Source organism: Paraburkholderia sp. SIMBA_054 (assembly GCF_046534875.1).
GTDB classification, from domain to species: domain Bacteria; phylum Pseudomonadota; class Gammaproteobacteria; order Burkholderiales; family Burkholderiaceae; genus Paraburkholderia; species Paraburkholderia hospita.
This window is the reverse complement of the sequence record NZ_JAWRXV010000065.1, coordinates 1-56,871: the sequence shown is the minus strand read 5'-3', so window position 1 is coordinate 56,871 and position 56,871 is coordinate 1. Positions and strand designations below refer to the sequence as shown.

43 protein-coding genes and 1 pseudogene are annotated in these 56,871 nt (G+C 62.4%); 27 read left to right on the top strand and 17 right to left on the bottom strand.

The features are described from left to right. Positions 1-169: 169 nt before the first annotated feature. Positions 170-559 (bottom strand): DUF2917 domain-containing protein, encoded by a 390-nt coding sequence (locus SB822_RS45160; RefSeq protein ID WP_236674157.1) that lies wholly within the window; start codon positions 557-559, stop codon positions 170-172. Positions 560-850: 291 nt separating this feature from the next. Continuing rightward, positions 851-1,207 (bottom strand): putative quinol monooxygenase, encoded by a 357-nt coding sequence (locus SB822_RS45155; protein ID WP_410857712.1) that lies wholly within the window; start codon positions 1,205-1,207, stop codon positions 851-853. Between the two features lie 91 nt (positions 1,208-1,298). Here SB822_RS45155 and SB822_RS45150 point away from each other — a divergent pair, with 91 nt between their 5' ends. Continuing rightward, positions 1,299-2,270, top strand: coding sequence for a helix-turn-helix transcriptional regulator (locus tag SB822_RS45150; protein ID WP_410857711.1), 972 nt, complete (start codon positions 1,299-1,301; stop codon positions 2,268-2,270). A 19-nt stretch (positions 2,271-2,289) separates the two neighbouring features. Here the strand turns inward: SB822_RS45150 and SB822_RS45145 are convergent, their stop codons facing one another. Next, positions 2,290-4,239, bottom strand: coding sequence for a sigma-54-dependent Fis family transcriptional regulator (locus tag SB822_RS45145; protein ID WP_007746964.1), 1,950 nt, complete (start codon positions 4,237-4,239; stop codon positions 2,290-2,292). 452 nt (positions 4,240-4,691) lie between these two features. Here SB822_RS45145 and SB822_RS45140 point away from each other — a divergent pair, with 452 nt between their 5' ends. The 5 genes from SB822_RS45140 to lipA all read left to right on the top strand — a co-directional run bounded on the left by SB822_RS45140 (position 4,692) and on the right by lipA (position 10,012). Next, on the top strand, positions 4,692-5,810 hold the full coding sequence (locus SB822_RS45140; RefSeq protein ID WP_410857713.1) for an ATP-NAD kinase family protein: 1,119 nt from the start codon (positions 4,692-4,694) through the stop codon (positions 5,808-5,810). A 75-nt stretch (positions 5,811-5,885) separates the two neighbouring features. Beyond that, positions 5,886-6,863, top strand: a complete 978-nt coding sequence (locus tag SB822_RS45135) for a thiamine pyrophosphate-dependent dehydrogenase E1 component subunit alpha (protein WP_007587868.1) — start codon at positions 5,886-5,888, stop codon at positions 6,861-6,863. 39 nt (positions 6,864-6,902) lie between these two features. After that, positions 6,903-7,907 carry an alpha-ketoacid dehydrogenase subunit beta gene (locus tag SB822_RS45130; protein ID WP_410857710.1) on the top strand — a complete coding sequence of 335 codons (1,005 nt, stop codon included), beginning with the start codon at positions 6,903-6,905 and terminating at the stop codon, positions 7,905-7,907. Positions 7,908-7,922: 15 nt separating this feature from the next. Next, positions 7,923-9,035, top strand: a complete 1,113-nt coding sequence (locus SB822_RS45125) for an acetoin dehydrogenase dihydrolipoyllysine-residue acetyltransferase subunit (RefSeq protein WP_410857709.1) — start codon at positions 7,923-7,925, stop codon at positions 9,033-9,035. 2 nt (positions 9,036-9,037) lie between these two features. After that, entirely contained in the window at positions 9,038-10,012 is a 975-nt protein-coding gene (gene lipA / locus SB822_RS45120; RefSeq protein ID WP_410857708.1) for a lipoyl synthase, read from the top strand. A 712-nt stretch (positions 10,013-10,724) separates the two neighbouring features. On the opposite strand, the gene SB822_RS45115 is transcribed toward lipA, so the two are convergent. Together SB822_RS45115 and SB822_RS45110 are read right to left on the bottom strand one after the other, a co-directional pair. Then, positions 10,725-12,191 carry an NAD-dependent succinate-semialdehyde dehydrogenase gene (locus SB822_RS45115; RefSeq protein WP_007744824.1) on the bottom strand — a complete coding sequence of 489 codons (1,467 nt, stop codon included), beginning with the start codon at positions 12,189-12,191 and terminating at the stop codon, positions 10,725-10,727. 803 nt (positions 12,192-12,994) lie between these two features. Continuing rightward, complete coding sequence (locus SB822_RS45110) at positions 12,995-14,278, bottom strand: 4-aminobutyrate--2-oxoglutarate transaminase (protein WP_079501852.1); 1,284 nt, start codon at positions 14,276-14,278, stop codon at positions 12,995-12,997. A 120-nt stretch (positions 14,279-14,398) separates the two neighbouring features. On the opposite strand from SB822_RS45110, the gene SB822_RS45105 reads away from it, so the two are divergent. After that, positions 14,399-15,955, top strand: a complete 1,557-nt coding sequence (locus SB822_RS45105) for a PLP-dependent aminotransferase family protein (protein WP_007746028.1) — start codon at positions 14,399-14,401, stop codon at positions 15,953-15,955. A 16-nt stretch (positions 15,956-15,971) separates the two neighbouring features. On the opposite strand, the gene SB822_RS45100 is transcribed toward SB822_RS45105, so the two are convergent. From SB822_RS45100 to phnC, 4 genes are all read right to left on the bottom strand, one after another. Beyond that, complete coding sequence (locus SB822_RS45100; RefSeq protein ID WP_024163085.1) at positions 15,972-16,808, bottom strand: DMT family transporter; 837 nt, start codon at positions 16,806-16,808, stop codon at positions 15,972-15,974. Positions 16,809-17,855: 1,047 nt separating this feature from the next. Beyond that, positions 17,856-18,689 (bottom strand): phosphonate ABC transporter, permease protein PhnE, encoded by an 834-nt coding sequence (gene phnE / locus SB822_RS45095; protein WP_007746000.1) that lies wholly within the window; start codon positions 18,687-18,689, stop codon positions 17,856-17,858. Then, a complete protein-coding gene (phnD, locus tag SB822_RS45090; protein ID WP_410857707.1) occupies positions 18,686-19,654 on the bottom strand; it encodes a phosphonate ABC transporter substrate-binding protein in 969 nt (322 codons plus the stop codon). Before phnD ends, phnE begins: the two co-directional genes overlap by 4 nt. A 54-nt stretch (positions 19,655-19,708) precedes the next feature. Further along, the gene (phnC, locus tag SB822_RS45085) at positions 19,709-20,569 is read right to left on the bottom strand and encodes a phosphonate ABC transporter ATP-binding protein (RefSeq protein ID WP_079500237.1); all 861 of its coding nucleotides are present in this window, start codon (positions 20,567-20,569) and stop codon (positions 19,709-19,711) included. Positions 20,570-20,855: 286 nt separating this feature from the next. Between phnC and SB822_RS45080 the strand changes: the two genes are divergently transcribed. The 7 genes from SB822_RS45080 (at position 20,856) to SB822_RS45050 (ending at position 28,837) form a co-directional block, all read left to right on the top strand. Continuing rightward, complete coding sequence (locus SB822_RS45080) at positions 20,856-21,890, top strand: M14 family zinc carboxypeptidase (protein ID WP_410857706.1); 1,035 nt, start codon at positions 20,856-20,858, stop codon at positions 21,888-21,890. After that, the gene (locus SB822_RS45075; protein WP_410857705.1) at positions 21,887-22,723 is read left to right on the top strand and encodes an alpha/beta fold hydrolase; all 837 of its coding nucleotides are present in this window, start codon (positions 21,887-21,889) and stop codon (positions 22,721-22,723) included. Before SB822_RS45080 ends, SB822_RS45075 begins: the two co-directional genes overlap by 4 nt. Before the next feature lie 748 nt (positions 22,724-23,471). After that, positions 23,472-24,701, top strand: coding sequence for a hypothetical protein (locus tag SB822_RS45070; RefSeq protein WP_079500235.1), 1,230 nt, complete (start codon positions 23,472-23,474; stop codon positions 24,699-24,701). Between the two features lie 17 nt (positions 24,702-24,718). Further along, positions 24,719-25,948, top strand: coding sequence for a hypothetical protein (locus SB822_RS45065; protein WP_410857704.1), 1,230 nt, complete (start codon positions 24,719-24,721; stop codon positions 25,946-25,948). Positions 25,949-26,150: 202 nt separating this feature from the next. Next, positions 26,151-26,606 carry a hypothetical protein gene (locus SB822_RS45060; protein WP_410857703.1) on the top strand — a complete coding sequence of 152 codons (456 nt, stop codon included), beginning with the start codon at positions 26,151-26,153 and terminating at the stop codon, positions 26,604-26,606. Between the two features lie 3 nt (positions 26,607-26,609). Further along, positions 26,610-27,323 (top strand): C39 family peptidase, encoded by a 714-nt coding sequence (locus SB822_RS45055; RefSeq protein WP_410857702.1) that lies wholly within the window; start codon positions 26,610-26,612, stop codon positions 27,321-27,323. 8 nt (positions 27,324-27,331) lie between these two features. After that, positions 27,332-28,837 (top strand): hypothetical protein, encoded by a 1,506-nt coding sequence (locus SB822_RS45050; protein WP_410857701.1) that lies wholly within the window; start codon positions 27,332-27,334, stop codon positions 28,835-28,837. Positions 28,838-28,917: 80 nt separating this feature from the next. Here SB822_RS45050 and SB822_RS45045 read toward each other — a convergent pair whose 3' ends face one another. Continuing rightward, positions 28,918-30,360: an acetate kinase gene (locus SB822_RS45045; protein WP_410857700.1), complete on the bottom strand. Its 1,443-nt coding sequence runs from the start codon at positions 30,358-30,360 to the stop codon at positions 28,918-28,920. A gap of 520 nt (positions 30,361-30,880) precedes the next feature. On the opposite strand from SB822_RS45045, the gene SB822_RS45040 reads away from it, so the two are divergent. The 4 genes from SB822_RS45040 to SB822_RS45025 all read left to right on the top strand — a co-directional run bounded on the left by SB822_RS45040 (position 30,881) and on the right by SB822_RS45025 (position 39,205). After that, complete coding sequence (locus tag SB822_RS45040) at positions 30,881-35,722, top strand: NAD-glutamate dehydrogenase (RefSeq protein ID WP_410857699.1); 4,842 nt, start codon at positions 30,881-30,883, stop codon at positions 35,720-35,722. A gap of 137 nt (positions 35,723-35,859) precedes the next feature. Then, positions 35,860-36,921: a selenide, water dikinase SelD gene (gene selD / locus SB822_RS45035; protein ID WP_079487229.1), complete on the top strand. Its 1,062-nt coding sequence runs from the start codon at positions 35,860-35,862 to the stop codon at positions 36,919-36,921. A gap of 42 nt (positions 36,922-36,963) precedes the next feature. Then, the gene (locus SB822_RS45030; RefSeq protein WP_410857698.1) at positions 36,964-37,890 is read left to right on the top strand and encodes a cation diffusion facilitator family transporter; all 927 of its coding nucleotides are present in this window, start codon (positions 36,964-36,966) and stop codon (positions 37,888-37,890) included. A gap of 247 nt (positions 37,891-38,137) precedes the next feature. Continuing rightward, on the top strand, positions 38,138-39,205 hold the full coding sequence (locus SB822_RS45025; RefSeq protein WP_410857697.1) for a purine-nucleoside phosphorylase: 1,068 nt from the start codon (positions 38,138-38,140) through the stop codon (positions 39,203-39,205). A 203-nt stretch (positions 39,206-39,408) separates the two neighbouring features. On the opposite strand, the gene SB822_RS45020 is transcribed toward SB822_RS45025, so the two are convergent. Together SB822_RS45020 and SB822_RS45015 are read right to left on the bottom strand one after the other, a co-directional pair. Continuing rightward, positions 39,409-39,717: a DUF4148 domain-containing protein gene (locus SB822_RS45020; protein ID WP_410857696.1), complete on the bottom strand. Its 309-nt coding sequence runs from the start codon at positions 39,715-39,717 to the stop codon at positions 39,409-39,411. A gap of 173 nt (positions 39,718-39,890) precedes the next feature. After that, complete coding sequence (locus tag SB822_RS45015) at positions 39,891-40,895, bottom strand: LysR family transcriptional regulator (protein WP_007745962.1); 1,005 nt, start codon at positions 40,893-40,895, stop codon at positions 39,891-39,893. Between the two features lie 197 nt (positions 40,896-41,092). On the opposite strand from SB822_RS45015, the gene SB822_RS45010 reads away from it, so the two are divergent. The 5 genes from SB822_RS45010 to SB822_RS44990 all read left to right on the top strand — a co-directional run bounded on the left by SB822_RS45010 (position 41,093) and on the right by SB822_RS44990 (position 50,396). Next, positions 41,093-41,947: an alpha/beta hydrolase gene (locus SB822_RS45010; RefSeq protein ID WP_009770525.1), complete on the top strand. Its 855-nt coding sequence runs from the start codon at positions 41,093-41,095 to the stop codon at positions 41,945-41,947. Positions 41,948-41,985: 38 nt separating this feature from the next. Beyond that, positions 41,986-43,296: an efflux RND transporter periplasmic adaptor subunit gene (locus tag SB822_RS45005; protein ID WP_079487226.1), complete on the top strand. Its 1,311-nt coding sequence runs from the start codon at positions 41,986-41,988 to the stop codon at positions 43,294-43,296. A 74-nt stretch (positions 43,297-43,370) separates the two neighbouring features. Next, positions 43,371-46,556, top strand: a complete 3,186-nt coding sequence (locus tag SB822_RS45000; protein WP_009770526.1) for an efflux RND transporter permease subunit — start codon at positions 43,371-43,373, stop codon at positions 46,554-46,556. 14 nt (positions 46,557-46,570) lie between these two features. Next, entirely contained in the window at positions 46,571-48,127 is a 1,557-nt protein-coding gene (locus SB822_RS44995) for an efflux transporter outer membrane subunit (protein ID WP_410857695.1), read from the top strand. 940 nt (positions 48,128-49,067) lie between these two features. Continuing rightward, entirely contained in the window at positions 49,068-50,396 is a 1,329-nt protein-coding gene (locus SB822_RS44990; RefSeq protein WP_007742768.1) for an Nramp family divalent metal transporter, read from the top strand. Positions 50,397-50,496: 100 nt separating this feature from the next. Here the strand turns inward: SB822_RS44990 and flhC are convergent, their stop codons facing one another. From flhC to SB822_RS44965, 5 genes and pseudogenes are all read right to left on the bottom strand, one after another. Further along, the gene (gene flhC / locus SB822_RS44985; RefSeq protein ID WP_007585799.1) at positions 50,497-51,123 is read right to left on the bottom strand and encodes a flagellar transcriptional regulator FlhC; all 627 of its coding nucleotides are present in this window, start codon (positions 51,121-51,123) and stop codon (positions 50,497-50,499) included. Positions 51,124-51,140: 17 nt separating this feature from the next. Then, the gene (gene flhD, locus SB822_RS44980; protein WP_007585797.1) at positions 51,141-51,461 is read right to left on the bottom strand and encodes a flagellar transcriptional regulator FlhD; all 321 of its coding nucleotides are present in this window, start codon (positions 51,459-51,461) and stop codon (positions 51,141-51,143) included. Positions 51,462-52,007: 546 nt separating this feature from the next. Next, on the bottom strand, positions 52,008-53,222 hold the full coding sequence (locus SB822_RS44975; RefSeq protein ID WP_410857694.1) for a YeeE/YedE family protein: 1,215 nt from the start codon (positions 53,220-53,222) through the stop codon (positions 52,008-52,010). Between the two features lie 241 nt (positions 53,223-53,463). Further along, positions 53,464-53,805 (bottom strand): annotated as a pseudogene (locus SB822_RS44970) (2OG-Fe(II) oxygenase); the annotation flags it as partial. 287 nt (positions 53,806-54,092) lie between these two features. After that, positions 54,093-54,470, bottom strand: coding sequence for a helix-turn-helix domain-containing protein (locus tag SB822_RS44965; RefSeq protein ID WP_410857693.1), 378 nt, complete (start codon positions 54,468-54,470; stop codon positions 54,093-54,095). A gap of 265 nt (positions 54,471-54,735) precedes the next feature. On the opposite strand from SB822_RS44965, the gene SB822_RS44960 reads away from it, so the two are divergent. From SB822_RS44960 to SB822_RS44945, 4 genes are all read left to right on the top strand, one after another. Continuing rightward, on the top strand, positions 54,736-55,233 hold the full coding sequence (locus tag SB822_RS44960) for a hypothetical protein (RefSeq protein ID WP_410857692.1): 498 nt from the start codon (positions 54,736-54,738) through the stop codon (positions 55,231-55,233). A 151-nt stretch (positions 55,234-55,384) separates the two neighbouring features. Beyond that, a complete protein-coding gene (locus SB822_RS44955) occupies positions 55,385-55,579 on the top strand; it encodes a hypothetical protein (protein WP_410857691.1) in 195 nt (64 codons plus the stop codon). Next, positions 55,576-55,983 carry a hypothetical protein gene (locus tag SB822_RS44950; RefSeq protein ID WP_410857690.1) on the top strand — a complete coding sequence of 136 codons (408 nt, stop codon included), beginning with the start codon at positions 55,576-55,578 and terminating at the stop codon, positions 55,981-55,983. The genes SB822_RS44955 and SB822_RS44950 overlap by 4 nt, the downstream gene beginning before the upstream one ends. A 126-nt stretch (positions 55,984-56,109) precedes the next feature. After that, on the top strand, positions 56,110-56,619 hold the full coding sequence (locus tag SB822_RS44945; RefSeq protein WP_410857689.1) for a hypothetical protein: 510 nt from the start codon (positions 56,110-56,112) through the stop codon (positions 56,617-56,619). Positions 56,620-56,871 lie beyond the last annotated feature (252 nt).

Sequence of the window (56,871 nt, the reverse complement as noted above, 5' to 3'; positions counted from 1 at the left end):
TGTTAGCCGCTTTCTTTTGCCTACTTTTCTTTGCGGCGGCAAAGAAAAGTAGGTGCCGCCCCGCACAGGGGCGACGCATGAAGCACGCTAACAAAACGCGGATGCCAGCGTAAGAGCAAAAAGCAAAAGCACACCAGCACCGCTTGCGCAGCAAAAAAACCAAACCCATTCACCGCGACCGCGGCGCAAAGATATCCGCGCCCAGCGAAGAACAGCGTTCCAGCAGGCGCGCAAGCCTGCCTCGCAATTCCACCGGATGCGTCGTCAGCGAAAGCCTCGCCGGCACGTTTCCGTCCGCACTAATCCACACGCGCTCACCGCGATGCAACCGGAACGTCTCACCGATCTGCAACCAGTGATCATACGGCGACGCCGCGCGCGTCAACCACACGCGCGTGCCTTGCACGAGAAGCTCCGTGTTCGCGTCGACGCGCCACGACATCGTCGCGCCGGGCTGCACTTCAAAGTGGACGACGACTCTCGGCAAACGCTCTTCGTGTGAGCGCGGAAAGCAGAGCGATTCGTCATCAGTGAACTGCTGGCAAGCCTTGTCCATCATGCACTCCGTCAATTGAGCCGGAGGACGGAAGGCACACAAAACAAAAGGCCCCTTCCGTTTCCGGCGGGGCCTTGGGATCGTTTTGCTGACTGCTGCAGATGCTAACGCACGCACGCTCCCATAGGCCCGCCGCGACGGCGTGCCATACGGTTTTTAATGACGTAGGCGTTGGTGATGAAGGTCAGCATGCATTCGAGTTTGTCTTGACGTCGATGTGTTGTCAACCAGTTTTGTCGCACGCGTTGCATCGTCATGGCATTGCCCTCTCGCGGGAAACGAACGTTCGCGTGCTCATGCGCGCGCCTCGGCCAGTTCTTCGGCATGGCGCGATTCGAGCGGCGCGTCGCGCCGGTCTGCGCGCAACGTGTGCCATTGCGTGACTTCGCGCGGTCGCGCGAGCAGGTCAGCAAGCGCCTCGTGATAGGCGCGACGGTACGGGCGATGAATCTGCTCTGCGCTCGCATCGTCAGGGCTTTCCCACGTCTCATAGAGCATCAGCCGACACGGCGAATCGGGATCGCGATGCAGCACGGCCTCACGAAAATCCGCCTCGCCGCGCATCGCGTCGAGCACATCGTCGAGCAGCGACATGAAGCGTTCGAGCTTGTCGGGCAACACCTGAAAGCGAACTACGTAGGTCACGTGCATTCCGCACACTCCGGATGATCTTGGTCTATAACTACCTTTATACTCGTCAATAACTGACAACCTATGTCATGAATTAAAAGGAGCGCAAAAATTGGCGACGAGCCGACTCGTTTCGATGCTGTTGATGCTCCAGGTGAAAGGCCGCGTGACCGCACAGGCGCTCGCCGACGAATTCGACGTGTCGATCCGCACCGTGTATCGCGATATCGACCAGTTGAGTGCGGCGGGCGTGCCCGTTTATGCGGACCGCGGGCCGGGCGGCGGCTTCGCATTGCTCGACGGATATCGCGCGAAACTGACGGGCATCACGAGGGTCGAAGCGGAAACGCTGTCGATTGCCGGGCTGACGGGCGCGGCGTCCGATCTCGGTCTGTCGGAGCAGCTGCGAGCCGCGCAGCTAAAGCTCGTCACCGCGCTGCCCGATGCCGCGCCCGATACGTCGCGCATCGGCTCGCGGCTGCATATCGATCCTGTCGGCTGGTATCAGCGGCCCTCGCCGACACCGTGGCTGACGATGCTCGCGGGCGCCGTGTGGGAGCAGAAGCGCATATCGATGCAATACCGCACGTGGAACGCCAGCGGCGAAACCGAGGGCGTGCGCGTGCGCGATCCGCTCGGGCTGGTGCTCAAGGGCGGCGAATGGTATCTGGTCACGCGTGTGCGCACGCAGTTGCGCACCTATCGCGTGTCGAGCATCGCGCAGCTCACGGTGCATGACGAAACGTTCGAACGCCCGGAAGATTTCGATCTGCGCGACGAGTGGACAGCGGCCGTTGCTTCATTCGAGACGAGCCTGCTCAAGCACACCGCGCGATTGCGGCTGTCGCCGGAAGGCATGACGCGTCTGCACCGCCTCGGCGCGGCGGCCGTCGAACAGGCGCAGATCGCGCCGCCTTCGGAACAGGACGGCTGGCAGGAAGTGATCTTGCCCGTCGAGCAGCTCGGCTACGCGGCCGAGCAATTGCTCGGCCTGGCCGGTCATGTCGAAGTGCTCGATCCGCCGGAATTGCGCGAGCGCTTGCGCCAGCTCGGCGAGCAGATTGCGACGCTCAACGCGGGTTGACTACTACCGTTCGAACGCATCAACTCCGATGCGGCCCGACGATCCCCAGTTTCGCAATCCGCCGATACAGCGTCGCGCGCGACATGCCGAGCGCTTCGGCCGCGGCGTTCGGTCGCCATTGATGCCGCGTGAGCGCATCGACAATACGCGCCCGCTCGTCGTCGAGGCCGGCGAGCGCAGGGCGCGGCGCGGCTTCATCGGGCGCGAGCAACGCCGCCACATCGGGCGACACGTGCCGCAACTCGACGCGCGTCGCATCGCACACCGCGCACGCATAGCGCAGCACGTTGCGCAGTTGCCGGATATTGCCCGGCCACGAAAAATGCGCAAGCCGCTCGGCGAGACGCGCATCGAGCGTGAGCACATGTCCCGCGCTTTGCGCTTCTTCATCGAACACGGCACGCACGACGTCTAGCACATCGGCGCGCTCGCGCAGCGGCGGCATGTGCAGCGTCGCGCCGCTCAGCCGGTAGAACAGGTCTTCGCGGAACGTGCCTTCGTCGACCATGCGCGCGAGATCGCGGTGCGTTGCGCAGATTACGTCGATATCGACGCGCACAGGCGCATCGCTGCCAAGCGGCAGCACTTCGCCTTCGGCGAGCACACGCAACAGGCGCGTTTGCAGATTGAGCGGCATGTCGCCGATTTCATCGAGGAACAGCGTGCCGCCGTTCGCCTGCGCGATCTTGCCGCGCGCGCCGCGGCTGCGCGCGCCCGTGAACGCGCCCGGCGCATAGCCGAACAACTCGCTTTCGATCAGCGAATCGGGGATCGCGCCGCAGTTCACGGCGACGAACGGCTTGGCGCGTCGCGCGCCCGACGCATGCAGCGCCTGCGCGAACACTTCCTTGCCGACACCTGTTTCGCCGAGAATCAGAATTGGCAGATGCTTGCCCGCGATGCGCAGCGCGACTTCCGCATTGCGCGCGATGCGCGAGTCGCGGCTGTGCAGAAAACGGCTGATCGCATCGAGACTCGTGTCGGCGTGCGCATCGGACGACGCGTTGACGGCGCTCGCCGAAGACACGACGGGCGCGACGCGCGAAGTGCGCTTCAACGGCGCGCGAATCCGCGCGTACAGCACGGCGCCGGTCGCGCGCAGACGCAGCGGCACGATCGTATCGGTGCGTGCTACATCGTGTAGATGGACGGCGGACGTATCGAAGATTTCGTCGACGTGACGCGGCCCGCTCAAGCCTGCGATGCACTCCTGCGCCTTGCGATTCGACGCGGCGATGTTGCCGCATTCGTCGAATGCGATCAGCACTTCCGGTTGCGCCTCGACAAAATTGCGGCTCTGGTGACCGAAGATCACCCAATGCTGCGTGGTCTGATTGAGGAAGTAGCCGTCTTCGATCAGCGCCGCGCTCTGGCGCACCAGTTGAAACACGAGCCGCTGGCTGTCGCGGTTGTCGGGTGATTGCACGGCGGACGCATCGAGCACGCCGATCAGTTCGCCCGTCAGCGAGAAGATCGGCGATGCGCTGCAGGTGAGCGTCGTAAACGCCGCGCGAAAGTGATCGGTCTTGTGCACCGTGATGGGCGCGAGATCCGTCAGAACGTTCGCGACGCCGCACGTGCCTTCCTCGCGTTCCGACCAGCACGAGCCTATGTAAAGACCTGCATGCTTGAAATCGCCGCGCCGGTCCCGGTCGATGCGGTAATCGATCGTGACGCCGTGCGCGTCGGTGAGCATCACGCAGTAGTCGGCCACGCGGATCATGTCGTGCAGACGCGTGAGGCATTGGCCCGACGCGCGCAGAAACGCTTCTTCCTTGCCTTGCACTTCGCGCAGTTCGGACGTGGTCAGCACGCGCGGCCCGATCACCGAGCTGGGATCGAGCTGGTATTGCTCATACGAACGCTGCCACGACGACACGAGACGCGACGAATTGGCGGGCGCGGGCAGGCGTCCTTCGATGGCGCCGCGCACGCGGTCGACGTGCTGCGTTTGAGAGACGTAAGGCATGGTCGGCTCCCGTCTATAACGGACGATACCGGTGGATGAATCGCGCTGGTCCCTGTGGTGATGCCTTCTGCCGGACCTTCTTGTAGCACATCCCGCCCGCGTAATCACACTGCATTGCAACACGCGAGACACCTGAGACGATCGTCTCACCTATGCGTGAGACAGCCGTGAGACGCGCTTCGTTCGATGCCGCAATGCATGCGCGTCGCGTCACCGCGCCGTGAGTGCGGTGAAAGGCGCGATGTGCGCCATGTGCACTGCGTCATGCGACACGAGCCGTGCTTGCGACGGCGCGTTGCCCATGCCGCGCAAAGCTTTCCACACAAGGCTTTCCGCGTTCTTCGCGTGCTCGTCGAGCGATTGGCATGGCTGTTGCAGTAATGCTCGTCACACGAAACGGCTTTGCATGCGACACGCAAACCGCTCTCGACAAACACAACGGAGACAAGCCAGTGGCATCGCCCATCACCGTCGGCGTGATTGCTAACCCCGCGTCGGGTCGCGACATTCGCCGTCTCACGACGCACGCGTCCGTGTTTCCGACAGCCGAAAAGGCCAACATGGTCGTGCGTCTGATCGCGGGACTCGGCGCGCTTGGCGTCGATCGCGTGCTGACGCTGCGCGATCGCACGGGCGTTGCTGCGCTGCTGCTGCGCGCAATCGACATCCACGCGGCGACGGGCACGGCCGAGCGCTGGCCCGAAGTCGAATTTATCGATCTGCCCATCACCGATAGCGTTACCGATACGCACACCGGCACCGCGCATATGGTGCGCGAAGGTGTCGAACTGATTGCCGTGCTCGGCGGCGACGGCACGCATCGCGCGGTGGCTGCGCATTGCGGTGGCGTGCCGCTGCTGACGCTTTCGACGGGCACCAACAACGCATTTCCCGACATGCGCGAGGCGACCGTTGCGGGCATGGCGGGCGCCCTGGTCGCGTCGGGCGTCGTGCCGCCCGATGTCGCATTGACGCGCAACAAACGGCTCGTCGTGCGTTGCGTCGCGGGGCCGAATCGCGGACGCGAAGAGATCGCGCTCGTCGATGTGTGCGTGAGCCGTCAGCGCTTCGTCGGCGCGCGGGCCGTGTCGGAGCCGTCGGATATCGAGTCGCTGTTTCTTACGTTCGCCGCGCCCGATGGCATCGGGCTGTCGTCGATAGGCGGCGCGTGGGCGCCCGTCGAGCGCACGGCGCCGCATGGCTTGCATCTCACGTTTGCGCTGCGCGACGAGCATGGCTTTGCAAATGGCGACGGTGTTCCCGATGGGGTGCCTATCTTCGCGCCCATCGCGCCCGGCCGCATCGATCAGGTGACGATGCGGACCTGCGAGCGCTTCGAACTCGGCGACTGGCTGCCCATCGACGCGCGCCACGGCACGCTCGCATTCGACGGCGAGCGCGAGATCGAAATCGAGCGTGACGACCGCTATGAAATCTCGCTCGACTGGAGTGGCCCGTTGACCGTCGATGTGAGCCGCACGCTGCGTTTCTCGGCGTCGCGTCAGTTGATGCGCGAGATGGCGGGCGCTTCGATGCGAACCCTTATGCACACACAAGCAAACGCGAAATAAAGGGAGTTCATTTAATCACGCGGAGCCCATCCGCACCCGTTGCTGTAACGATCGACATCATCAAGGAGACACACCATGTCAAATCAGTTGAGCAGGGAAAAACTGCTGGAAGCGTACCGGCTGATGCGCACCATTCGCGAGTTCGAAGAGCGCCTGCACGTCGAGTTCGCGACGGGCGAGATTCCCGGCTTCGTGCATCTGTATGCAGGCGAGGAAGCATCGGCCGTCGGCACGATCCTGCATCTGAACGACCGTGATTATGTAGCGACCACGCATCGTGGCCACGGCCATTGCATCGCGAAGGGCGTCGACGTGCACGGGATGATGGCTGAGATTTACGGCCGGCAGACGGGCGTGTGCAAGGGCAAGGGCGGCTCGATGCACATTGCCGATCTGTCGAAGGGCATGCTCGGGGCGAACGGTATCGTCGGCGCGGGCGGTCCGCTCGTGTGCGGCGCGGCGCTCGCGGCGAAGCTGAAGAAAACGGGCGGCGTGGGCGTGTGCTTCTTCGGCGACGGTGCGTCGAACCAGGGGACGATCTTCGAATCGATGAACCTCGCGAGCGTGTGGCGCTTGCCGGCCATCTTCGTCGCGGAGAACAACGGCTATGCGGAAGCGACGTCGTCGACATGGTCCGTCGCCTCCGACAACATCGCGGACCGCGCGAGCGGCTTCGGCATGCCGGGCGTGATCGTCGATGGCTTCGATTTCTTCGCGGTGCACGAAGCGCTGGGCGAAGCGATCGAACGCGCGCGCGGCGGCGGTGGGCCGACGCTCGTCGAAGTGAAGCTGTCGCGTTACTTCGGCCACTTCGAAGGCGATGCGCAGACGTATCGCGCGCCGGGCGAAGTGCAGAAGCTGCGCGACGAGAAGGATTGCCTGAAGCGTTTCGCAGAGCGCGTGGTGCGCGCGGAGATGCTGTCATCCGACGATCTGAGCAAGATCGATGCGGATGTGAAAGTGCTGATCGACGATTCCGTCCAGAAGGCGAAAGCCGCGCCGCTGCCGACGGAAGCCGATCTGCTGACAGACGTGTACGTGTCGTATCCGTAATTCATCGCGATCACCTTTAGGCAAACAAGGAGACAAGACATGGCACGCAAGATCACATACTCTCAGGCAATCAACGAAGCACTGAGTCAGGAAATGGCGCGCGACGAAAGCGTCATCGTAATGGGCGAGGACAACGCGGGCGGCGCTGGCTCGCCGGGTGAACAGGACGCATGGGGCGGCGTGCTCGGCGTCACGAAAGGGCTTTTTCACAAGTACCCGGGCCGCGTGCTCGACACGCCGATTTCGGAAGGCGGCTTCATCGGCGCAGCAGTCGGCGCGGCGGCGGCGGGCATGCGCCCCGTCGCGGAACTGATGTTCATCGACTTCATGGGCGTGTGCTTCGATCAGATCTTCAATCAGGCCGCGAAATTCCGTTACATGTTCGGCGGCAATGCCGTCACGCCCGTCGTGATCCGCACGATGCAGGGCGCCGGGTTGCGCGCTGCCGCGCAGCACTCGCAGATGCTGACGTCGCTATTCACGCATGTGCCCGGTCTCAAGGTGGTGTGCCCATCGACGCCCTATGACGCGAAAGGCCTGATGATCCAGGCGATCCGCGACAACGATCCCGTCATCTTCTGCGAGCACAAGCTGCTGTACACCCGCGAAGGCGACGTGCCCGAAGAGCTGTACGCGATTCCGTTCGGCGAAGCGAACGTGGTGCGCGAAGGCGACGACGTGACCATCGTCACGTATGGCCGCATGGTGCACTACGCGACCGACGCCGCCGACCGGCTCGCGAAAGAAGGCATCAAGGCCGAGGTGATCGATCTGCGCACCACGTCGCCGCTCGACGAAGAGACGATTCTGGAAAGCCTGGGACGCACGGGCCGCCTGGTCGTCGTCGATGAAGCGAATCCGCGCTGTTCGATCGCGACCGATATCGCCGCGCTCGCCGCGCAGAAGGCGTTTCATTCGCTGAAGGCGCCCGTCGGGATCGTCACCGCGCCGCATACGCCCACGCCTTTCTCGGGCGTGCTGGAAGACCTGTATATCCCGTCGGCGGACAAGATTGCCGCAGCCGTCAAAGCAACGCGACACTGAGCGAGGAACTGAGCAATGTCGATTCACATGATCACGATGCCCAAGTGGGGCCTGTCCATGCAGCAGGGGCAGGTCAACGGCTGGTTGAAGTCGATTGGCGACACGGTGGGGAAAGGCGACGAAGTGCTCGACGTCGAAAGCGACAAGATCGCTTCGGGTGTCGAGTGCGCGTTCAACGGCACGCTGCGCCGGCAGGTCGCGCAGGAGGGTGACACGCTGCCCGTCGGCGCGCTGCTCGGCGTGGTCGCCGATGAACAGGAGGCGGATGCGGACATCGATGCAGCCGTCGAAGCGTTCCAGCGCGACTTCGTGCCGCTCGCCGCCGATTCCGCAGATGCAGGACCGCAGCCGGAGAAAGCGCAGATCGGCGGGCGCACCATTCGCTACCTGAAAATCGGCGACGGCGGCACGCCGGCTGTGCTGATCCACGGTTTCGGCGGCGATCTGAACAACTGGCTGTTCAATCACGCTGACCTCGCCGCGCATCGCACGGTGTATGCGCTGGATTTGCCGGGGCATGGCGAATCGACGAAAGCGGTGGAGTCGGGCAGCGCCGATGAACTGGCCGACAGCGTGATCGCGTTTCTCGACGATCGAGGTATCGAACGCGCGCATTTCGTCGGGCATTCGATGGGCAGTCTCGTCGCGATGACAGTTGCAGCGAAAGCGCCGCAGCGTGTGGCGTCGCTTTCGCTGATTGCGGGCGCGGGTCTCGGCGACGAGATCAACCGCGAGTACATCGACGGATTCGTCTCGGGCAACAGCCGCAATACGCTGAAGCCGCATCTGACGAAACTGTTCGCCGACGGTTCGCTCGTCACGCGGCAACTGGTCGAGGATATCGTCAAGTACAAGCGGCTCGAAGGTGTGGGCGAGAGCTTGCAGAAGATCGCGGCGTCGGCGTTCAAGGATGGCGCGCAGCAGCGCAGCTATCGCGATCGCATCGACAAGCTCGCGCCGCGCACGCTGGTGATCTGGGGCGAGCTGGACCAGATCATTCCCGCGAGCCACGCGCAAGGGCTGCCCGGCGATATCCGCGTGCATGTGCTGCCGGGCAAGGGGCATATGGTGCAGATGGAGTCGGCATCGGAGGTGAACCGCCTGCTCAACGACTTCTTCGGAGCCTGACGATGGAAGCCGCGCCGCAGATGTCCACTCACGACAGCGTCACCGCGCTAGGACAGCACGGCTTGAGGAGCCGCGACAAGCTCGCGCGCATTCCCGTGAAGGTCGTGCCGCCCGACCCGGGCGGCGCGCTGCCGAAGCCTTCATGGCTGCGCGCCAGGCCGATGATGAGCGAGACGGTGGCGGGCATGGCGTCGATACTGCGCGAGCATCGTCTGCATTCGGTGTGCGAGGAAGCGATGTGCCCGAATATCGGCGAATGCTTCGCGCAGCGCACGGCGACGTTCATGATCATGGGCGGCATCTGCACGCGGCGTTGCGCGTTCTGCGACGTGGCGCACGGCCGCCCGCTGCCGCTCGACGACGAAGAACCGGCGCGGCTTGCCGATGCCGTTGCTGCGTTGGGGTTGCGGTATGTGGTGATTACGTCGGTGGATCGCGATGATCTGCGCGATGGCGGCGCGGCGCATTTTGCGCGCTGCGTTGCGCTATTGCGTGAGCGCGTGCCGGGAATTCGCGTCGAGGTGTTGACGCCGGATTTTCGCGGGCGTGTCGAGCGGGCGCTCGATGCGTTGTCGGCGGCGTGGCCGGATGTCTTCAATCACAACATCGAAACGGTGCCTTCGTTGTATCGTGCGGCGCGTGCGGGCGCGGATTATCACGGGTCTTTGACGTTGCTTCGGCGGGTGAAGGAGGCGAATGCTTCAGTGGTCACGAAGTCGGGCTTGATGGTCGGGCTTGGCGAAAGTGATGACGAACTTCTGGAGACGATGCGGGATATTCGTGCGCATGATGTGGATGTGCTGACGGTTGGGCAATATCTCGCGCCTTCGAGGTTTCATATGGCGGTTAAGCGCTATGTCGCGCCGGAGACTTTTTCTGTTTATAGAGAGGAGGGGTTGAAGTTGGGGTTTCGCGAGGTCGTAGCGGGGCCGCTGGTGCGGTCTTCTTATCATGCGGGGGATACTGTTCTTACTTGATTTTGTGGCTGGCATCCGCGTTATGTCTTCGTGCTTCACGCGTCGCCCCTGTGCGGGGCGGCACCTACTTTTCTTTGCCGCCGCAAAGAAAAGTAGGCAAAAGAAAGCGGCTAACACCGCTAGCCCGTGTTCTTATCCACGGGCACCCAACGTCCCCACACTTCACACGGCAACACGCTAATCGACGCTCGTTGCCAACGCTTCGAACGGATGCCTCACCCGCTTCAGACACCCGCACACGGGCAGGCGTCAGCGAATGGTTTCTGCCGCCCAGGTGGCAAACTGTGTGTAGGTTGTCGTACCGTACAGGTTAGCGCTCTTACCAGAAACACCGACCTTGCTACCCAGTCCGGAGTGGTGCGTATAAGGCGCGCGAGCCTACACACAGTTTGCCACCTGGGCGGCGGCGGACTATCTGGCGTGGCGTGCCACGACGCGGGCAGATGAAGTGGGTGAGGCGAATAGAGAGAATGTTGGCAACGCACGCGAACAGGCGCGTTGCCGTGTGAAGCGTAAGAACCTTTGGGGGCCCTCAGGCAATAACAAGGATTGGCGGTGTTAGCCGCTTTCTTTCGCCTACTTTTCTTTGCGGCGGCAAAGAAAAGTAGGTGCCGCCCCGCACAGGGGCAACGCATGAAGCACGATAACAAAACGCGGATGCCTGCGACGCCGGCCGAAGACCAAGAACCAAAAAGCGTCGTAGACAAAAAAATCAAACCCCGCCCATGCACATGTACTTGATCACGACATACTCATCGATGCCGTAATGCGAGCCTTCGCGCCCAAGCCCTGACTGCTTGACACCGCCGAACGGCGCAACCTCGTTCGAGATCGCTCCCGTATTGATGCCGACCATGCCGAACTCGAGCGCTTCTGCAACGCGCCAGATACGACCGATATCGCGGCTATAGAAATACGACGCCAGCCCGAATTCCGTGCTGTTCGCCATCTCGACCACTTCCGCATCCGACGAGAAGCGGAACAGCGGCGCGAGCGGTCCGAAGGTTTCATCGCGCGCGACTTTCATGTCCGGCGTGACATCGGCGAGCACGGTCGGTTCGAAAAAGCCGTGACCGAGCGCATGACGCTTGCCGCCCGTGACGACGCGCGCGCCTTTGCCGAGTGCGTCTTCGATATGCGATTCGACCTTGAGCACGGCCGCTTCATTGATGAGTGGGCCTTGCTGCACGCCTTGTTCGGTGCCGAAGCCGACCTTGAGCTTGGTCACGGCTGCGGCGAGTTTTTCGGCGAACGCATCGTAGACGCTGTCGTGCACGTAGAAGCGGTTCGTGCAGACGCAGGTCTGACCGCTGTTGCGGTACTTCGACACGATAGCGCCTTCGACGGCCGCGTCGAGATCGGCGTCGTCGAACACGATGAAGGGCGCGTTGCCGCCCAGTTCCAGCGACACCTTCTTGACGGTCGGCGCGCACTGCGCCATCAGCAGACGTCCCACTGCCGTCGAACCCGTGAACGACAGCTTGCGTACGGTCGCGTTGCTGGTCATTTCGCCGCCGATCGGTTTCGGGTCGCCGGTGACGATGCTGAAGATGCCGGCGGGCACGCCAGCGCGCTCCGCGAGCACAGCGAGCGCGAGCGCGGAGAGCGGCGTCGCTTCAGCGGGCTTGACGACGATCGGGCAGCCTGCGGCGAGAGCGGGTCCGACCTTGCGGGTGATCATCGCGGCGGGGAAATTCCATGGCGTGATGGCGGCGCAGACGCCGACGGGTTCCTTCGTCACGACGATGCGTTTGTCGTTCGCGACGGTGGGGATCGTATCGCCGTAGACGCGTTTGGCTTCTTCGCCGAACCATTCGAGGAAGGAGGCGGCGTAGGAGATTTCGCCTTTTGCCTCGGCGATGGGCTTGCCTTGTTCTGTGGTCAGGATTAATGCCAGGTCGTCGGCGTTGGTCAGCATCAGGTCATTCCACTTGCGCAGGATTTCTGCACGCTGTTTGCCGGTTTTTGCTTTCCATGCTGGCCAGGCTTTGTTTGCCGCTTCGATGGCGCGGCGGGTTTCCTGTGCGCCCATTCGCGGCACCTGCGCGATCAGTTCGCCCGTTGCCGGGTTCAAGACCTCGAACGTTTCCTTGTTGTCGGCGTCTTGCCATTCGCCATTGAGATACGCCTTGCTTTGCAGCAGGGAAGGGTCTTTTAGTTTGCTACGCAAGTCAGTCATTTTGATTCGTCCTTTGGGTTTTGATGTCTGCGACGCTGGTGGTTTGCTTGTTTTTTTTGCTGGCATCCGCGTTTTGTTATCGTGCTTCAGGCGTCGCCCCTGTGCGGGGCGGCACCTACTTTTCTTTGCCGCCGCAAAGAAAAGTAGGCAAAAGAAAGCGGCTCACACCGCCAACATTTCTTCCTGCCTGAGGGCCCCCAACCGGTCCCTCACTTCACACGGCAACCACGTGACCCACGTCTGTTGCCAACGCTTCGAATGAGCGCCTCACCCGCTTCACACCCCCGCGTTACAGCACGCCGTGCCAGATATTCCACGGCCGCCCAGGTGGCAAACTGTGTGTAGGCCGTAGTACCTCACATGCCTCACTTCGGACCGATAACGCACGCGTTCCACCCTGTAAGAGCGCTACCCGGTACGTCGCGACAACCTACACACAGTTTGCCACCTGGGCGGCGGTAACCATTCGCTGCCGCTAGCACTTGTGCGGGCGGTTGAAGCGGGTGAGGCGCTCATTCGAAGCGTTGGCAACGAACGTGAATCGGGGGCGCTGCCGTGTGAAGTGTGGGACCGGTTGGGGGCCCTCAGGCAGGAAGAAGAGTTAGCGGTGTTAGCCGCTTTCTTTTGCCTACTTTTCTTTGCGGCGGCAAAGAAAAGTAGGTGCCGCCCCGCACAGGGGCGACGCGTGAAGCAAGCTAACAAAACGCGGATGCCAGCGAAAACCAAAGCAAACCACTCAGCGTCGCAGACCAACCACAAACAAAAACGGCGACTTCAAAAAAGCCGCCGCAGGCAAAAAAAGATCAGACAGTCACGCCCACAGTTTCCTTGAGCACTTCCTCAAGAATAGAAAGCGCCTCATCAAAAACAGCATCCTGCACAGTCAGCGGGAACAGGAACCGAACAACGTTCGAATAAACCCCACAAACGAGCAGCAACAACCCACGCTCAAGAGCCCGCGTCTGCACCCGCTTGGTAAAGTCAGCATCCGCGTCGGACGTGCCGGGCTTGCAGAACTCAACAGCGACCATTGCGCCCGGCCCCCGCACATCGGCAATCTGCGGCACTTCCGCCTGCAACGCGGTCAACCGCGCCTTCAGCCGATCGCCAAGCAAAACAGCCCGCTCGCAGAGCTTCTCTTCATCGATGATATCGAGCACGGCAAGCGCCGAAGCCACCGCCAACGGATTACCCGCATACGTGCCGCCCAGCCCGCCGGGCGCAGCAGCATCCATCACATCCGCACGTCCGACGACGCCCGACAGCGGCATGCCACCCGCCAGGCTCTTGGCCATCGTCATCAGATCAGGCACGACGTCGTAGTGATGCATCGCAAACAGCTTGCCCGTACGCGCAAACCCCGTTTGCACTTCATCAGCAATCAGCAGAATGCCGTGCTCGTTGCACAGCTTGCGCAGCGCGCGCACGAACTCGGCAGGCGCCGGATAGAATCCGCCTTCGCCTTGCACCGGCTCGAAAATGATCGCGGCGACGCGCTTCGGATCGATGTCGGCCTTGAACAGGAATTCGATCGCCTTCAGCGAATCCGCCGTCGTCACGCCGTGGAGCGGATTCGGGAACGGCGCGTGGAACACGTCGCCCGGGAACGGGCCGAAGTTCAGCTTGTACGGCGCGACCTTGCCCGTCAGCGCCATGCCCATCATCGTGCGGCCATGAAAGCCGCCCGTGAACGCGATCACGCCCGGACGGCCCGTCGCGGCGCGCGCGATCTTGATCGCGTTTTCGACAGCCTCGGCGCCCGTCGTGAAGAACGCCGTCTTCTTCGGATAGTCGCCCGGCGCGCGCTGGTTGATCTTCTCAGCCAGCTCGACATACGACGCGTACGGCACGATCTGGTAAGCCGTGTGCGTGAAGTTGTCCAGTTGCGCGCGCACAGCCTCGACGATCTTCGGATGACGATGCCCCGTGTTGCACACCGCGATGCCCGCCGCGAAATCGATGTAGCGGCGGCCCTCGACGTCCCACAGTTCCGCATTCTCGGCGCGCGCAGCGTAGAAATCGCACATCACGCCCACGCCGCGCGGGGTGGCGGCGTCCTTGCGGCTCTTCAGTTCAGCATTCTTCACGGAGATCTCCTGTTTGGGGTTCGTTCGGGCGCTCGCGTCCATCGCGGCACATGCAGCGACTATAATCAGATTTGGCTCCAAATTTCAGAGCCATTTCGGTAAAAAATCAGGAGCCAATTCATGCGCGCGAGTGTTTTGTCCGACTGGCTGGCCCAGCGTCTGGACCGCGGCAATGGTCTGCCGATCTACCGGCAGCTGCATCGGCTGCTGCAACAGGCCATTCTGACGCGCGAATTGCCCGCTGGCAGCAAGGTGCCGTCGTCGCGGCTGCTGGCCAACGAGCTGGGCATCGCGCGCAATACCGTCACGCAGGTCTACGAGCAGCTGGCGCTGGAGGGCTACGTGACATCTGCGACCGGGCGCGGCACATTCGTCGCCGATACGTCGCCGGATGAAATCGTTGGCTCGCCAGATGGACAGACTGCGCCTGTTTCCGCTCCCGTGCAGCAGTTGCAGCAGGCGTTGTTGCCGCCGCATTCGAAATCGCTTCTGCACGCGCAACAGCCCGCCGCGCGCGCGCTGTCGCAGCGCGGCGCGCGGCTGATCGCGGGCGCGGGCGTGTCGAAGCGGCAGTGGGGCGCGTTCATGCCCGGCGTGCCCGATGTCACGCGCTTTCCGGCGCGCGTCTGGAGCCGGCTGCACAACAAGTACTGGCGGCGTCTGCGCCCCGATCTGCTGACCTACGCGCCCGGCGGCGGCCTGTCACTGCTGCGCCACGCGCTGGCGGACTATCTGCGCACGTCGCGCTCGGTGCGCTGCACGCCCGAGCAGATCATCATCACGACGGGCATCCATCAATCCGTCGATCTCGCCGTGCGTCTGCTATCCGATCCCGGCGACGTCATCTGGACGGAAGACCCGTGCTATTGGGGCGTGCGCAGCGTGATGCACGTATCCGGTCTCAAATCGCGCCCGATTTCCGTCGATGAAGAAGGCATCAACCCGTCGCCCGACGATCTCGCCCATCCGCCGAAGCTGATTCTCGTGACGCCGTCGCATCAATACCCACTCGGCATGGTGATGAGCCTCGCGCGCCGGCGGATGCTGCTCGAATACGCGAGGCAGAACCAGTGCTGGATCATCGAGGACGACTACGACAGCGAGTATCGCTATGGGAGCCGGCCGCTCGCTTCGCTGCAAGGGCTCGATACGGCGGGGCAGGTGATTTATGTCGGCAGCTTCGGCAAGACGCTGTTTCCGGGGCTGCGGATCGGCTATCTCGTGGTGCCAGAGGCACTGGCCGAGAGCTTCGCGACGGCTAGCGCCGAGTTGTATCGGGAAGGACAACTGCTGCAGCAGGCGATGCTCGCGGAGTTCATCGCCGAGGGGCATTTCACGTCGCATATCCGCAAGATGCGCACGCTGTATGGGCAGCGCCGCTCGACCTTGCTCGACGCCGCCGCGCGGCGTTATGGCGATGCGTTGCCGGCTGTCGGCGGCGACGCGGGCCTGCATCTCGTGATGCAACTGCCCGAGGGCACGGACGACCGCGCCGTCGCGGCGGCTGCGCTCGAACGCAATATCGTTGTGCGTCCGTTGTCGGGGTACTACGCGCAACCGTCCAGCTCGCAGTCGGGGCTGTTGATCGGCTATGCGTGCGTGCCCGACGAGGAGATCGCGCCCGCATTCGACACGCTCGCCGATGCGATCGACGCGACGTTGCCGCTTTTCGCGTGAGCGATGCGAGCGGACGTTAGAAGCGAATCAGCACCGCGCCGAGCGTGACCAGTGTGCATGCGAACACGCGGCGCGCCGTCAGCTTTTCGTGCATGAACGAGAAGCCGATCAGCACCGCGAAAATCGAGCTGAGCTCGCGCAGCGCGGACACCATGGCGATGGGCAGATAGCGATACGCCTCGATGATGAGGCAATACGCGACCAACGCGATCACGCCCGACAGCATGCCTTTCATCATCGTCGCGCGCGACGTGAAGAGTCCTTTTGCGCCGCCGCGCCAATGCCACACGAGCAGAAACTGCGGCACGTTCCACAGCAGATAGACCCACATGATGTAGCTGAGTCCATTACCCGCGACGCGCGCGCCGATTCCATCGACGACGGAGTATGCCGAGATGAAAAGACCCGTGAGCAATGCGTAGGGCACGCTTTCACCGGAGAAGCGCATGTTGCGGCGAAACGCGAGCGACACGATGCCGAGCGACACCAGCGCGACGCCTGTTGCGGCGAGCGGTTTCAAGGTTTCGTGCGCGAACACGAGTGCGCCGGCGAACACCAGTAAGGGCGAGAGTCCGCGCGCGATCGGATAGATCTGTCCGAAATCGCCGCTGCGGTAGGCGCGCACGAGCGCGAGGCAATAGCCGAATTCCAGCACCACCGATGCCGCTATGTAGGGCCATGCGGCGGGCGCGGGTAGGGGCAGGATGATCACGCCGATCGCGCTGACGGCGAGGTAGGGGATCGACATCATGCCGAGCAGCCAGATGCGGTCTTCCGCGAGGCGCAGGAATGCGTTCCAGCTCGCGTGGAGCATGGCGGATACAAGGACGAGCAGGACGATGAGGGATTCCATGGGTGTCGGGCTAAAGCCGACATTATTCCGTAGATGTGGTTTTTTGTGTTGATATGGGGGGATTTTTGGTTTTTTGTCTGCGACGCTGGGGTGGTTTGCTTTCGTTTTCGCCGGCGTCCGCGTTATGCCTTCATGCTTCAGGCGTCGCCGTTTGGTGTTTTGGCCTTTTCGCTGGCATCCGCGTTTGCGCGTTCGCGGCGCGGGCGTTTCGAGTTGTTCGCTCTTACGCTGGCATCCGCGTTTTGTTAGCTTGCTTCACGCGTCGCCCCTGTGCGGGGCGGCACCTACTTTTCTTTGCCGCCGCAAAGAAAAGTAGGCAAAAGAAAGCGGCTAACACCGCCAGCCCGTGTTCTTATCCACGGGCCCCCAACGTCCCCACGCTTCACACGGCAACGCAGTCGTTCACGCTCGTTGCCAACGCTTCGAATGAACGCCTCACCCACTTCAAGTACCCGCGCAAGGGCTGGCGGCAGCGAATGGTTTCTGCCGCCCAGGTGGCAAACTGTGTGTAGGTTGTGCCGTCGTACAGGGTAGCGCTCTTGCAGGGTGGAACGTCTGCGCTATCGGTCCGAAGTGAGGCGTGCGGGGCACTACGGCCTACACACAGTTTGCCACCTGGGCGGCCGTGGACTATCTGGCGCGGCATGGTGAAGCGCTGGTGGGTGAAGCGGGTGAGGCGCACCGCAAGAGCGTTGGCAACGAACATGGGTCACGTGATTGCCGCGTGAAGCGTAAGACCCTTCGGGGGCCCTCAGGCAAGAACAAGAATTAGCGGTGTTAGCCGCTTTCTTTTGCCTACTTTTCTTTGCGGCGGCAAAGAAAAGTAGGTGCCGCCCCGCACAGGGGCGACGCGTGAAGTACGAAGGCATAGCGCGGATGCCAGTGAAAAGGCCAAAACATCAAACGGCGACGCTTGAAGCACGAAGACACAACGCGGATGCCAGCGAAAAACCGAACAAATCGAAACGCTTGCGCCGCAAAGGCGCAAACGCGAATGCCAGCGCAAAGGCCAAAAAAACCAAAGCAGAACAAACCGCCAGAGGCAAACTAAATCACCCGCTCCCGCAACCTCGCCGACACCACATCAATAACAGTAACAACAACGATGACCATCAACATAACAGCCGCCGTCTGCGAATAATTAAACGACCGAATCGACTCATAAAGCACAACCCCGATGCCCCCGGCGCCCACCATCCCAACAACCATCGCCGAGCGCACATTCGATTCAAACCGATACAACGCATAAGAAATCCACAACGGCAAAACCTGCGGCAGCACGCCATACACGATCTCATCAAGGCTAGTCGCGCCCGTAGCCCGCACCCCTTCAGCGGGACGCGGATCGATAGCCTCGACGGCTTCGGCGAACAGCTTCGCCAGCACGCCCGTGGTATGCACCCACAAAGCAAGCACGCCAGCAAACGGCCCAAGCCCAACCGCGACAATGAACAGCATCGCGAACACCATCTCGTTAATCGCGCGGCACGCATCCATCAACCGCCGCACCGGCTGCACAACCCACGCAGGCGCCATGTTATGCGCCGACATCAGCCCAAACGGAATCGCGCACACGATCGACAGCGCCGTACCCCACACCGCGACCGCGAGCGTCACGCCCATTTCCTGCAAATAGGTGCGCCATTCCGTGAAGTCGGGCGGAAAGAAGTCCTTCGCGAACTGCCCCATGTTGCCCGAGTCGGTGAGCAGATCGAGCGGCCGCATGTCGGCGGCTTGCCATGACAAGCCAAGCATGCCGATCACAGCGATCCAGCCAAGCAACGAAATCCAGCTCCGCTTGCCCGCCGCCGCAGCCAGCACCTCGCGCGAAGGCGTGGCGGGCGGCGTCGAGCGGTCGGCGCTCAGGTCGGCTGCGCTCATTGTTTTTGCGCGTTCAGCGCGGACAGCTTCGCGTCGATGGCGGCCGTCTGCGTCTTGCGATCCGAATCAGACAGCGACGCGTCCGCTTCGATCTTCTGCTTCTGCTCGAACAGCTTGATCTGGCGAATGGGCTGCAACTGCGCATCCGTCGACGGCGCGAAGCCGCTATAGCCGGAGATGTTCGCCATCACGGCCTTTTCACGCGGGTCGGTCTTCCCGTAGTTGTAGAAGAACTGGCGCAGCTTCTCCTTCGTCGCATCGGGCAGATCCTTGCGCCACACGAGCGGGTCCGACGGAATCAGCGGCGATTGCCACAGCACGCGCACCTGCGCGAAGCGGTCGGGGTGCTGCTTCTTCAGCGTCTCGAGCATCTCGGTGTTGTTCGTCGCGATGTCGATCTTGTTGTTCACGACGGCGAGCAGGTTCGCTTCGTGGCTCGACGGCAGCACCGTCTTGAACGACGTGCGCACGGGCGCATTGTGCTGCGCGAACAGGTAGTAGCCGGGGACCAGCGTGCCCGACGTCGAGTTCGGATCGCCGAAGCCGAGCGTCACGTCCTTCGTGTTCTTGAACACGTCGTCGAGCGTCTTGAAGCGGCTGTTGACGTTCGTGATCAGCACCGAGTAGTAACCGGCGTCGCCATTCGCATAGGTCGTCTTGCCGAATACTTCGCCATTCGAACGATCGACGGCTTCGATCGCCGACGCATTGCCGAGATACGCGACCTGCACCTTGTTGAAGCGCATGCCTTCGATGATGCCCGCGTAGTCGGTTGCGAAGAACGGCTTGATGTTCAGCCCCGTCTGCTTGTTCATGTCATCGATGAGCGGCTGCCAGCGCTGCTTCAGCACCGCCGACGAATCGGTCGAGATGATGCCGAGATTCAAATCTTCGGCATGGGCGGCGAAGCTCGCGAATGCCGACACGGCGGCGACGCCGGCGAGCAGTGAGCGCAGAAATTTCATGAGTTCTGTTCCAGGTGAGTGAGTCGGGTACAGCGTTTCTTTGCGGAAAGGGGATCAGGCCGAGCGCGCCGCCTTGAGCGGCAGCACGCGCGCGCGAGGCGCGGCGCTCCCGGCACTATCAGCGCTATCGGGCTGCTGACTGTCGTCGAGCAGCTCGCGCGCATCGTCGCCATAGAGTTTCTGCAACAGCGCGGGCGTGAGCGCCGCAGACGGTCCGTCGTACACGACCTTGCCGCGCCGCATCGCGATCGTGCGCTGGCAGTACTGCATCGCGATGTCGACCTGATGCAGCGAGACCAGCACCGTCAATCCATGCTCGATGTTCAGCGTGCTCAGCATCTCCATCACGCGGCGCGACGATTCCGGGTCGAGCGACGCAATCGGCTCGTCGGCGAGGATGATGCGCGCCTGCTGCACGAGTGCGCGCGCCAGCGCGGCGCGCTGCTGCTGACCGCCCGACAGGGTCGAGGCGCGCTCGCGCGCATGCTCGCCGATGCCGACTTCGTTCAATGCCGACATCGACAGCGCGCGCTCGCTGCGCGGAAAGCAGCCCGTGAGACGGCGCCACAGCGGCAGGCGCGCGAGCGCGCCGATCAGCACGTTCGCTTCGACCGTCAGCCGGTTCACGAGATTGAACTGCTGGAAAACAAAGCCGATGTCGCGGCGAATGCTGCGCACTTCGCGCACGATGCGGCCGTTCTGCTGGATCGGACGCCCAAGTATCGCAATCTGCGAAGGCTGCGCATCCGACACCGTGAAGCCCGCGATATGCCGCAGCAGCGTCGACTTGCCCGAGCCCGACGCGCCGATCAGCGCGACCATTTCGCCCTGCTCGACGCGCAGGTCGATTTCGTCGAGCGCCTTGCGGCCGTTGCCGAATGTCTTGCTCAGGCGTTCGATGCGGATTGCTTCCATGTGTGTCCTGTCGATGACTCCGGTGCAAGCCGGAAGTTGTGGGACATTCTAGAAAGCGTCTGTGACGGTTGAGTGAAGGCGTCGCAACATCTAGACGACTACATCTTTCGCCGATTCGCACGGCAGCGTGCGGCGCGCCGCAGTGCCGGATCGCGCAGTGTGTCATCGATATGACAAACGCAACGGCGCGGACCACTGTCATCCATTGGCAAGCACGAAACGCTATAGTTGGAAACGTCACGCGTGAGCCGTCTCCAATAACCTCACACCACAACCGGCGCAGCCCATGCAGGCTCTGAGCTTTTTGCCCGATACGTTTACGGAGTACGAAGAACTGCAGGCGATTCTCGAGGTCGGCAGCGGCAGCTTCGAGATTCATTCCGTGTGCGAAACGCAGGTGCGCGGCAGGACGTTTGCCGTGCAGACGGCGAGCATCGGCTCGCGGGATCCGCGGGCGCCCGCGATCGGTTTCTTCGGCGGCATACACGGGCTCGAGCGGATCGGCACGCAGCTCGTGCTCGACTACATGCGCGCGCTGCTCGGGCGGCTCGAATGGGACGAACTGCTGGTGCGCCAGCTTCAGTCGATCCGGCTGATTTTCGTCCCTATCGTCAATCCAGGCGGAATGTGGTCCGCGACGCGCGCCAATCCGAACGGCGTCGATCTGATGCGTAACGCGCCGCAGGACGCCGAAGAGCGCGTGCCTTTGCTCGCGGGTGGACAGCGCGTCGGTTCGTGGCTGCCGTGGTATCGCGGGCGGCGCGGCGCGCCGATGGAAGCGGAGGCGGAGGCGCTGTTACGCGTCGTCGCGAATGAGCTGGCGGCGCGGCCGCTGTCGTTCGCGCTCGATTGCCATTCGGGCTACGGCTGGAGCGACAGCATCTGGTTCCCGTACGCGAAGACACGTCGCCCGATGCCGCATCTGCCGGAAATGTACGCGCTGAAGACGATGTTCGAGCGCGCGCATCCGCACCACGGCTACATGTTCGAGCCGCAGAGCCATCAGTATCTGCTGCACGGCGACCTGTGGGACTGCGCGTACGACCGCGCGCCGCCGCCCAACATTTTTCTGCCGATGACGCTCGAACTGGGCTCATGGCTATGGATCAAGAAAAACCCCCGGCAGATCTTTTCACGCCAGGGCATGTTCAACCCGCTGAAAGCGCACCGCACCGCGCGCGTATTGCGGCGCCACGCGAACCTGCTCGATTTCCTGACGCGCGCGGCCTACGCGTCGCAGCGCTGGCTGCCGCAAGGCAGCCGCCGCGAGGAGTTGCTCGAAAGCGCGACGGAACTCTGGTACGAGCCAGGCAAAAAATGAGTACGTGGATCCTGTTGCGCGGTCTGACGCGCGAGGCACGGCACTGGGGCGCATTGCCCGACATGTTGCGCGCGGCGCTGGACGGCACGCCGCAAAGCGCATCAGTCACGCACGCCGCGCCCACTCGCGTGCTGACCATCGACCTGCCCGGCAACGGCGAATATGCGAACCTGCGCGCGCCGCTGGATGTCGCCGGGATGGTCGACTTCGTGCGCGCGGCGGCGCGCGCCAGCGGCGCGGCGGGACCGTATTGCGTGCTGGCGATGTCGCTGGGCGGCATGGTCGCGACCTGCTGGGCGCAGCGTCATCCCGCCGAGATCGCGCGGCTCGTGCTGATCAACACCAGCATGCGGCCGTTCAGCCGCTTCGACGAACGGCTGCGCCCGCAGGCATGGCCGGGGCTGGCGCACATTGCTTCACATTGGCGCGACGCGCGTGCCGCGGAAGAGGCGATTCATCGCCTGACCTGCAATCACCGCGACACGGTCGACGCCGACCTGAAGGACTGGATTGCGATCCGCGAGAGCGCGCCCGTCAGCCGGGCGAACGCGCTGCGTCAGTTGATCGCGGCCGCGCGCTTCAGCGCCGGGCGGCAGCGGCCGGCGTGCGCGACGCTGGTGTTGTCGTCGCGGGAAGACGGGCTGGTCGATCCCGCGTGCTCAGCGGCGCTGGCCGCGGCGTGGAGCGCCGATCACTGGCGGCACGCATGGGCCGGCCACGATTTGCCGCACGACGATCCCGTGTGGACCGTCGAACGCATTGGCGCCTGGCTCGTGCAGCCGACCGTCGATCCAGACCTCGAAAATAAGCAATCCGATTTGTCCGACGAATAATCGATAATTAAATTTCTCATTAAGTTTTAAACACGAAGAAAATGCGCATCATTGATGCACTGCATTAGTGCAATGCAATATCGCCGCATTACCTTTAACAGTAATGGTGTGCGGACTTTTATTTTGGTGGACATGCGTCATGATTAATGGCAAATTGGTGCTACGCGCCATTAACACGCGATAATAGATTGGGGTTCGGTGCATTAGGCACATACTGAAATTGTAAAATAATTCCGCATACCGTTAGAGAGTGTGGAAATACTTGCGGATGAAGGCTGCATGCGGCTTGCGGCGTCGTAAACGATACGTTTTTTTACGCCACTGATGCGCTGTGTGTCGCCAGCGCCAATCTGGCGCAAACCCATGGTGCGCAAGGCCACTAACGGCCTTTATCGAAGAATCGCGGGGGTTCCGGGGTGGATTATCCTGGCACTCAAGAATCGCGCCCGTCAAAAAAGAAACGTTTTTAAAATATCGGGTTTATTCTTAGCAGTGTTCCCTAATCGTTTGAATTAAAAGCGATTGTAAAACTCCTCATTTTGGTAAACCGGCGCAATGCCGGTTTATGCGTTTCAAACGCGAAACATAAAACGTAGGTAATTACCCTCATCTTTCCATCCCGCATCACGGGAAATGTGAAATTTCTTTAAATTTCAATGCCTTACATGCATGGCATCGCCTATGCGACACGGCGAGCCGGATTGGTGCAGTCTGCCAGCCCGCCCCCCATCTCCTCCAGGAGGATTCCATGCGCAAAACTCTACTGGCGTCCGCAGCAGTCATCGCCTTGGGCTGCAGCGGCTACGCAATGGCAAACCCATGCAGTGATAGCGATTCATCCTGCAACCAGAAGTCATACAGCGGGAGCAACACATCGACAAACTCGGCGACATCCGCTCAAACCAGCACCACGGGCAACAACGCAAATGAAATTACGACGGGTGCGAGGGTCGCGCAAGATTCGTTCAACAGCACCAAGATCGTCGCAGTGAGCCGTCTGTCCGGGTCTGTATCGGGCGTAAGCGTTTATGGCATTGGCAACCATGCCTATAACGACGGCAATGCGAACGGCGGACGCGGCGGCAGCGGCGCGAAAGGCATAGGCGGCAAGGGTGGCAGCGCATTGGCGATCGGCGGCGACGGCGGATACGGCGGCAATGGCGGCAAGGCCATAGCTGGCGACGGCGGCAACTCCAGGGCATCGGCTGGCGATGGCGGCAACGCCAAGGCCTATGCCGGCGACGGCGGCAATTCCAAGGCCTACGGTGGCAAGGGCTCTGGCAGTGGCGGCGACGCATGGGCCAAGGGCGGCAGCGCGCACGCTGGATCGGCAGCGGCAGGCGGCGATGGACATGGCTCCGGCAAGGGCGCAGGTCTCGCGCTCGGTGCGGGCGCTGGGCTCGCAGGTAGCGGCGATGTGCACTCGAAGGCCAATGGCGGTGGCGGTAGCGCATCGTCGGCGAGCGGCGCAGCGACTGGCACGGGTACGGGCACGGCAACGGCGAGCGGCTCGGGCACGGGTACGGGCACGGGCGGCGCAGGCACGTCTGGCGCAGCAACGGCTACGGCTGGAACGGGCACCGCTACGGGCGGCGCAGGCACAGGCTCAGGCGGCGCAGCGACGTCGGCGGCAGGTGCGGGCGGCGCAGCGACGGCTACGGCAGGCGCAGGCGGCACGGCAGGCTCGACGGCCGGTAACGGCGGCAGTGCGACGGGCGGCGCAGGCGGTGCAGGCGGTGCAGGCGCAGCAGCCGCGGCGACGGCAGCAGCCGGCGGCGCGGGCTCGGGCGGCTCAGGCGGTGCAGGCGGTGCAGGTGGCGCGATCGGCGTCGGCACGGGTGACTTCAGCATGGCCAACACCATGACGAGCGTCGCTCAGTCGGCAGCGGGCATCCTGGTCGCCAACCAGAACAGCGGTATGGCTTCGCTGGTGCAACAGGCCGTCACCGTTCAGGCAAATCTGAGCGTTGGCCGCTAATCCAATAGGAGGCTTTCATGCGTAAGACACTTTTGGCATCAGCAGCCATCGTCGCGCTGGGCTTTAGCGGCTATGCGATGGCCAACCCCTGCGCGAATGGCGACTACTCGTGCAACCAGAAGTCGGGCAGTGGCGATAACTCCCTGTCGAACACGGCGTCGTCGACCCAAGGCAGCACGACGGGCAACAACGTCAACGAAGTGACGGGACACTCGAAGGTCTCGCAGGACTCATGGAACAACACGAAGACCGTGGCCGTCAGCAAGCTTGACGGCACCGTGAGCCATGTGAGGGTCACTGGCATCGGCAATGTCGCGACCAACTACGGCAACGTCAATGGCGGCAAGGGCGGCGACGGCGCCAGGGGCATCGGCGGCAAAGGCGGAAGCGCCGGCGCTGTCGGTGGCTATGGCGGCGACGGCGGCAATGGCGGTCGTGCCATTGCCGGCGACGGCGGCTGGTCGAAGGCATCGGGTGGCGATGGCGGCTACGCGAAGGCGTCGGGCGGCGATGGCGGCTGGTCGAAGGCATCCGGCGGCAAGGGCTACGGGAGCGGCGGTGACGCTGGCGCGAAGGGCGGCAGTGCAGGAGCAGGCACGCTTGCCTATGGCGGCTACGGCAGCGGCAAGGGCGCGGCACTCGGCGCTGGAGCTGGTCTCGGGCTTGGCGCAGCCGGCAGCGGCGATCTGTCCTCACGTGCGGGCGGCGGCGGCGGCACGGCCACCTCGAACAGCGGCGCAGCGTCGGGCTCGGGCAGCGGCTCGGGCAGCGGCACGGCAACCGCTTCGGGTAGCGGCACGGGCGGCGCAGCCACGGCAGGCGCGGCGACCGCGACGGGCGGCGCAGCGACGGCATCGGGCGGCGCAGGCACGGGCACGGGCGGCGCGGCGACGTCGACGGCAGGTGCAGGCGGCGCAGCCACCGCGTCAGCGGGTGACGGCGGCGCAGCGACGTCGACGGCAGGCGCTGGCGGCTCGGCAACAGGCGGTGCTGGTGCAGCAGGCGCAGCAGGCGGCGCGGCAACGGCTTCGGCTGGAGCAGGCGCAGCAGGTTCGGGTGGCGCAGGCGGTGCAGGCGGCGCTGGCGGAACTGTCACGATGACGACGGGCTCATTCGACATGTCGAACAACATGGCGAGCGCGGCTCAGTCGGCAGCTGGCGTGATGGTTCTGAACCAGAACAGCGGTATGGCGTCGCTCGTACAGCAGGCTGTCACTGTGCAGGCAAACCTGGCTGTCGGCCGCTAACTGACGTGAAGGACAGTTAGCGTCGATAAGTCGTTGTGTGATGTGCCGTGGGGCGTTCGCGCTCCACGGCTCCTGTTCCATCGTTCCGGCGTACGGGGTAGGCGCGCCGGGCGAAGGTCGCACAAATTGCACTTCGCACGACGCTGCCGCGCGCGCCGCAAGGCCGTTGCAGCACGGATCGGCGAAGCACCAGGAGACAACCATGCAGGCGTTCAAACGCATTGCGAAGGTGGTACTGCCTGTCGTTATCGGACTGCCTTGCTTTGCAGCCTATGTTTTTGCCGGCGAACTGCGTTCTCCCGTGCAAGCGGATACGTCGATCGCCCCCGTTGTGACAGCCGCTCCAGGCGTGAGTGCGCTGAAGGCCCCGACAGCTGCTGCATCCCCTGCACCGGCGCCCGCCGCCGACGCGACCTTCGGTGTCGCGATGTCGGCCGAGCAGCTCGATGCGCATCGCGGCGGCGAAGCCGTCTTCAACGACATGAACCTGCGCGGCACGGTCGCGAACAATACCGCGCGCAACGTGGACACCGGGTCGAACATGATCTCGGGCGGCTCGTTCTCGAACGCGAGCGGCTTGCCGACCGTGATACAGAACACGGGCGCGAACGTGCTGATCCAGAACGCGACGATCGTCAACGTGCGCTTCGGGGAATGAGCGATGAAACTTCATGGAGCCCTTCAGGGAGCCTTTCATGGAGCCGTGTGGCTGCTCGCGTTCGCGTTGACGGCGGCAACCCCGGCGCGCGCCGACCCCATTACGATCTACGAACCGTCGGGCGCCGGTTACGCGATGCACGTCACGAGCCTGAAAGAGGCTCGCTTCAAGCGCACCATCAAGCAGCAGTTCGACTTCAGTTGCGGGTCCGCTGCCGTGGCGACGCTGCTTACCTTTCAATACAACTATCCGGTGAGCGAGCAGACCGCATTCCAGGAGATGTTCGAGAACGGCGATCAGGCGAAGATCCGCACTGAGGGCTTCTCGTTGCTCGACATCAAGCGCTTTCTCGAGCGGCGCGGGTTCATCGCGGACGGTTATGAGCTGCCGCTGCAAAAGCTCGTCGAAACCAACACGCCCGCGATCGTGCTGATCAGCGAAAGCGGCTATCACCATTTTGTCGTGGTGAAAGGGTTGAAGAACGACCGCGTACTGATCGGCGATCCCGCAACGGGCACGCGTCCCCTGCCGGTGAAGAGCTTCGAGACGAAATGGGAAGACCAGGTCCTGTTCGTCATCCATAACAAACCTGGCGTCGGGATCTTCAACGATCCCGTCGACTGGCGAGTCGCGCCGCCCGCGCCGCTCTATACGGGCGTCAATCGCGATGGTCTGTTCTTCACCGTCATGCCGAAGCATGGCGCGAGTGATTTCTGAGGGCCATCATGAGAACCGAGACCCGAAAACTCGCCGGCATTGCCACGATGGTATGTGGTTCGATGGTGACGTTCGGCGCACACGCGTTCGAACAGGGCGCGCCTGCTGCGGCGCCGGTGGTCGCGCCGGATGTCGCTGGCGTAGCGGTCGAGCCGCTGGTGTTGCGCGACGCCGCGTCTGCGGCGGATGCGACGGATGCCATTACGCAGGCTGTCGTCGATGCATTGTCCACGCAAAAGCCGCGCGCATTTTCCGACGATGGCGACGCCGATGGCATGCGCCCTGTGCCCGTGTCGTACGCGGCGCCGATTGCCGTCGCGACACCGCGCCGGGACGCTGCTGACGAAGCGGACAGCGCGGCGAAGCAGGATGCGAATGACGAAGCGAGTCGCGTAACGAACGAAGCCGTCATCAACGAAGCGCTGTATGCAGTCGATGCTTCGTCGACGCCGTCTTCGTCTCCACAAGAAAAGGATGTGCTCGCACAGCGCGATGCGGTTGAACACCAGGATGCGGCCGACGCAACTGCGGCCGCAGCGCCCGCAACGCCCATAGCGCCCGCACTCGCGCAAGAAGCCGAAGCGCCCGTCAAACCGCTTCCGGTGTCGTATGCGGCACCGATCGCGGTTGCCGCGCGCAAAGGTGAAAACACTGAAAAGACCGAAAAGGCCGAAGCACCGCGCGCACAGCAAGTAGAAGAACGCGCGCAAGCGCAGTTAATGCGGCATGAACAACTGACTCTCGATGCAACGCCGACACCGCCCCCCGTGTCGCCCGCGCATGAAGCGCCGGTTGCGAATGAACGCGTGATCGTCAAGCCGCCCGTTTCCTATGCGCGACCGGTTGCCGTGCCTGTTTCGCAGACGGCAAAGAGCGTGCAGAACGATTCGACGGCGTCGACGAATACATCGGTGCAAACAACAGCCGGGCAACCGCAGATCAAAGAACGCGCCGCGCCGCCCGCGCAGGCACAGGTCAAAGCGCCGCTTTCCTATGCGGCGCCCATTGCCGTGCCTCAAGCGTCGCGCAACGACACGCCCCCCGACCGCGGTCACGAAGTCAAAGCACGAGCGGACACAGAAGATCCGAACTGGTCATCGAAAACGACAGTCGCCATCAGCGAAGAAAAACTCGACACGATGCGCGGCGGCTTCGATGTGGCAAACGGCCTGAAGGTCTCGTTCGGTGTGTCGAGGATGGCAGTCGTGAACGGTAATCTCGTCACGCAGACCAGCTTCAACATTCCGGACCTGAGCAACATGACGACGCAGCAGGCGCAATCGCTCGCCGCGGCGAACATCGGGTCGCTGCTGCAAAACGGTGGCGGCAATATCGCGCAGCAGGGCTCGGTGCAGGGCCTGTCGGGCGCGGTGATCCAGAACACGCTCAGCAACCAGAACATTCAGGCGCTGACGACGATCAATGCATCGGTCAATTCGTTGGGGTTATTCAAGAGCATGAATCTGGGCGCGACCTTGAACAACGCATTGATGAATTCAGTCCGCCCCAGATAGAAGCCTGAAAAAAGAAACTCGCGACGCTGGGGAGGCGTCGCGAGTTTTTGTTTCGATAGAGGCGTTGCGAGCGAACCAGGTTAGAACTGGATCGGCATGCGGAACGTCAGCGTGAGATCCGGCGTGTCGCGCGTGAGGCCGGCGCCGAGCGAGAAGTTGAGCGTCGTCTTCGGCGTGAGGCGGTACGAGTAGCCGACGAGCAGCGTGCCGAGTATCACGCGCACCGAACCTGGAACGGTCGACCCGTTCTGCTTGGTCGGCAGCACGATGCTCTGGTCATAGCCGATACTGAACGAAGCCTTTTCGTTCAGCGCGAGGCCCATGCCGATATTGAAGCCATAGATATCGCCGGGCTGGATCTTGCCGACGAAATCGGTCTCGCCGTTCAGGATGTGCAGGCTCAGGTCGCTGCGGGCAAAGCTGTGCAAGTAGCTGAAGTTGCCGAAGAACACGACCGGGTCGCTCGGGAACAGCCACGTGAGACCAGGCTGGATCGCATAGAAACCAGTGCCCGTCGGCTGTTCGAGCGGCAGGCCCGTCCCCGTCGTATTGCCGATGCAGCGCGTCACGCAATCGGTCACGACGTCGAACGGGCTCTTGCCCGTGGCCGTCTTGAAGCGCAGCCAGCCGATGTAATAGAACTTGTCCGGGCCGCCCTCGTTCAGCTGGTAGCGCATCGTCATTTCGACGTCGCCGATGCCGTGGCCGCTGCTACCGAAGACGTTGTCCTGCGCCGAGCCCGTGAAGATCTCGCGGCTGACGGTGTCGTTGGTCGAATAGACATACGGCACGCGCACTTCGACTTCCATCCGGTTCGTAATGCCGTAACGCGCGGCAACACCGCCCGTCAGCACGTTCGACTTGATCTCACGCACGTCGATCAGGCCGATCAGCAAGGCGGGAATGATCGTGTAGCCAACCAGCGCGACACGGTTCGACGACGAATAGCCGAACTGGAACGAAGGTTCGAGCACGAACTTGTTCTTCGGCGTGAGCACACCGGGCTGATCGAAGATCGGCGCGACGGCAGGCGGCGCGGTGTCGGGGATGGGCGCCTGGCCGACAGGCTGGACCTGTTGCTCGCCGCCTGCGTTTTGCGCCATGTTGATCACAGGCGCGGGTGCCGCGCCCGTCGCGGCGCCGGCTGTTGCACCCGTTGCTGCGCCCGCCGTTGCGGCGTCGGCGGTATTGGGCGCTGCGTCTGCATTGCCGCCTGGTGCCGCGCTCTGCGCAACACCCGTGGCGGGGGCTGCGCCCGAGCCGGGTTGGCCCGTGCCGCGCGTCACTTCGAGCATGCGTGAATCGAGTGCCTTGCTCAACTGCTGGAATTGCGCTTCTTCTTCCGCGATTTTGCGCTTTAGTACATCGAGTTCCTTGATACGGTTGTTCAGTTCCTGGCGAAGGGTTGCGATATTTTCTTGTGCGGTTTGATCTTGAAGCGATTGCGCATGAGCTTCAACGTAAAAGAGAAGCATCGTTGCGTAACTGATCGTCCGCACATGTCGAAATGGCTCGCGCTTCATGGGTCTGTTCTCCATGTCAGGCTTGCAGGTTCTACCCCGGTACACCTCGACAACAGGCCAGCCGCATCGACACGTCGAGTCGTTGTGCTGGGCATGAAGCAACCCCTTCGTATGACCGCTTTACGCGACACAAGAGCGTCTCCATGCTCGCGAATGGAATCGGTATTGGAACCGTGATTCGCTATTGGTATCTATTTCCAACTTGTGTTCATGCATCCGCAATAAAATCTTTAAAAAATGACCGTCTATGGCTTTATCGCGGACCATAAAAGCCTAACGCATCGGTGCTGCCTACGCTAATAAGAAGAACCCTGGCCTGTGATGGTTAGCCAACAGAACGAAGCATTTCGCATGGGGCTTCGCAACGCGTGATCCGCTGTGCGTACTTTCAATCGACACGCTTCTGTCACAGGCGCGAGCAAGCATGCGCGATGTGCGCATGCACAATCCGTTTCTGCTCAACGGGTGCATAATGCGCTTCAGTCTATGCAATCGATTGTCGCCCGTCGCGGAGGACGTCATGCAAGCGAAGAACGAAGAAGCCGTTGCCCATCTGCTCAACGATGTCGTCGAATTCGCGCGAGGACGATTGCCCGAGCCCGCTTTCGCAGCTGTCGAGCCATTCCTGCGTCACTACTACGACTTCGCCGATGCCGACGATCTGCAAAGCCGCGGCATCGCTGATCTCTACGGCGCCGCGATGGCGCACTGGCAAACGGCGCAACGCTTCGTGCCGGGCAGCGAACGTTTGCGCGTCTACAACCCGATTCTCGAACAGCACGGCTGGCACTCGGATCACACCGTCATCGAGATCGTCAACGACGACATGCCGTTTCTGGTGGACTCGGTTTCAATGGCCGTCAACCGTCTCGGTCTGTCGCTGCACTCCGTGTTGCACCCCGTATTTCGCATATGGCGCGGCAAGGACGGCGGCATCGAGCGCATTGCGCCCGGAGGCGCGTCGAGCGACGATGGCCATTCGCAACTCGCGTCGTTCATTCATTTCGAAGTGGACCGCTGCGGCGATGCCGCGAAGCTCGATGCATTACGCAACGAGATCGCGAAGGTACTGGGCGATGTGCGCGCCTCCGTCGAAGACTGGCCGAAGATCGTCGAGATAGCGCGCACGACGATCCGCGACATGGCCACGCGCGAAACGAGCCCGGAAGGCGTCGAAGCGCGCGCGTTCGTCGAATGGATGGTGGCGGACCACTTCACGTTTCTCGGCCAGCGCGATTACGAACTCGTTACGCATGACGGCCAGTACGGCTTGCGCGGTGTGCCGGGCTCGGGCTTCGGCCTCTTGCGCGAATCCTTGCGGGCTCAGGGCACGTCCGAAGTGACACCGTTGCCGGCCGCCGCCGCCGATATCATCGCGGGCGCGACGCCCATCTTTCTGACCAAGGCCAATTCGCGCGCGACGGTGCATCGGCCCGGCTATCTCGACTATGTCGGCGTGAAGCTCGTCGGGCCGGACGGCAAGATCAACGGCGAGCGGCGCTTTATCGGGCTGTATACGTCCACGGCTTATACAACGTCCGCTTCGGAAATTCCGATCGTGCGGCGTAAATGCGCGAACATCGTGCGGCGCGCGGGTTTTCTGCCGAAGGGGCATCTCGGCAAATCGCTGGTGACGGTGCTGGAAACGTATCCACGCGATGAGCTCTTCCAGGCCGACGAGAACGAACTCTACGACACGGCGATGGGCGTGCTGCGCTTGCAGGAGCATCAGCGCACGCGGATGTTCGTGCGGCGCGACCGCTTCGACCGCTTCGTGTCGTGCCTCACATTCGTACCGCGCGATAAATACAACACCGACTTGCGCCGGCGTATCGCCAGGCTGCTGATGAGCGCGTTCAACGGCACGAACGTCGAGTTCACGCCGCTGCTGTCCGAATCGACGCTCGCGCGCATTCATTTCGTCGTGCACGCGGAGCCGGGCGCGATGACGGATGTTGATACGCGCGAACTCGAACAGCGGCTCATCCAGGTGTCGCGCCGCTGGCAGGACGATCTTGCAGATGCCTTGCTCGATGCGTTCGGTGAAGAGCAAGGCAACCGCCTGTTGCAGCACTATGCGGATTCGTTTCCGGCCGGCTATCGCGACGACTATCCGGCGCGCACGGCGGTGCGCGATATCGAGCTGATCGAGCGCGTGCAGGGCACCGAGCAGATCGCGATGAACCTGTACCGGCCCATCGAAGCGGGGCCGCGCGCGTTCCGTTTCAAGGTGTATCGCGTGGGCGATCCGATCGCGCTGTCGCGCAGCCTGCCGATGCTCGAACATCTGGGCGTGCGCGTCGACGAAGAGCGGCCTTACCTGATCGAAGCACCGGGTGCCGCACCTGCATGGATTCACGACTTCGGCCTCGAACTGGCCGACGACACCGAGTTCGACATCGAGCGCGTGAAGGGCCTGTTCGAAGACGCATTCGAGCGGGTCTGGACAGGCGATATCGAAGACGACAACTTCAACCGCCTCGTGCTGCGCGCGCAACTGAGCGCGCGCGAAGTGATCATCTTGCGGGCCTACGCGAAGTATCTGCGGCAGGTGGGCTCGACGTTCAGCGACGCGTATATAGAGCGTGCGTTGACGGGCAATCCCGCCATCGCGCGGATGCTGGTCGAACTGTTCATTGCGCGGTCCGATCCGGCCCCTGCCACGACGCGCGAGACACGCGTCGAGCGGCTGCTGAAGACGATCGAAGGCGCGCTCGACGAAGTGCCGAACCTCGACGAAGACCGCATCCTGCGCCAGTTCCTCGGCGTGATCAACGCGACGCAGCGCACGAACTACTACCGGCGCGACGAGAGCGGCAAGCCGAAACCTTATCTGTCGTTCAAGTTCGATCCCGCGAAAGTGCCGGGCCTGCCCGAGCCGAAGCCGATGTTCGAAATCTGGGTGTATTCGCCGCGTGTCGAAGGCGTGCATCTGCGCGGCGGGCGTGTCGCGCGCGGCGGCTTGCGCTGGTCCGACCGCCGAGAGGATTTCCGCACGGAAGTGCTCGGTCTGATGAAGGCGCAGATGGTGAAGAACGTCGTGATCGTGCCGGTTGGATCGAAGGGCGGTTTCGTCGTGAAGAATCCGCCGCCACCGACCGATCGCGAATCATGGATGCGCGAGGGCGTCGCGTGCTATCAGACGTTCCTGCGCGGGCTGCTCGACCTCACCGATAACCGCGTGGGTAACCAGATCGTGCCGCCGCCCGACGTCGTGCGGCACGACCCCGACGATCCGTATCTCGTCGTCGCCGCCGACAAGGGCACGGCCACGTTTTCCGATTTCGCGAACGCGATCTCGCAGGAATACGGCTTCTGGCTCGACGACGCATTTGCATCGGGCGGCTCGGTCGGCTACGACCACAAGAAAATGGGCATCACCGCGCGCGGTGCGTGGGAGTCGGTGAAGCGCCACTTCCGCGAAATGAGCGTCGATACGCAAACGATGGACTTCTCCGTGGTCGGCGTCGGTGACATGTCGGGCGACGTGTTCGGCAATGGCATGCTGCTGTCGCAGCATATTCGCCTGATCGCCGCGTTCGATCACCGGCATGTGTTCCTCGATCCGAATCCCGATCCCGCGACGAGCTTCGCCGAACGTCAACGGCTCTTCAATCTGGACCGTTCGAGCTGGGCCGATTACGACCCTGCGCTGATCTCGCAAGGCGGTGGCGTGTTCGCGCGCACTGCGAAGACGATCCCGCTTTCGCCCGCCGTGCAGTCGATGCTCGGCATCACGGCCGCCGCACTCGCGCCCTCGGAACTGGTGCGCGCGATTCTTCAGGCGCCCGTCGATCTGCTGTACAACGGCGGCATCGGCACCTATGTGAAGGCGAGCCGCGAAACGCATGCGCAGGTCGGCGACAAGGCCAACGACGCGGTGCGTGTGAACGGCTGCGATCTGCGTTGCAAGGTGGTCGCGGAAGGCGGCAATCTGGGCCTCACGCAACTCGGGCGCATCGAGTTCGCGCAACGCGGCGGCCGCATGAATACCGATGCAATCGATAATTCCGCGGGCGTCGACTGCTCGGACCACGAAGTGAACATCAAGATTCTGCTCGGCCTCGTCGTCGCGGATGGCGAGATGACGGACAAGCAGCGCAATGCATTGCTCGCGGAAATGACGGAGGAGGTGGGGCTACTCGTATTGCAGGACAACTACTATCAAACCCAGGCGTTGTCGATTGCAGGCCGCTATGCAGCCGAACTGTTCGACGCCGAAATGCGCATGATGCGTTATCTCGAACGCGCGGGCCGTTTGAATCGCGTGATCGAATTTCTCCCATCCGAAGACGAAATCAACGAACGTCTTGCCGCGAAGCAGGGTTTGACTTCACCCGAACGCGCGGTGCTGCTCGCGTACAGCAAGATGTGGCTCTACGATGCGCTGCTCGAAACCGACGTGCCGGAAGATGCGCTGGTGGCGGGCATGCTGACCGAGTACTTCCCGAAGCCGCTGCGCCAGCGCTTCAGCGAGCCGATGCATCATCATCCGCTGCGCCGCGAGATTCTGGCGACGCATTTGACGAATGCGCTGGTGAATCGTGTTGGCTGTGCGTTCGTGCACCGGATGATGGAAGAGACTGACGGGAAGCCCGGCGACATCGTGCGCGCGTGCATGATTGCGCGTGACGTGTTCGATCTCAACGAGGTGTGGCGCAATATCGACGCGCTCGACAATCGGGTCGCCGACGACGTGCAGGCGCGCATGTTCGTCGAGATCACGAAGCTGCTGGAGCGCGCCGCGCTGTGGTTCCTGCGGCATCTGCAGTCGGGCGAAGTGAAGGACGGCGGCGTGGCGGAACTGATTGCGCGCTGTCGCGACGCGGCGCAACGGCTCGCGCCGCAATTGCCGATGCTGTTGCCCGGCGCGGAACTCGAAGCCTTGTCCGAGCGGCAGCGCGTGCTCGTCGATGCAGGCGTCGACAGCGAGCTGGCGGTGCGCGTCGCAAGCGGCGACATACCTGCTGCGCTGCTCGATATCGCGGAAGTGTCGGCGACGACCGATCGCGGGCTCGAACTCGTCGCGGGCGTGTACTTCGCATTGGGCACGCAACTGATCTACGGCTGGATCGGCGAGCGCGCCGAGGCGCTGCCGACATCGACGCATTGGGACGTGATGGCGCGGGCCGCCGCGCTCGCCGAGCTTGCGCGACTCAAGCGCGTGCTGACGACGAGTGCGCTCACGGAAGCGCCCGAGGCGACGACTGCGGAAGGTGTCGTCGACGCGTGGCGCGCCAAACGCGAGAACGCGCTCGCGCGCTATGCGCAACTGCTGACGGATTTGCGCGCGGCGGGCGGCGCGACCCTGTCGATGCTGCTCGTGATCGTGCGGGAGATGGCGACGCTCGAACGCCGCTAGACGCGCACGGTTGCCTTCAAAGGAACGCGCTGTCGTCACACAGACGAGGGCGCGTTTCTCTTTGCGCGACCTGTTCGACAGCGCTTTCGCGGATTGCCGGATAATAGCCCTTATCGACCCTCCGGCATCTCACCATCATGAGCGAATCCGCTGTCAGTTCCAACGTCCCACGACTCACGAGCCTTTCGCATGGCGGCGGCTGCGGCTGCAAGATCGCGCCGGGCGTGCTGTCCGATCTTTTGAAGCGCAGCGTGCCGATGCCGTCGTTTCCGGACCTGCTGGTCGGCACGGAAACCTCGGATGACGCTGCCGTGTATCGCCTGAACGACGAGCAGGCGATCATCGCGACGACCGACTTCTTCATGCCGATCGTCGACGATCCGTACGACTTCGGCCGCATCGCTGCGACCAACGCGCTCTCCGATGTCTATGCAATGGGTGGCAAGCCGATTCTCGCGCTCGCGCTGGTCGGCATGCCGATCAACGTGTTGCCGCACGACGTGATCGCAGCCGTGCTGCGCGGCGGCGAGGATGTGTGCGCGCAGGCGGGCATTCCTGTCGCGGGCGGCCATTCGATCGACTCCGTGGAGCCGATCTACGGTCTTGCCGCGCTCGGCGTCGTGCATCCGAAGCGCGTGAAGCGCAACGCGTCCGCGCAAGCCGGCGACGTGCTCGTGCTCGGCAAGCCGCTCGGCGTCGGCGTGCTGTCGGCGGCGCTCAAGAAGAATCAGCTCGATGCGGCAGGCTACGCCGCGATGATCGCGGCCACCACCAAGCTCAATCGCCCGGGCACGGAACTGGCCGCACTCGAGGGCGTACATGCGATGACGGACGTGACGGGTTTCGGCCTGCTCGGCCATACGCTGGAACTTGCGCGCGGCGCGCAACTGACCGCGCGATTGCGTTACGCGGATCTGCCCTGGATTGCGGGTGTCGATGCGTTCGCGGCGGCGGGCGTCATCACGGGCGCGTCGGGCCGCAACTGGGCTTCGTATGGCGAAGACATGCGTCTCGCGGATTCGCTGCCCGACACGGCACGCGCGTTGCTGACCGATCCGCAGACGTCGGGCGGGCTGCTGGTATCGTGTTCGCCCGATATCGTCGACGACGTGCTCGCGATCTTCCGCGCGGACGGCTTCGATCGCGCGGTGGTAATCGGCGAATTGCACGATGGCGCACCGCGCGTCGAAGTCGTTTAATTCTTTCTCACTCCAATTGCATCACGACAACTCGAAGAGCCTATGAAAGAAGAATCACCGAAGGCCATTTTTTACGCGCTGGCAGCGAACCTCGGCATTGCGGTCTGCAAGTTCGCGGCTGCTGCATTCACGGGTTCCGGTTCGATGTTCGCCGAGGCGATTCACTCGACGGCCGATTGCGGCAACCAGGTATTGCTGCTGTTCGGCCTCAAGCAGGCGCGCCGTCCCGCAAGCCTGTTGCATCCGCTCGGCGCGGGGCGCGTAATCTATTTCTATTCGCTGATCGTCGCGCTGCTGCTGTTCTTCGTCGGCGGCGTGTTTTCCGTTTATGAGGGTGTGCATCGTCTGATGGCGCATGAGCCGTTGTCGCATGCATATATCGCGCTTGGCGTGCTGGGTGTTTCGGTGGTGCTCGAAACTTTTTCGCTGATGGGCGCGGTTCGGGAAATCCGCAAGACCAATCCAGACAAATCGATGTGGCGATGGTTTCGCGAAACGCGCGAATCGGAATTGCTCGTCGTCACGGGCGAAGACGTGGCCGCGCTGCTCGGTCTTGCGATTGCCTTCGTCGCCGTGCTGATGACGATGATCACTGGCAATCCCGTATTTGACGCGTGGGGTTCCGTCGGCGTCGGTGTGTTGCTGATGGTGATTGCGGTTCTGGTGGCGCGCGAGGTCAAGTCGATGATTATCGGCGAATCGGCGAGTCCGGAAGTGCGGCGCGCAATCGAAGCGCATCTGCACACGCGCAAGGAGATACGCAGCATCATCAATCTGATTACGCTGCAGTGGGGACGTCATGTGGTCGTCGCGGTGCAGGCCGAGATGATCGACTACGACAGTGGCCGTGCAATGGTCGACGCGATCAATATCGTCGAAGCCGATTTGCAGGCGACATTTCCGCAAGTGCGGTGGGTGTTCTTCGAGCCGGATGTGCCGAGAGTGAGAACCGAGGCGTCGCTCGATTAAGCGCCGATACCTTATTCAAAGGCCCGCGAATGATGCACTCGAGGCAACGTTCGCGGGTCTTTTCGTTTCTGATTCACTTTTCGTATTGCAGTTCTTTTTCGATTTATGCGAATCAGCTATTTGAAATGACAAGTGGAATTAGCTAATGGAAAACAATTCGACGCCGCCTATACTTAGCTCCGCCCTGTTACGCGAGGGCATGCATTCCATTCCCAATCCTTTAGCAAGCTTAAAGAAAGGACTTGTCATGGTAACTCGCACGGTAGGCACATTGACGGCTCTGGCACTGGCTGCATGCACGGCAGTCTCGCCATTGGCGAATGCGCAGGACGACAGCTTTGCGCAAGGCAACGGCGAATCACACGGCCGGCCCGTCAAGGTGATGATCATTTCGATGTTCGGACCGGAAGGGCAGGTGTGGCTCGATAAACTCGGGCCGTGGCAAGACATTCCTGTCGCGGGTCTCTCGCCGGATTATCCAAATATCCATTGCAACAGACAGGACATCTGCGTGATGACGACGGGCATGGGCCACACGAATGCCGCCGCGTCGACCATGGCGCTCGCATTCTCGTCGCGTTTCGATTTGCGGCACACATATTTCATGGTGGCGGGCATTGCGGGTATCGATCCGATTCAAGGTACGGTCGGCTCTGCTGCGTGGGCCAAATACCTTGTCGACTTCGGCATTCAATGGGAAATCGACGGACGCGAAATTCCACCGGGCTGGAACACCGGCTATCTCGGCATCAATACGAAAAGCCCTTCGGAGAAGCCGCCACTCGACTACCGCACGGAAGTATTCCAGTTGAATCCACGCCTCGCCCAGGTGGCTTTTGCGCTGTCGCAGAATGTCGTGCTGTCTGACAACGCGCAGGCGCAAGCGGCGCGCGCCAAATACAACTATGCGCCAGCCAATCGCGCGCCTACTGTCATTCAGTGCGACACGCTAGCAGGCGATACGTGGTGGTCCGGTACGAAGCTGGGCGAACGCGCGCGCGACTGGACGAAGATTCTCACGGACGGCAAGGGCGTCTACTGCACGACGCAACAGGAAGACAACTCGACCTATGAAGCGTTGAAGCGCGCTGCAAGCGTGCATCGCGTCGATTTGAATCGCGTTGCGGTATTGCGTGCGGGTTCGGATTTCGATCGTCCTTATGATGGACAGACGAGCGCCGACAACCTGCTCAATTACGCCGGGCAAGGTGGCTTCACTATCGCGCTTGAGAACCTGTACCGCGCGGGCAATCCACTCGTTCAGGACATCGTGTCGCATTGGGGCGAATGGCGCAACGGCGTGCCGCATCGCTGATCGCATAGCGCAGGACGTTAAATCGGCACCAACGCAAAGCGCTCAATCGCTTTCATGCGATTGAGCGCGGTACACACACTTCGCTATCTTCTAACGCGCACTTAATGCGAGCGATAGGGTGTCCAGACGGGAATGTCCGCCGCCCAGTCATCGAGTTCCGATGGGCTCATGTTCGACTCCTGCGACTAAAAATAGAATGACGATTACTGGCCGCGAGCGACGCGCACGGTGCCATCGCTTTGCGCTTCGAGGCGCGCAGCTTGCGTGCGGCCAATCAGGCCTTGTTCGGGGTACGAGGTCTTGTTCAGCGAAGGCAGCGTGCCGTCGCGATACGCGTCGGTCACTTCCGCGCGCACTTCTGCGCGAGACTTCGGTGCCGATGCATTCGCCGAGTGTTGCCACCATTGATCGTTATACGATCCTGCGCGTCCGATGCCACCGCCGCCGCCGGCAAATGCCGGTGCGCTGACGACCAGCGAGAGAGCAAGAACTGCCAGCAGATTGCGTTTCATGATTCATTCACTCCTATCGTTTGCTACGCCGTCGTGGTCCGGCGTTGCGACAGGGTGAAATGTAGGCTTTGACGCGCGGGCGATAAACCCGGCTTTCATGAAATGAATTGTCGCAATTTCAGAACAATCGCGGCGCGATGCCGCGATCGTCCCTTAAACAAAGGCCTGGCGGCCTATGCAACCCACTCCGACATCACAGGCGTCTTGAATTCCGGCGCCGTCTCTTTCTGCTCGAGCGTGCGTTGCGTGCAGGTCTTGTCGAGGCTTGCGCGGCCGCTGAGCAGCGGGCAGCGATCGAAAATCTCCGCAATCCAGTCGACGAATACGCGTACTTTCGACGACAGATGCCGGCTATGCGGATACACCGCGGAAATCGGCATCGGCAGCGGTTTCATCTCGGGCAGCACCTCGACGAGCTGGCCCGAACGCAGATGCGGCAGCACCATGAAGAGCGGCGGCTGGATCAGGCCAAAGGCTTCGAGGCCGCACGTCACGTACGCATCCGCGTCGTTGACGGACACCACGCTCTTCATTTTCACCTCGACTTCCTTGCCGTCGACGAGAAACGACCAGTCCATAACCCGGCCCGTGCGGCTCGAAAAATAATTCACCGCCTTGTGCTGGTCGAGGTCTTCGAGCGTCTGAGGAATGCCCGCGCGTTCCAGATACGCAGGCGCCGCGCACGACACGCCTTCGAATAACCCTATTCTGCGTGCGACCAATGACGAATCCTGCAGCGCGCCGACCCGCACCACGCAATCGACGCCTTCCTGCAAAAGATCGACCGGGCGGTCGGACAAGCCGAGTTGCAGATCGATATCCGGGTACTTCGTGTGGAATTCGCACAGCGCGGGAATCACGAGCAGACGTCCGATCGATCCCGGCATATCGATGCGCAGCTTGCCACTCGGCTTCTTGTTGCCGCTCTGGAAACTCGCTTCCGTTTCTTCGACGTCCGCGAGAATGCGCACGCAACGCTCGTAGTACGCAGCGCCGTCCGGCGTCAGCGAAAGACGGCGTGTCGTGCGATGCAAGAGGCGCGTGCCGAGAAACGCTTCGAGATTCTGGATGATCGTCGTGACGGAAGCGCGGGGTAGATCGAGCGTTTCCGCAGCCCGGGTGAAGCTGTTCGTATCGACGACCCGGGTGAACACTTGCATGGCCTGAAGTCGGTCCATTGCAAACCTCCGAAAGAGCCGGAGCACTGGTGAAGCAGCCGCATCAGCCATTTAACGATTGGCTAAGGCGCCGAATAAAGTCATTCGATTGTTCAGGTGCACCGAATTGTGTTGCCGGATTATAGGCATTTATTTGGAAGTCTGCTGGTCCCACAATTCGCACCATTCGATAGCTTCGCGCATTGCGCTGTTCCGACATGGATGCATTCAACCCGCGTCACACCTTTGTCCCGTCTGGCGCGAGCCTCGGCGAAAACGCCGCGTTACTCGACGTCACCGACGTGCGGATCGAAGGGTACGCACAGGACATCACACTGCGCCTTTACCGGCGAGCCGCCGCCAAAAACGGTCTGCCGATCCTGCTCTATTTTCACGGCGGCGGTTTCGTGCGCGGCTCGATCGAGGAAGCCGACTACGCCGCACGCTATTTCGCGCAGCACACGCCGGCGCTCGTCGTGTCCGTCGGTTATTCGCTCGCGCCGCAGTTTCCGTTTCCCGCCGCGCCTGAAGATGCGCACCGTGCAGCACTGTGGGTGCAGACACGCGCACGGGCGTTCGGCGGCAACACGAAAAAAATCGGCGTAGCGGGCCACGATGCTGGTGGCTCGCTCGCCAATTGCCTTGCGTTCATCGGCCGCGATCGCGGGGATGTGCGGATCGATGCGCAGGCTTTGTTCGGACCGATGCTCGATCCGAGCCTCACGCGTCTTGGCGACGAGAAGCGCCTGAGCTCGGACATCACGGCGAGCGAATGCGCGGCCTGTTATCGCGCGTATCTGCCGCAGGCAGCGCAACGCATCCACCCGTATGCGGCGCCGCTCGAATCGGTGCGGCTCGCCGGCTTGCCCGCGACGCTGATTGCCACCGCGCAAAACGACGTGCTGCACGTCGAAGCGGAGAAGTACGCCAGCAATCTCATCGATGCGGGCGTGCAGACGCAGGTGGTCCGTTACCCGAGCGTATCGCACGCGGCGCTGGCCCAGCATCCGGCGGCGCTGCTCGAGGCGGTCCGATTCTTCCAGTGGCGCTTCGATGAGCGCGCACTCCGATAAACAAACTTCTATTAACTAAATTAAATCCGGAGTCTGTCATGTCTGTTTTTCCTCTCTCGCGTTCGAAGCTGGCGGTTGCGGCGCTAGCGGTGCTTGTGATTGCGGGCCTCGGCACGTTCGGCGCGATTCGCGTCGATGCGCGCTCGCCGGCGCAGTCCGCGCCGACCATCGTGCCGGAAGTCGACGTCGCCACTGTCGTGCAGAAAACCATCACCGACTGGCAAACCTATTCGGGCCGTCTTCAGGCTGTAGAAAAGGTCGACGTGCGGCCGCTCGTATCGGGCACGATCGTGTCCGTGAACTTCCAGGACGGCGCGCTCGTGAAGAAGGGCGACGTGCTGTTCGTCATCGATCCGCGTCCGTATCAGGCGGAAGTCGATCGTGCTGCCGCGCAACTGGCGGCTGCGCAGTCGCGCGCGGGTTACTCGCAAAGCGACTGGGAGCGCGCGCAACGGTTGATCGGCGATAGCGCAATCGCAAAACGCGACTACGACGAGAAGCAGAACGCCGCGCGCGAAGCGAGCGCGAACGTGAAGGCCGCGCAGGCCGCGCTCGAAACCGCGCAGATCAATCTCGGCTATACGAAGATCGTCGCGCCCGTGGCGGGCCGCGTGTCGCGCGCGGAGATCACGCTGGGCAACGTCGTGAACGCGGGCGCAAGCGCCGCGCCGCTGACGACGCTCGTGTCCGTCTCGCCGATCTACGCGGAGTTCGACGCCGACGAGCAGACGTACCTGCAGTACATCAGCCAGGTGAAGGGCGACAGCAAGGTGCCCGTCGAACTCGGCCTCGCCAATGAGACGGGCTATTCGCGCAAGGGCACGATTCAGTCGGTCGATAACCGCCTCGATACGTCGTCGGGCACGATCCGCGTGCGCGCGCGTTTCGACAACAGCGACGGCTCGCTGGTGCCGGGTCTCTTTGCACGCGTGAAAGTGGGCGGCAGCGAGCCGCATGGCGCGTTGCTGATCGACGATGCCGCAATCGGCACGGACCAGGACAAGAAGTTCGTGTTCGTGGTCGACAAGGACGATCACGTCGCGTATCGCGAGATCCAGCCTGGCGACCTGCAAGGCAAGCTGCGCGTCGTGAAGAGCGGCTTGCACGCGGGCGACCGCATCGTCGTGAACGGCACGCAGCGCGTGCGCCCGGGCGCGCAGGTCCGCGCCCACATGGTACCGATGGGCGAGGGCGATGCGAACAGCGCGCCTGTTGCGGACGACGCGCAGGCAGACAAGCAGGCGCAGCTCGACGGAGCGAAGCAGAAGCACACCGAACCGCAAGCGCAGAAGGGTACGCAAACGCAGGCACAGGCGCAGCCGCGCACGAAGGCGCGCAAGGATTCGTGATCGGTCGACCAACCGGCACCCATCCTTCGATGCATGCGCACAAGACGTAAGCGCTCCAACATCAAGAGCTTCACATGAACATATCAAAATTCTTCATCGACCGGCCGATCTTCGCTGGCGTGCTATCGGTCCTGATTCTGCTCGGGGGGCTGATCGCTCTGTTCCAGCTGCCGATCTCCGAATACCCCGAAGTGGTGCCGCCTTCCGTGGTGGTGCACGCGCAATATCCGGGCGCGAACCCGAAGGTGATCGCCGAGGCCGTTGCGTCGCCGCTCGAAGAGCAGATCAACGGCGTCGAGAACATGCTGTACATGCAGTCGCAAGCCAATAGCGACGGCAATCTGACGTTGACGGTCACGTTCAAGCTCGGCACGAATCCCGATCTCGCGACGCAACTCGTGCAGAACCGCGTGAATCAGGCGCTGCCGCGTCTGCCGGAAGACGTGCAGCGTCTCGGCGTGACGACGATCAAGAGCTCGCCGACGCTGACGATGGTCGTGCATTTGATCTCGCCGAACGACCGTTACGACATGACGTATCTGCGCAACTACGCGCTGCTCAACGTGAAAGACCGCCTGGAGCGGATCAAGGGCGTCGGGCAGGTACAGCTGTGGGGCGCGGGCGACTACGCAATGCGCGTGTGGCTCGATCCGGCGAAGGTCGCGCAACGCAATCTGACGGCGATGGAAGTCGTCAACGCGATTCGCGAGCAGAACATTCAGGTGGCGGCGGGCGTGATCGGTGCATCGCCTTCCGTGCCGGGCACGCCGCTGCAATTGTCGGTGAATGCGCGCGGCCGTCTGAAAACAGAAGCGGAGTTCGGCGACATCGTCGTGAAGACGGCGCCCGATGGGGCCGTCACGTACCTGAAGGATATCGCGCGTGTCGAACTCGCGGCTTCGGAATACGGCTTGCGTTCGCTGCTCGACAACAAGCCGGCCGTTGCAATGGCGATCAACCAGTCGCCAGGCGCGAACTCGCTGCAGATTTCCGACGAAGTGCGCGCGACGATGAAGGAACTCGCCGCGGACTTCCCGGCTGGCGTCGAGTACAAGATCGTCTATGACCCGACGCAGTTCGTGCGTTCGAGTATCGAAGCCGTCGTGCACACGCTGCTCGAAGCGATTGCGCTGGTCGTGATCGTGGTGATCGTGTTCCTGCAAACGTGGCGCGCGTCGATCATTCCGTTGATTGCGGTGCCTGTGTCGATTGTCGGTACGTTCTCGCTGCTGCTCGCATTCGGTTTCTCGATCAACGCGCTGTCGTTGTTCGGGATGGTGCTGGCCATTGGTATTGTGGTCGACGATGCGATCGTGGTGGTGGAAAACGTCGAGCGGAACATCGAAAGCGGATTGAGCGCGAGAGATGCGACCTACAAGGCCATGCAGGAAGTGAGCGGGCCAATTATCGCCATCGCGCTGACGCTGGTCGCCGTGTTCGTGCCGCTCGCGTTCATGACGGGTCTGACGGGCCAGTTCTACAAGCAGTTCGCGATGACCATCGCGATCTCGACGGTGATCTCGGCATTCAACTCGCTGACGCTGTCACCCGCATTGTCTGCGCTTTTGCTGCGTGGTCATGGCGCGAAGGAAGACTGGCTGACGCGCGGCATGAACCGCGTGTTGGGCCCGTTTTTCAGGGGCTTCAACAAGGTGTTCCATCGCGGCTCGGAAAGCTATGGGCGTGGCGTGAACGGCGTGCTCAAGCGTAAGGGCGCGATGCTCGTCGTGTACGCGGTGCTGCTGGGCCTGACGGTGCTCGTGTCGCGTGCAGTGCCGGGCGGTTTCGTGCCGGCGCAGGACAAGGAGTATCTGATCGCGTTTGCGCAGTTGCCTAACGGCGCATCGCTCGATCGCACCGAGAAGGTGATCCGCGACATGGGCACGATCGCGCTGAAGCAGCCTGGCGTGGAAAGCGCGGTGGCGTTCCCGGGTCTGTCGGTGAACGGCTTCACGAACAGTTCGAGCGCGGGCATCGTGTTCGTCACGCTCAAGCCGTTCCATGAACGCAAGGGCAAGGCGCTGTCGGCGGGTGCGATTGCGGGCGCGCTGAACCAGCAATACGGCGCGATCAAGGATTCGTTCGTTGCCGTCTTTCCGCCGCCACCCGTGCTCGGTCTCGGTACGCTCGGCGGCTTCAAGATGCAGCTGGAGGACCACGGTGCAGTCGGATACACAGAGCTGAACAAAGCGACGGAAGCGTTCGTCAAGAAGGCTGCAACGACGCCCGAACTCGGCCCGACGTTCTCCAGCTATCAGATCAACGTGCCGCAAGTGAACGTCGATCTCGACCGTGTAAAGGCGAAGCAGCTGGGCGTGCCCGTGACGGACGTGTTCAGCACGATGCAGGTGTATCTCGGCTCGCTGTACGTGAACGACTTCAACCGTTTCGGCCGTGTGTACCAGGTGCGTGTGCAGGCGGACGCGCCCTACCGCCAGCAGGCCGACGACATCCTGCAACTGAAGACGCGCAACGCGAATGGCGACATGGTGCCGTTGTCGTCGCTGGTGACGGTGACGCCGACGTATGGTCCGGAAATGGTCGTGCGCTACAACGGCTACACGGCGGCCGATATCAACGGCGGCCCGGCGCCCGGCTTCTCGTCGGGTGAAGCGCAGGCAGCGGCCGAGCGCATCGCGGCGCAAGTGTTGCCGAAGGGTGTGAAGCTCGAATGGACCGATCTGACGTATCAGCAGATCATCGCGGGCAACGCGGGCATGTGGGTGTTCCCGATCAGCGTGCTGCTCGTGTTCCTCGTGCTCGCTGCGCTGTACGAGAGCCTGACGCTGCCGCTCGCGGTGATCCTGATCGTGCCGATGAGCGTGCTGTCCGCGCTGGCGGGTGTATGGCTGACGCAGGGCGACAACAACATCTTCACGCAGATCGGTTTGATGGTGCTGGTGGGGCTCGCGTCGAAGAACGCGATTCTGATCGTCGAGTTTGCGCGTGAACTGGAGCACGACGGACGCACGCCGCTGCAGGCCGCCATCGAAGCCAGCCGCATGCGTTTGCGGCCAATTTTGATGACGTCGATCGCGTTCATCATGGGCGTGGTGCCGCTGGTGGTGTCGAGCGGCGCGGGTTCCGAAATGCGTCACGCGATGGGTGTGGCCGTGTTCTTCGGGATGCTGGGTGTGACGCTGTTCGGCCTGATGCTGACGCCGGTGTTCTACGTGGTGCTGCGTACGTTGGCGGGCGGCAAGATTCACGTCGCGCAAAAGGACTCGCCGCATCTCGTCGCGCATACGACGGACGCCTGATGGAGAAAATGACAATGAAAAGCTTTGAACAGATGAGCGGCCTGGGTCGCGCGGCGGCAAGCACGCTGCTGATGTTGCTGCTCGCGGCGTGCTCGCTCGAGCCGACGTACAAGCGTCCCGATTCGGCGACGCCCGCGGCCTTCAAGGAAGCGCCCGTGTCGGCAACGACGGCGGATGCAGCGGCCACGCCGCTGCCGGCGAGCGAAGCGGGCACGTGGAAGACGGCTGAGCCCGCAGAAGACGCGCATCGCGGCGAATGGTGGACGATTTTCGGCGATTCGACGCTCAACGATCTGGAAAAGCAGGCCGGCGATGCGAACCAGAACCTGAAAGCAGCCGCGGCGCGCGTGCAGGAATCGCGTGCGCTGACGCAGCAGGCGCGCGCCGACTGGTTCCCGTCGTTCGATGCGGGCTTCGGGCCGACGCGCGAGCGTCTGTCGCCCGCTTCGCAGTTCCTGCCGAACGACACGCATGTGCCGACGCAAACGCTGTGGCGCGCACAGGTGACGGCTGCGTATGAAGTCGATCTGTTTGGCCGCGTCAGTTCGAACGTGAACGCCGCACGTGCCGACCAGGCGCAGAGCGAAGCGTTGTTCCGCTCGGTGCAGCTCGCGTTGCAGGCGGACGTCGCGCAGAACTACTTCCAGTTGCGTGAGTTCGACACGCAGTTGAGCTTGTATCGTCAGACGGTGACGTTGCGCGAGAACGCATTGAAGCTTGTCGAGCGCCGCTTCAACGAAGGCGACATCAACGAGCTCGATGTGTCGCGCGCCCGCAATGAACTGGCGACGGCGCGCGCCGATGCCGTCGGCGTGGCGCGTCAGCGCGCGGCCTCCGAGCACGGCCTCGCGATTTTGCTCGGCAAGGCGCCTGCGGACTTCTCGTTTCCCGAGACGCCGCTTGCGCCTGTGACGGCGCGCGTGCCTGCTGGATTGCCGTCTGCGCTGCTTGAGCGTCGGCCGGATATCGCAGCGGCGGAGCGCGCGATGGCGGGCGCGAATGCGCGGATCGGCCTAGCCAAATCGGCGTTCTTCCCGAAGCTCGATATCACGGGTGCGTTTGGCTACGAGTCGACGACGCTCGGCGATTTGTTCCAGTGGTCGAGTCGCGCGTTCCTGCTTGGTCCGTTTGCGGGCACGGCGCTCACGGTGCCGCTCTTCGATGGCGGACGTCGCAAGGCGAATCTCGCGAATGCGCGCGCGAAGTATGACGAGGATGTGGCGCAGTATCGTCAGCAGGTGCTCGTGGCGTTTCGTGAAGTTGAGGACAACTTGTCCGATCTGCGTTTGCTTGGCGATCAGACGCGCGAGCAGAACGATGCTGTCAACGCGTCGAAGCGGGCGGAGCATCTGTCGCAGACGCAGTATCAGGAAGGGCAGGTCGCCTATCTGGATGTGATCGATGCGGAACGGCAGACGCTGCAGTCGCAGTTGCAGTTGAGCCATCTTGCCGGCACGCAGGCGGTCGCGACGGTTAACTTGATTCGCGCGCTTGGCGGGGGGTGGGGTGATGTGAAGGCGGATGTCAGCAGCGCCGACGGCGCGCAATCGCAGCAGGTGGCGAAGCAGTAGGGTTTTTGCTGCGCGGGCAGGCGCGGTTTGCTCTTTCGCTGGCATCCGCGTTACGGTGTTTGCCTTTTCGCCGGCATCCGCGATTTGCCTTCGCGCTTCACGCGTCGCCCCTGTGCGGGGCGGCACCTACTTTTCTTTGCCGCCGCAAAGAAAAGTAGGCAAAAGAAAGCGGCTAACACCGCCAACATTTCTTCCTGCCTGAGGGCCCCCAACCGGTCCCACGCTTCACAGGGCAATCACGTGACCCATGTTCGTTGCCAACGCTCTTGCGGTGCGCCTCACCCGCTTCACGCACCCGCGCAGCATCATGCCGTGCCAGACATTCCACGGCCGCCCAGGTGGCAAACTGTGTGTAGGCCGTAGTGCTACACACACTTCACTTCGGACCGATAGCGCACGCTCCACCCTGTAAGAGCGCCAAGCTATACGCCGCGACAACCTACACACAGTTTGCCACCTTGGCGGCACATACCATTCGCTGCCTTTAGCCCATGTACGGGTGTTTGAAGCGGGTGAGGCGCTCATTCAGCGCGTTGGCAACACACGCGAACAAAATCGCTGCCGTGTGAAGCGTGGGACCGGTTGGGGGCCCTCAGGCAAGAAGAAATGTTGGCGGTGTGAGCCGCTTTCTTTTGCCTACTTTTCTTTGCGGCGGCAAAGAAAAGTAGGTGCCGCCCCGCACAGGGGCGACGCCTGAAGCACGAAAGGCACAACGCGGATGCCAGCGCAAAGGCTAAAGCAACCAAACCGCTAACGCCGCGCAGGCGCCACGCGGATGCCACCAAAAACAAAACCAAAAAACCAACCAGCGCGTGCACCCCTGCACGCCCCTCCCGGGACACGTCCCCATATTTCTTTGTACACTTAGAGCCGTTTCGCGGCAGCGATCCAGATCCAGCTATCGCACTGCGACTTCACCCCCACCTCGAGGTCACCGGCTTTGCAGTTCAAACTTCCAACCACAGCAACCGCGCCGTTCTGCCCATCCGAGGTGCAGGGCTCCGTCGCCGTCACGCAGTCCGCGCCATTCTGGAAAAAAATCCTTCAGTTCGCAGGTCCCGGCCTGCTGGTGTCGATCGGTTACATGGACCCGGGCAACTGGGCCACCGACATCGAAGCCGGCTCTCGCTACGGTTATAGCCTGCTGTTCGTAGTGGTGCTGTCGAGCCTCGCAGCGATGGTGCTGCAGTGTCTCAGCATGCGCCTTGGCATCGCGACGGGCCGCAATCTCGCGGAACTATCGCGCACGCGTTACTCGCCGGGCGTCGCGCGGATTCAATGGCTGCTCGCCGAACTGTCAATCATCGCCTGCGATCTCGCCGAAGTGCTGGGCGGCGCGCTCGCGTTTCATCTGCTGTTCAAATGCTCGCTGACGGTCGGCGTGATCCTCACCGCGTTCGACACGCTGATCGTGCTAGGCCTGAAGGGCAAAAATTTCCGCGACCTCGAAGCGATCATGCTGGGTCTGGTCGCGACCATCGGCGTCGGATACGTGATCGAACTGGCGCTGGTTCATCCGCACTGGCCGTCCGTCGCGGCGGGGCTCGTGCCGTCGTGGCAAGCCATCAGCGAACGCGAGCCGCTATATCTCGCGATCGGCATTCTCGGCGCGACGGTGATGCCACATAACCTGTATCTGCATTCGTCCATCGTGCAGACGCGCGCAATCAAGCGCGACCGCGAGGGCATCGCCGACGCGATCTCGCTGTCGCGTATCGACACCATCGTCGCGCTCATTCTCGCGCTGCTGATCAACGCGGCGATCCTGATTCTCGCAGCGGCCGCGTTCCATTCGACGGGGCACACCCAGGTCACCGAAATCGAGGACGCCTACCGGCTGCTCGCGCCCATCGTCGGCACGGGCTTCGCGGCCGTGCTGTTCGCGATCACGCTGCTGGCGTCGGGGCAAAGCTCGACGTTCACGGGCACGGTGGCCGGGCAGGTCATCATGGAAGGCTTTCTGCAGCTGAAGATTCCGTGCTACCAGCGGCGCTTCATCACGCGTGCGCTCGCGTTGATTCCCGCGCTCATCGGTGTGCAGATGCTCGGCAATGGCGCCGTCGGGCAGTTGCTCGTCGCGAGCCAGGTGGTGCTGAGCCTGCAGCTGCCGTTCGCGCTCTATCCGCTGATCCGCATGACGGACGACCGCGCGCTGATGGGCGAATTCGCGAACCGGCTGCCGACGCGTATCCTCGCGTGGTCGCTGTTCGTCGTGATCAGCGCGGCGAATATCTGGCTGGTCGTGCAGACGTTCGGGTTCGCGGGCTGAACTTCAAAGCTCGAATAAAACGCGGACGAAAAAAAGCCGGTCTCGCGAGACCGGCTTCAAAATAATGCGTAGCTTCGGATGGACTGAGCGATGCGCGGCGCTAGGCCGCCAACGCAGTTTCCTCGAGCATCTGTTCTTCGAGTACTTCGATTTCTTCCGCGACTTGCGGCACGGATACGATGTCCTTCTCCGCCTCGCGCTTCGCGGCGGCGGCCTTCTTCGTCTTGCCGGCGCGCGACGGCGGCTGGCAGGCGCCGCACACGACGTTGTGCTGCAGGTCGTGCTTGTGGGCGACGAACTTGCCGCTGCAACGGCAGCAGGGCGTCAGTTGCAGGATCTCGGCGTCGAAGAAACGCACGAGCGTCCATGCGCGCGTCAGGTCGAGCACCGGCTCGGTCTCGCTATGACGGCAATGCTCCAGATACAGACGATAACCCTTGGTCAGCGCGTCCAGGTGCGAGCAGCGCGCTTCGTTCTTCAGGAACAGGTACGTGTTGTAGAACAGCGATGCGTGAATGTTCGCGAGCCACGTCATGTACCAGTCCGCCGAGAACGGCAGCATGCCCTTCGGCGGCGATACGCCCTTGACCTCGCGGTACAGGCGGATCATCCGGTCGCGCGACAGCGTCAGCTCGCTTTCGAGCACCTGCATGCGCGCGCCCAGTTCAATCAGCGCGATCGCGCGGAACACTTCCTGCGCGTCTTCGGTAAGGCTCTTTTTCAGCATGGCAGTCCTCTCCGGTCTTAAGCGAACTGCTCTGCGGGCTGTCCTGCCAGCAGGATCGCGGCATGCGTCGATGCCACCTCCGCGTGACGGGACGTGTGCGTCAACGCCGACAGCATCGTGTGGTCGTTGAAGCGGAAGAAGCATAAAAGCTGATCGGAGCTGGCCAGCTTGACGATCTGCGCGAGCGATAGCCCGGCAAGAATATCAGCCAGCTCCGATGACAAGCCCAGGCGGAACATGCCGACTGCCTTGTCCTCGCGCAACATGCGTTGTGCGAGCATGATGTAAGACAAATTGATTTCGCGGATTGAATCCAGCGTCTCGCTGCTACGGTCCATTTTCTCTTTTCCGAAGCCCCGAATTACTTATATCGGCATTTTCTGCCGTTATGGTCTTATGCCCCGCCGGACACTGAAGATTTCCGGCGTCAAGTTGGTGCACAGATACAACCAGCCAACCTTTGATACAACCCGTTACATTTCGTAACAGCTTGGGCGGAATTGTATGAACAGGATTTCCAGAAATCAATACCTTTCTCAAAAAAAAGATACGACAAAACAACAGTCGTTTCGGTAACTCTTTCATGGCGACGTCATAATCGCCAGGCAGGCGGAAAACGTTTGCAACGGGCTCCGGCTAAACCCTTAGCAGATAAGGCTTCATGCAAGAGTTTCCGATTTACGCACGTAACTTTGCTTATGCGAAAATCATATGAGTTCAGAAAGCTGGGAGAAAGAAAACAAAAAACCGGCAGGTAAAAAATACGCTGCCGGTTAGCGGATGAGGGATAACCCGAGATGTAACGAAAAGGAGTTACAAACAGGGAAGAAAGTGTAACGAGTGCGGCCGCAGTTGTTACAGACTCAGCCGGAGTTTGTAACGGGTCAGCAGCCGGTTTGGCGGATACGTTCGACTTCCAGTCCGAAAAGGGGTCGCAGCCGCGTGCCGATGACGTTGCCGGCGAACGCTGCGACGAGCCACAGCCAGCCATGCAGGCTGCCTGACACGATGCCGCTGAAATACGCGCCGATGTTACAACCATAGGCCAGCCGGGCGCCGTAGCCGAGCATCAGGCCGCCCACGACAGCCGCGACGAGGGATCGCATGGGCACGCGCCATAAAGGCGCGTAGCGGCCCGCTAAAGCGGCCGCAGCCATCGCGCCGAGCACGATGCCCGCATCCATTACGCTGGTGACATCGCGTGTAACGGACGATGTCAGGGCGGTGGCATTCGTGTGAGAACTCCAGTAAGGCCAACTGGCGACGTCGATGCCCGCCAGCGAGGAGAGTTTCGCCCCCCACAGCGCAAAGGCCGAAGTTACGCCCCACGGACGGCCCGACAGTGCGAGCGTCGCGAAGTTGAGCAGCGCGAGCGCGACTGCGCCGGCGAACAGCGGCCACGGTCCGTGCAGCCACGGCGACGCGTTAGCGGCGCGCGGCGCGTCGTCGACGAGGCGCCCGTGCCGGCGCTTTTCGATCACGACCGTCAGCGTGGCAATCGCCGCGAACACGGCAAGATTGACCGCGATCGCCCAGCCGGCGCCCAGAGTTGTAACAAGCGAAACCGGTTTGAGCGATGGCAGCGCGGTCCAGAACGGCATGTGCGCGGTGGCGATCACCGAACCCACGATAAACGCCGCGAGCGTCACCAGCATCCGCGTGCTGCCGCCGCCGACCGTGTACAGCGTGCCCGACGCGCAGCCGCCGCCGAGCTGCATGCCAATCCCGAACATGAACGCGCCGACGATCACCGACGTGCCCGCGGGCGACACCAGTCCGGCGACGGGATGGCCGAACAGCGAGCCTGCTGACAGCGCCGGGAAGAACAGCAACACGCCGATGCCGAGCATTAGCATTTGCGCGCGCAGGCCGGCGCCGCGGCCATCGGCGATGAACACGCGCCACGCGGACGTGAAGCCGAACGCCGCGTGATACAGCGACATGCCGAGCAGCGCGCCGACCACGTAGAGCGCCGCCTGCCGGCCGCTGACGGTTTGCGCGAGATAGACCGCGCCGAGCGCGATCAGAAGGAGCGAGAAGGCGAGCGGCTTCGGATTGATGTCGAAGCGGCGCGGAAGCGGTGTGGCGAGATCGGACATGACGAACGTTGTGCGAGCGTGTGGATGGTGCCGAGAGCGTGAGCACGGCGACTGAGCGTGCCGTGCGTGCGTGTCCGCGAACGGATGGTTGAGGTATGCGGTTTCGGGTGCCGATTTGCAACCGGAAGCCTGTCAAACAACATAGCACGTTGTGACGGATGATGCCGGGCGTGGCCCGCTTGCTGGCCACGCGTCGGGGCGGTTCGCAGTGTGTTCGATGCGTGTCGCGGAGTCGTAAGACCTATTTTGCGTCGTGAAAAATCACCCCAAGCGTATGACGATGCCCCGAGCGCAACCGGCTCACGCCATGCCGCATGTTCACGCGATACGCGCCGCGCGCGCCGTGCACGGGCCGGTGATGCACCGCAAAGATCACCGCATCGCCCTTACGCAGCGGCACGACTTCCGCGCGCGACTGCATGCGTGGACGCTGCTCCGTCAGTACGAACTCACCGCCCGTGAAATCCTTGCCTGGTTCGGACAGCAGGATCGCGAGCTGCAAAGGAAAAACGTGCTCGCCATACAGGTCCTGATGCAGGCAGTTGTAATCGCCAGCCGCGTAGCCCTTACGGATAAGTTTCGTAAGATGGACATCATGTAAGCTATTGATTTTAAACGATTCATGGTTTTTTGAGGGTGTCCATCTTGCTATCGGGTGAAATGGACATCCTAATCGACGAGTTTCCACTGCCCGAGCGTTAGACAACCGTTTTTCGCGGGGAAACGGAAGCGGTTGCGGTGATAAGCGGTTCATCGCCGGAAAACAGACTTGCGCTTTGGCTTGCCTGCAAGGCTTTACGCGCCAGTTCTGCGAGGGGACGCTGAAGAACTGCGGCCGGCTGACACCTGCGTATGGAATATCTGGTTGCCCTAGCGATGCTGCTTCCGGCTGGCACGCCCCCCGGCGGGGGCGTGGCGAAGACGCTCACACAGTTCGGTCAGCCACTGGCTCACCCAGACGCGGTCCGTGGCGTTCAGGTGACTGAGCGTTTCGGCCAGTTCTTCTGCAAGATCGCTTGGGCGTGAAGAACCCCGACGCAGCAGGGTACTGGCGGGGACGCCATAGATTTCCGCCAGTTCGATGAGTCTGGGCAGCGTGGGAAGGACCGTGCCGCGCTCGAAGCGGCTAATCGTTTCCGCATTGACGCCGACCTGTTCGGCGACCAGTTCCTGGGCGTAGCCGGCCGCTATGCGGGCGCGGGCGAGCGTTTTGCCGAGCTGTTCGGCGAAGTTCTGTTCTGCGGACAAGGCGGCCGGGTCAACATGACGTGTGGTTGGTCAACACGAATGCTCGCCCGACCTGGCGGTTTGCGTAACAACATGATATGTTGAGTGTCAACACAATATGTTGACTGGCGTGAATCTGGCCGCTTCTCATTGAGTAAAGATCGATCGTTGCGCCATGTCTGATGGGTAACAACCCGCCATGCGCCGGTCGCAATGCCATATAGCGTCTGCCACACACGCCGCACCCTGATGTCCTGGTAGGTCCGTTGTTTTTGGGAGTGAGAGTATGTTTTTGACTTCTGACCAGAACCGACTGCCCGTGGGATCCTCGCTGGTCGGGCCCGGCGCAGCGATGTGGGCGATCGTCGAGATGTGGAGCGGTGCGGATGTCCTCATCCTGCAATTTGCGGCCACGAAGCGGGCAATGACACGGGTCGCCATGGTGGAGTTGTCCTCGGGCGCTGCGACGCTTGAAAAGCTTGCGTCGGACGGTCACGTGGTGCGTGGCGCGGCCGTGCTGAGCGCCAAGCCGCAGCATGAGTCCGCGCAGTGGAGTCTGGAGCCGCTCAGCGAGATCCATCTGGGGGCGACGCGCGCCTTCGATGACAAGCATCCGCTGGTCTCATTCGTGCACTACACAACGATCGAGGGCCGGGAGTTTTCGATGCCCATCGGTATCGCCGAGAAGCATTCTCGCGGCAAGCTCATTTACGGAACCAAATCCGTGCGGTCCGCGAAAACTGCCCATCCGCTCACGACCGGCAACGTCGCAGGTTCGACCTGACGGTATGCGCGTCCAGATTGCCTCGAACCTGCATCTGGATGTCCTGACCAGAGCCTTCGAGGCTAGAACGTTATCGCGCCGCCGGACGTGAGTGTGCTGGTGCAGCAAGATCTTTGCTGACGTATACGGGGGAGGACTGAACGGAGAGGGTATGAACAAGGCGAAGCGGAAAAGGGCGCGCGCTGCTAGTGACCCACCCGTCAAAACGACGGAAGACCTGCGGGCAAGGCTGCGCGCGTTCGCCGAGCTCACACGGGAGCAGGCCGTGCGGCAGGTTGCGGCCAGCGATCCTGAAGATGTGACGGTGCTGGCTGCGCCATTGCGAAGAGTTCGGAGGCGTCAATGACAAGCAAAGCTGAGGAGCGAAAGAAGTCGTTTCTGCACGCGGGCCGTGTGATCGACGATACGCCACCGGCTGGCGAGAATCTTCCGCACGGATTTCTGGAGTGCACGTGTGGACGAGAGGCTTCGAAAACAGGATTGCCCGCTGGCATTGGCGTACTGACGAGCGCGCCTTCCGCCGGGAAGAAGCTGGATGGGCCGCTCGATTCCGCGCGATTCACACTCAAGCCAGTCGACCCTCGATCGCTGAGTGAATCGCGGCGACGCGCAACACTGGCCCGATTTGGTATTGATCCACACCTGAGCCTGCAGGGCGAAGCGGGTTGCGGGAAAGGCACGCTCGATGGGCGCCCGATCGCTTCTCTAGTTGCGGACTCGCCGCGGCGAGGACTGAAGCTTGTCGCGTAGAAGGAGTCACGATATGAGCCGATGGAATCGTAGACAGGGCCACGGACAGAACGTGTATCTGGCCCGCAGCGTCGGTCCGCCTCGATATGCACCGTCGATCGACGGTCTCGCTCTCAAGGACCTGAAATGCTCACAGGCGGCGTCATGACCGCGGTCCCCAATGAGCGCGGTCGGACGGCGAGAGCCGCCCAGAAGTGGTCCGCACTCGGCAATGAGCGTCGCTCGCATGACGCAGCGGTCGAGTTTCGCGACCGGCTGCTTGCGAATAACTGGCCCGATGACACCACGGTGGCAGAACGGATGGACGCACAGCTTCGAATCGACGCGAGACATGCGCTCACCGGGATGCGACTCGGTGGCATGCTGCTGGGTGTGTGGTCGGCCCCGCGTGAGTGCTTTATCTACCCCGACTTCCAGTTCGACAACGACGGACGTCTCATTCCTGAAATCTCCATGCTTTTGCGGATACTGCCCGCCGAGGACGACGATTCAGGATGGAGGCGGGCATTCTGGCTGTATTCACCGCACGCGTTGCTCGACGGAAGCACACCGTCGGAGATGTTCGCCCTGGATCCGCTGAGGATCCTGGAGGTAGCGGATGCGGAATTCAATACATCGCCAGACTCCGGATGGTGATAGGAAGGGACATGCATTCTGGAGTTCGCTGCCAATGGACGGACGCAACCGCGTCATTAGCAATCGCACGTTGAATATGGCATTCGTCGCATCCTGCCGTGGATCCGGCACGGGTGAACGGTGAGCTATTTCAGGAACACAGGGCGAGTCCGCACGCGAACGGGAACCCGCTGCGACGGGTTTGAGGAACAATGTAGAGGGGCCTATGCGTCTGGCGTATAGAGCAGTCGTTTCTCTTGACTTCGATGGTGT

Bases quoted from the DNA above. Each gene is read 5' to 3' on its own strand.
- SB822_RS45160 (WP_236674157.1), bottom strand. From the start codon at position 559: ATGATGGACAAGGCTTGCCAGCAGTTCACTGATGACGAATCGCTCTGC.
- SB822_RS45155 (WP_410857712.1), bottom strand. From the start codon at position 1,207: ATGCACGTGACCTACGTAGTTCGCTTTCAGGTGTTGCCCGACAAGCTC.
- SB822_RS45145 (WP_007746964.1), bottom strand. From the start codon at position 4,239: ATGCCTTACGTCTCTCAAACGCAGCACGTCGACCGCGTGCGCGGCGCC.
- SB822_RS45135 (WP_007587868.1), top strand. From the start codon at position 5,886: ATGTCAAATCAGTTGAGCAGGGAAAAACTGCTGGAAGCGTACCGGCTG.
- SB822_RS45130 (WP_410857710.1), top strand. From the start codon at position 6,903: ATGGCACGCAAGATCACATACTCTCAGGCAATCAACGAAGCACTGAGT.
- SB822_RS45125 (WP_410857709.1), top strand. From the start codon at position 7,923: ATGTCGATTCACATGATCACGATGCCCAAGTGGGGCCTGTCCATGCAG.
- lipA (WP_410857708.1), top strand. From the start codon at position 9,038: ATGGAAGCCGCGCCGCAGATGTCCACTCACGACAGCGTCACCGCGCTA.
- SB822_RS45115 (WP_007744824.1), bottom strand. From the start codon at position 12,191: ATGACTGACTTGCGTAGCAAACTAAAAGACCCTTCCCTGCTGCAAAGC.
- SB822_RS45105 (WP_007746028.1), top strand. From the start codon at position 14,399: ATGCGCGCGAGTGTTTTGTCCGACTGGCTGGCCCAGCGTCTGGACCGC.
- SB822_RS45100 (WP_024163085.1), bottom strand. From the start codon at position 16,808: ATGGAATCCCTCATCGTCCTGCTCGTCCTTGTATCCGCCATGCTCCAC.
- phnE (WP_007746000.1), bottom strand. From the start codon at position 18,689: ATGAGCGCAGCCGACCTGAGCGCCGACCGCTCGACGCCGCCCGCCACG.
- phnD (WP_410857707.1), bottom strand. From the start codon at position 19,654: ATGAAATTTCTGCGCTCACTGCTCGCCGGCGTCGCCGCCGTGTCGGCA.
- phnC (WP_079500237.1), bottom strand. From the start codon at position 20,569: ATGGAAGCAATCCGCATCGAACGCCTGAGCAAGACATTCGGCAACGGC.
- SB822_RS45080 (WP_410857706.1), top strand. From the start codon at position 20,856: ATGCAGGCTCTGAGCTTTTTGCCCGATACGTTTACGGAGTACGAAGAA.
- SB822_RS45075 (WP_410857705.1), top strand. From the start codon at position 21,887: ATGAGTACGTGGATCCTGTTGCGCGGTCTGACGCGCGAGGCACGGCAC.
- SB822_RS45070 (WP_079500235.1), top strand. From the start codon at position 23,472: ATGCGCAAAACTCTACTGGCGTCCGCAGCAGTCATCGCCTTGGGCTGC.
- SB822_RS45065 (WP_410857704.1), top strand. From the start codon at position 24,719: ATGCGTAAGACACTTTTGGCATCAGCAGCCATCGTCGCGCTGGGCTTT.
- SB822_RS45060 (WP_410857703.1), top strand. From the start codon at position 26,151: ATGCAGGCGTTCAAACGCATTGCGAAGGTGGTACTGCCTGTCGTTATC.
- SB822_RS45055 (WP_410857702.1), top strand. From the start codon at position 26,610: ATGAAACTTCATGGAGCCCTTCAGGGAGCCTTTCATGGAGCCGTGTGG.
- SB822_RS45050 (WP_410857701.1), top strand. From the start codon at position 27,332: ATGAGAACCGAGACCCGAAAACTCGCCGGCATTGCCACGATGGTATGT.
- SB822_RS45045 (WP_410857700.1), bottom strand. From the start codon at position 30,360: ATGAAGCGCGAGCCATTTCGACATGTGCGGACGATCAGTTACGCAACG.
- SB822_RS45040 (WP_410857699.1), top strand. From the start codon at position 30,881: ATGCAAGCGAAGAACGAAGAAGCCGTTGCCCATCTGCTCAACGATGTC.
- selD (WP_079487229.1), top strand. From the start codon at position 35,860: ATGAGCGAATCCGCTGTCAGTTCCAACGTCCCACGACTCACGAGCCTT.
- SB822_RS45030 (WP_410857698.1), top strand. From the start codon at position 36,964: ATGAAAGAAGAATCACCGAAGGCCATTTTTTACGCGCTGGCAGCGAAC.
- SB822_RS45025 (WP_410857697.1), top strand. From the start codon at position 38,138: ATGGTAACTCGCACGGTAGGCACATTGACGGCTCTGGCACTGGCTGCA.
- SB822_RS45020 (WP_410857696.1), bottom strand. From the start codon at position 39,717: ATGAAACGCAATCTGCTGGCAGTTCTTGCTCTCTCGCTGGTCGTCAGC.
- SB822_RS45015 (WP_007745962.1), bottom strand. From the start codon at position 40,895: ATGGACCGACTTCAGGCCATGCAAGTGTTCACCCGGGTCGTCGATACG.
- SB822_RS45010 (WP_009770525.1), top strand. From the start codon at position 41,093: ATGGATGCATTCAACCCGCGTCACACCTTTGTCCCGTCTGGCGCGAGC.
- SB822_RS45005 (WP_079487226.1), top strand. From the start codon at position 41,986: ATGTCTGTTTTTCCTCTCTCGCGTTCGAAGCTGGCGGTTGCGGCGCTA.
- SB822_RS45000 (WP_009770526.1), top strand. From the start codon at position 43,371: ATGAACATATCAAAATTCTTCATCGACCGGCCGATCTTCGCTGGCGTG.
- SB822_RS44995 (WP_410857695.1), top strand. From the start codon at position 46,571: ATGAAAAGCTTTGAACAGATGAGCGGCCTGGGTCGCGCGGCGGCAAGC.
- flhC (WP_007585799.1), bottom strand. From the start codon at position 51,123: ATGCTGAAAAAGAGCCTTACCGAAGACGCGCAGGAAGTGTTCCGCGCG.
- flhD (WP_007585797.1), bottom strand. From the start codon at position 51,461: ATGGACCGTAGCAGCGAGACGCTGGATTCAATCCGCGAAATCAATTTG.
- SB822_RS44975 (WP_410857694.1), bottom strand. From the start codon at position 53,222: ATGTCCGATCTCGCCACACCGCTTCCGCGCCGCTTCGACATCAATCCG.
- SB822_RS44960 (WP_410857692.1), top strand. From the start codon at position 54,736: ATGTTTTTGACTTCTGACCAGAACCGACTGCCCGTGGGATCCTCGCTG.
- SB822_RS44955 (WP_410857691.1), top strand. From the start codon at position 55,385: ATGAACAAGGCGAAGCGGAAAAGGGCGCGCGCTGCTAGTGACCCACCC.
- SB822_RS44950 (WP_410857690.1), top strand. From the start codon at position 55,576: ATGACAAGCAAAGCTGAGGAGCGAAAGAAGTCGTTTCTGCACGCGGGC.
- SB822_RS44945 (WP_410857689.1), top strand. From the start codon at position 56,110: ATGCTCACAGGCGGCGTCATGACCGCGGTCCCCAATGAGCGCGGTCGG.